The organism is Zhihengliuella salsuginis, assembly GCF_014651715.1.
In the GTDB taxonomy this organism is placed as follows: Bacteria; Actinomycetota; Actinomycetes; order Actinomycetales; family Micrococcaceae; genus Zhihengliuella; species Zhihengliuella salsuginis.
Genome location: NZ_BMXK01000001.1, coordinates 336,584 through 391,375 on the forward strand (window position 1 = coordinate 336,584; position 54,792 = coordinate 391,375).

Consider the following 54,792-nt stretch of genomic DNA (forward strand, 5'->3'; position numbering starts at 1 on the left):
TTGGCCGGCAGGTCCGCCATGACGGCGTCCTTGGTGTCTGACCCGGCCTGGCGGAGGTCCTCCCAGTCCGGCAGCTCTCCGACGACGTTCAGCCGCTTGTCGCGGATCGTGTGGGTGGCATGGCGCAGGTTGGCGCGCAGCTGCGTGTTCCCGAGCTCGCGGGTCGCGGCCTGCGGGAACGGCTCCTCCGCGTGCAGGTTCCCGTGCCCGCGCTGGCTCGGCAGGGTCGGCATGCCGACAAAAGTGGAACTCATCGGGTGGCTCCCGTCGTCGTGCTGGGGGCTTCGGCCGGGTCCTCGAGCGTGGACGCGAGGATCTCGGCCAGGTGGAGGGTGCCGGCGGCGGCGCCGGCGCGCGAGAGGCCGCCGCCGATGTGCAGCAGGCAGGACGCGTCGCCGCCTGAGCAGAGCCCGGCACCGGTGGAGCGGATGTTCTCCGCCTTGTCCTCGAGCATCGCTGTGGAGACCTGCGAGTTCTTCATCGAGAACGTGCCGCCGAACCCGCAGCACTGGTCGGCCTCGGGCAGTTCGACGACGTCGATGCCGCCGACCGTCTTCAGCAGGTCCAGCTGCCGGTCGCCCAGTCGCAGCAGGCGCATGCCGTGGCAGGAGGGGTGGTAGGTGATGGTGTGCGGGAACCAGCTGCCGAGCTGCTCGGCGGCGTCGGTGATGTCGAGGACGTCGACCAGGAGCTGGGTGAGCTCGTACGTCTTCGCGCCGACGGCGGTGGCCCGCTCGGCGAGACCGGCGTCGCCGGCGCGCTCGGCGAGCATCGGGTGCTGGTGCTTGACCGAGGCGACGCAGGAACCGGAGGGCGCCACGGCGACGTCGTACTCGACCGACTCGAACGCCTCGACGTGGTTCGCGGCGACCTTGCGGGCGGCGTCGAAGTAGCCGGAGTTGGTGTGCATCTGGCCGCAGCAGGCCTGGCCGGCCGGGAAGAGCACCTCGTGGCCGAGGCGCTCGAGGATCTTGACCGTGGCGCGCGCCGTCGACGGGTACATCGCGTCGACGATGCACGTGGCGAAAAGGGCGATTCTCATGGGCGCCTTTCGGGGGAGTAGGAGGTCCGCACGGCGCCGCCGTGTGGTCTGACCATAGTAGACACGCTTTCTGATCGAGTCCAGCATCACAGGTCAGGGGCGAATTTCGTGAAGGGGGTCACATTTCCCTCGTGAGTGCGCTACGCTTTGTGTGGTCGGACCATAGTGGTCAGGCCACAGCTTCTCCGCTTCAGCGCATCACTCGCAATCCTGCGCCGGCATGGTCAGAGAGGACCAGAAATATGGACAATCTAGCTGTACTAGCCCTCCTCGCGTTGGCACCGATCCTGATAGTCGGCGTGCTCCTCGCGGGCTTCCGCTGGCCCGCCAAGTACGCCATGCCCGTCGGCTACGCCGTCGCGGTGGCGGTGGCGCTCTTCGTCTGGCAGATGGACTTCACCGGCGTGATCGCCGCCTCGATCGAAGGCCTCATCGTCGCGGCCACCATGCTCTACATCGTGTTCGGGGCGCTGCTGCTGCTCTCGACGCTGACCGTGGGCGGCGCGATGGCGGCCATCCGGGCCGGGTTCAACAACATCTCGCCGGACCGCCGCGTCCAGGCCATCATCATCGGCTGGCTCTTCGGCAGCTTCATCGAGGGCGCCTCCGGCTTCGGCACGACCGCCGCCGTCGTCGCACCGCTGCTGCTGGCGCTCGGCTTCCCGGCCATGGCCGCGGTGATGGTCGGGCTGATCGTGCAGAGCACGCCCGTGAGTTTCGGCGCCGTCGGTACGCCCATCCTCATCGGAGTGCAGCAGGGGCTCGGCGGCGATCCCGCCGTGGCCGAACGCATCAGCGTGCTGGGTGTGACCATGCCGGAGTTCGTGAACGGCATCGGATTCCAGGTCGCTGCCATCCACGGCATCGTCGGCCTGCTCATCCCGCTGATCATGATCTGCATGCTCACGGGCTTCTTCGGCCCGGAGCGGCGCTTCCGCGACGGCCTGGCGATCTGGCCCTTCGCGCTCTACGCGTCGCTGGCCATGACCGTGCCCTCCATCCTCACGGCCCGGTTCATCGGTCCCGAGTTCCCGTCCCTGTTCGGGGGTCTGATCGGCCTCGCGCTGGTCATGTTCACGTCCAGCAGGGGATTCCTGATGCCGAAGGAGACCTTCGAATTCGGACCGCGTTCGACCTGGGGTGACAGCTGGATGGGCAGCCTCGAGCCGGCCGAGGCAGTCGACATGTCGGCCCACATGAGCCCGCTGCGCGCCTGGGCCCCCTACATCCTGATGGGGACGCTCCTCGTGGCGACCCGCGTGATCCCGGACCTCAAGGGGTTCCTGACCGGCCTGGCGATCCCCGTGGAGGACATCCTCGGCACCGGGATCAGCACCAGCGTCCAGCCGTTCTACCTCCCGGGCTTCGTGCTCATCCTCTCCGCCGTCTTCGCTTTCCTCCTGCACCGGATGAAGGGGGAGCAGATCCTGCGAGCCTTCAAGGTCTCGGCCGGCCAGCTCTTCGGGACGGCCGTCGCGCTGCTCTTCGCGGTCCCGCTGGTCCGCATCCTGATCCAGTCGGGACCGGAGCTCAACGCCTCGGGACTCTCCAGCATGCCGGTGACGCTCGCCGAGGGCGCCGCCGCCATCTCCGGTGGCTCGTGGCCGCTCATCGCGCCGTGGGTCGGCGCCCTGGGTGCGTTCGTGGCCGGGTCCAATACGATCTCGAACCTGACCTTCTCGCAGTTCCAATTCTCCACGGGCGCCCAGATCGGCGTCCCGCCCGAGTCGATCGTCGCGGCGCAGGCCGTGGGCGGTGCGGGCGGCAACCCCATCTCGATCCACAACATCGTCGCGGCGTCCGCGACCGTGGGCCTGCTCGGCCGCGAGGGCGACCTGCTGCGCAAGACCATCCTGGTCACGATCTACTACTGCCTGGCCGGCGGCACCGTGGCGTACCTGTTCATCCACGGTCTGGGACTCAATGCCGGAACCGTCATGCTGGTTCTGCTGCTGGCGGCCATCGCCCTGATCGTCAGGTGGATGCTCAAGCAGAAGCCGCACCTGGCGGCAGACCATGAGGGCGGCCGGGGTGTCTCCGCCTGACGGCGGGGTCCCGCGCCCGCGGGGGCGGTCACGGCTGCGCTCGCCGTGCCGGCCCCGGGGCGTGCGAAAATGATCCCGTGAACCGAAACGCCGCGAAACCCGCAACCCCCCGCGCCTACGAGACCGTTCTCCAGGGCGTCGAGGCGGACCTGCGCTCGGGGAATCTCAAGCTCGGAGACCAGCTTCCGGGGGAGCGCGCGCTCGCCGAGAAGCACGGGATCTCGCGCGCCTCCGTGCGGGACGCCATCCGGATTCTCGACGTCATGGGCGTCGTGCGGACCTCGACGGGCTCCGGCCCGTCGTCGGGGGCCGTCATCATCTCCCGCCCGGCGGCGGGCATCTCGACCGCCCTGCGCATGCACATCGCCTCCGCCCAGCTGTCGATCGAGGAGATCGTCCAGACCCGTGTCCTGCTGGAGATGTGGGCCGCGCAGTCCACCGATCTCGCGGCCGCGCCGGAGCGTGCTGCCGACGTGCTGGCCGAGGCCGAGGCTCTGCTGGAGGAGATGGAGTCGCCCGGGGTCGAACGCCAGCAGTTCCACGACCTCGACGCGCGATTCCACGTCCTGCTGGCTTCCCTGGCCGGAAACGCGGTGATCGAGGCGATGATGGAATCTCTGCGCCTGGCCATCCGCGACTACGTCGCCGACTCGGTCTCCAGCGACGAGTCCTGGAGCCCCGTCGTCGCCGTATTGAAGGAGCAGCACCGGGGCATCTTCGACGCTGTCACCGGCGGTCGAGGCGATCAGGCGGCGGAGCTGCTGCGCGAGCACATCGAGTGGTTCCACCGCGAGGTCCGCTGACCCGCTTCACGTTGTGTCGACCGTTTGACACAAGGGTGCGGTGCGGGCAGGATGGCGGCACATCTTGTACCAGGTCGCTGCCACAAGCGGTCTGATGAATGCCGAGGGGGTCCCGTGTTCTCACCGCTGATCATCGTGGCGGGCGGCGGCGTGCTGCTGTGGCTGCTCGTCCTGATCCTGCGGGGACTGGTTTCGCGCCAGACGCCGCGGCTGAGCGACCTGATCGAGCCGAGCTGGCGCGCCGCCCACGGCAGCCGCCCCGAGATCCTGCGCCACCTGCGGCGCCGCTTCGTCGGCATGATCGCGATCGCGATCCTGGCCTGCGTCTCCTGTCTGACCTGGCAGATCATCGCGCCGCACCTCGGCGGGCTCCCCGTCGTGCTGATCCCGGTCATGGTGTGGCTGGCCGTCATGGTCGCCTGGTCCGCCTGGCCGTGGCCCCGTGAGTCCGGAGGAGGCCCGGACCTCGCCGCGGCAGCCCGTCCCGCCGGGACGCCGACACACGCCGACCTCATCCGCCGCGGGTGGACGACCTTCGGGCCGAAGTGGTCGTTCCTGTTCCCCGGGGCCCTGCTGGCACTGCTCGTCTTCGGTCTGGCCGCGGCCGGGCTGACCTCCGTCGAGGACGAATCCGGCCGCCTCCGCCAGCTCGGATACCAGCTGCAGGGCGGCGCGGAGCTCGACGCGTCGGGCCTGGTCACGGAGGTGCTCTCCAGCGTCGGCGCCTCCGGACCGTATCCGGGCTGGTACTACGGCGGCGTCATTCTGGTCGTCGCGTTCCTCGCCGCCATCGCCTCCCTGGTGGTTCTGGGGCGCAACACGCGCCGGGCCCGCCCGCTGGACATCAGGCTCTTCCGGCTCGACAACGGCGTCCGGGCCGCCGTCGCCTACACGGTGGCCACCCTCTCGACGGCGTTCCTCGCCTTCCAGGGCGCCGTCGTCGCGGTGATGGCGGCCGCAGCCCAGTTCTCGGCGGCGCAGCGCACGGAGTTCGTCGTCGGCGAGCCCATCGACGCCGCCGACATCACCTTCGACCCGCAGTTCCTGACAGCGTCCATCGTGATGCTGGTGATCTCCGTCGTGCTGACGGTCGTGGGCGTGATGCTGCTGGCCTCGTGCGCCCGGCGCATGACCCAGGCGTTCGGCGTCCGGGAGCCGGCGTGATCTCCGTCGATCCGGCTTCCCCGCTGGGCCCGGCCGAGCAGATCCGCGGCCAGCTGGAGGCCCTCATCCGCTCCGGCGCGCTCGCCGCCGACGAACGCCTGCCGACCGTCCGCCAGCTGGCCGTCGACCTGAGGGTCGCCGCCGGAACGGTGGCCCGCGCCTACAAGGAACTCGAGGAGGCGGGGCTGGTGCGGGCGGCCCGCGCCGCGGGCACGCGCGTCAATCCCGGGCACGACGACGGCGCCGCCTTCGCCCCCGCGTCCGACCTCGTGCGGGCGGCGCGCAGGCGGGGGCTGACGCTGGCGGAAGCCCAGGCGCTGGTCGCCGCGGCATGGGTCGGGGACGACGCGGAGACGCGCCCCCGGGCCGAACGGCCTGTCCACAGATTCCCGGCACCCGGTCCCGACGCCGGATGACCGCGGGCCCGCGGTTTGGAGCGATCAGGCCGCGGGACGCGGGATGTGGGCGACGATCTCGTCCATCATCTGGCCGCTCGGGTACTGCTTGCCGAAGAGCGCGGCGCCCTCGTCCGTCAGCAGGACCGTGTTGACCCGCCACTGGAGGGTGTCTCCCTGGTCGGCGAAGCCGCCCGAGTACATACGCGCGATCACGATGCGCGCCTGGTCCGGGTCGGTGCCCTCGACCGTGTCCGCGGCAACCGACAGCACCGCGTGCGTGCCGACCAGCTCGATCGCCGGGTCGAGCAGGCGCACGTGCATCATGCCCTCGTGGCCGGAGAGGATGACGTCGCCCGTGAACGACATCTTCCCCGCCGACAGGTCCGCCGAGAGGTCGACCTCGCCGGCGCCGAATGAGAATCCGCCGTCGTCCGTGGTCAGGGCGCCGCTGCGCGCAGTGATGGTCCCGTCATCCAATGAGCCGACGTATTCGACGAAGCTCTTCTTGATGCCCCAAACCAAGCCGTGGGGCTGCGTGGGTACTGGTGTTTCCGGCATGGACACCATCATAGGGCTGGGCGCGTGCGGACCGCTCCGACGCACGCCAGCATGACGCATCCGATGGCCGCGAGATCCACCGGGCCGAGCTGCTGGCCCAGCACCACGAAGGCCGTCAGCGCCGCCATGACGGGAGAAAGGCACGTGAGCATGGAGAAAGTCGACGCCGGCAGCAGCCGCAGCACCTGGGTCTCGATACCGTAGGGAACGGCCGAGGAGAGCAGCGCGATGCCGATGCCGACCGCGAGCACCCACGGATCCAACAGATTCTCGCCGCCGGTGGCGATTCCGAACGGGGCGGCGACGACGGAGCCGGCGCACATGGCCAGCGCCAAGCCCGCGACGCCGGGGAAGTGCCGGCCGGCCTCCCGGTTCATGACGATGAATCCCGCCCAGCAGGCCGCCGCCCCGAGGGCGAAAGCCACCCCGACGGGGTCGAGGCCGCCTGCCGCGAACCCGTCACGGCCCAGCAGCAGGATCCCGGTGAAGGCGAGCAGCGCCCACAGCGCCCCGATCCACCGCCGGCCGGCGATCACCGCGAGGACGAGTGGCCCGAGCGCCTCGAGCGTCACGGCCACGCCCTGGGGGATGCGGTCGAACGCCTCGTAGATCATCAGGTTCATCGCCGACATGGCCACGCCGAGTCCGATGATCGTCCGCCAGCCCGTCCAGCCGAGGCGAGACAGCGAAGGGCGCAGGATTGCGACCATGATGATCGCGGAGAAGGCCAGGCGCATGAGCACCATGCCCTGCGGGCCGACGGTGGAGAACATCGTGCCGGCCAGCGACGCCCCGAGCTGCTGGCCGAGGATGCTGAGCAGGACCAGCAGGACAGGGAACAGCGGGGACGCCGCGACGCGCATTCTCACCGGCCAAGACTACGTCGGTGGCCCGGTCCGGGTCTCCTCGACGCACTCACGGGCGGGCGCGGATCGATTCCCACACCATGTCGATCGCCGCGCCGATCCGCGCGCACGCCTCGGCGGAGTTCCAGTCCCCGCGCACGACGCCCTGGTAGTAGGCGGCACCGTTGATGAGGTCGATGGCGACCTCGAGGTCGACGTCCCCGCGCACTTCTCCGCGGGCCTGCCCGGCCTGCAGCGCGTCGAGCACCGCCGACCGCCGTCGGGAGACGTGGCGCTCCCAGTAGGAGCGCTGCACGTCCGGGTCGCGCAGCCCCTGGATGAGCCGTTGCTGCAGCAGGTTCAGGGTGTCGGCGCCGAGATCCTGGAACGCGTTCTGGTACTCGTCCCGCAGGGTCTCCAGGAGCGACCCGCGGAGCGTGAGCGCCAGCGGCGAACGGTTGGTGTCCAGCGCGGCCACCACTACGTCCTTCCGGCTCGGCCACCGCCGGTAGACGGCCGCCCGGGACACCCCCGATCGCCGCACCAGATCAGCCATGGTGAAGTCGTCCGGCCGGTGCTGCAGGAGTTCGACGGCGGCCCCGAGCACCCTGGTCTCGATCGTCTCGTCACGTGGGCGCCCCGGGTGCGGCATCAGGCGACCAGCTTCGAGCGCAGCTGCTCGAGCGTCCCGTCGCGGAGGCCCGCGCGGGTGAGCACGGCGAGGAGGCCGCCGTCGCGCTCGAGGTCGGCGAGCATCGCCTCCATGGAGGCCGCGTGGGCTCCAAGCATGGGGTGCTCCGGACCCGGAAGCCCGGCGCGCACGGAGTCGGTGGCCGCGGTCGCCGCGTGCCGGTGGGCGCCCAGACGGGCCATGATGGCCGGCTGGTTGGCGCCGGTCGCGGCGTAGTCGCCGACGATGACGTCGTCCTCCGCCCCCAGACCCGCGAGCACGGCCGCGGCCAGGACGCCTGTGCGGTCCTTGCCGGCGGCGCAGTGGAAGAGCACGCCGCCGTCGGACTCGGCGATGATCTCGAGCGCGCCGATCACGGCCGCCGCCTGCTCGCGCAGCAGGTTCGAGTACCAGGAGCCGACGCCGTCGAGCGTCGCCGTCGCCCGCATCAGCCGAGCCAGCGAGGCCGGGTCCGCCACGTCCTGGGTGAACGGGACGTGGCGGTGGACCAGCCCGTGGTCGGCGGCCAGCCGGGCGCGCAGCGCCTCGCCGCCCGTCGACTCGAGCTCGGCATCGGAGCGCAGGTCGATCACGGTGCGCAGCCCGTCGGCCGCCAGGGCGTCCAGTTCGGCGGCGGGGGAGTAGGCGACGTCGTCCGCTCGCCACAGGGTGCCCGGGCGGATGGCGCCGCCCGCGACGGGCGTGCCGCCGAGGTCGCGGAGGTTCACGAGCGGGGAGAAGGCGGGGACCCGGGTGGTTTCGGTCATCAGGAGAGCTTCTTTCGGATCAGGGCGGAACCGCGGTCGATCAGGGTGACCAGCACGATGATGGAGAGGACGATCGCGAACATGTGGCCGTAGTCGTACATGCGCATCGCGTTGGTGAGTTCGAGGCCGATGCCGCCGGCGCCGACGAGGCCGAGCACGGTCGCCCCGCGCACGTTGCCCTCGAACAACAGGAGCGTGTAGCTCACCAGCAGCGGGGAGGCCTGGGGGAGTACGCCGAAGCGGATGACCTGGCTGCTGGAGGCGCCTGTCGAGCGCAGAGCCTGCAGCGGGGCCTTCGGCACGGACTCCATGGACTCGGCGTCGACCTTGCCGATCGAGCCGATGGAGCCGAGGATGATCGCGAGCACGCCGGCGAACGGGCCGAGGCCCACGGCGGAGACGAACATGAGCGCGAAGATCAGCTCCGGGATGGAGCGCAGGATGTTCAGCACCATGCGGGTGGCCGTGTAGAGCCACGTCGGGGCGATGTTGCTCGCCGCGCCGAAGGCGACGAAGAGGGAGAGCAGTGCGCCGAGCAGGGTGCCGACGACGGCCATCTGCAGGGTTTCGATCAGCAGCTCGACGATGACGGGCATCTTCTCGAAGTTCGGCGGCCACATCCGCGAGACGTAGTCCGTCATCCGCGGGGCGCCGTCGATCAGTTTTCCGATACTGAAGCCGGCGCCGTCGACCGACCACAGCAGGGCCGCGGCGACCACGACGATCGAGAGGATCCCCGCGGCGCCGGGCGCCTGGAAGGGCCGGGACAGCTTGAGGCGGTCGGCCTCGGCGAGCAGTTCGGGTTTCGTCTTAGTTTCCATGGTGCGCCTCGCTGTACATGTCGGGGCCGTAGATACTGGAGACGGCGTCGTCGGTCAGGTCGTCGGCGCCGCCGCGGACGGTCGCGCGCCCGGCGTCGAGCGCGACGAACCGGTCCGCGTAGCGGCGGGCCAGCTCCACCACGTGCAGGGAGACGACGACGGGGATCCCGTCCTCGTGCGCGATCTGCCGCAGCAGTGAGAGCACCGACCCGGCGAGCCGCGGGTCGAGCGAGGCGACCGGCTCGTCTGCCAGGATCAGTTGCGGGCGCTGCATGAGCGCGCGGGCGATCGCCACGCGCTGCTGCTGGCCGCCGGAGAGGCTGTCGGCCCGCTGTTTCGCCTTGTCGGCAAGGCCGACGCGCTCGAGCAGGGCCAGCGCCCGCTCGCGCTGGGCGCGGGGGAACAGCCCCGCGGTGCCGAGCGCGCCGGCGTCGTGCAGGCCCCCGGTGAGCACGTTGGTCAGCGCCGAGAGCTGCGGGACCAGGTTGAAGTGCTGGAACACGTAGCCGACGCGGGAGCGGACGGTGCGCAGGGTCCGGCCGGACGCCGTGGTGAGGTCGATGCCGCCCACGGTGAGCTGGGTCGCGGAGACGGGCGCGAGGCCGGTAGCCGCCTTCATGAAGGTCGACTTGCCGGAGCCGGAGTGGCCGAGCAGGGCGACGACCTCGCCGGGTCGGACGTCGAGCGTGAGGTCCTTCAGGGCGGTGTGGCCGTCCTCGTACGTGACGGAGACGTTCTTGGCGACGAGGACGGCGGGGGCTACGCCGAGGTCCTCGGCCGCCGTGCGCAGCCTCGGCGCCGGGGCCGGCCGCGGAGTGGAGGGGACGCGGCGGCTCATCAGCGCATGTCCTCGAGGTTCAGGCCGACGGCCTCAGCGGCGTCGAGCAGCGGCTGGAACGGCTCGATGCCCGGCTCGAGGATGTACTCGTCGTTGCCGCCCAGGGCGGCCAGCGACTCGTTGCCGGTGACGGCCTCGGGCAGGTGGTCGAGCAGCTGGCCGCGGGTCTCGGCATCGAGTTCAGGGCTGACGACGACGGCGACGCCGACGGGGATCGGGGCGGTCTCGCCGATGGCCTGGAAGGCGTCCGGGTCCACCGTGCCGGATTCGGCCAGGATGTCCATGATGGAGGAGCACGCGACGTCGACGGAGCCGTTGGCGACGGCGAGCAGCGCCGAGTCGTGGCCGCCGGCGAACGTGGACTCGTAGTCCTCGCCGTCCACGAGCCCGTTGGCGTTCAAGAGGGAGGCCGGCATGAAGTAGCCCGTCGTGGACCCCGGGTCGACGAACGCGACCTGCTGGCCGGCGACGTCGGAGACCTCCTCGATGCCGGAGTCCTTGAGCGAGTAGCACGTGGAGGCCGGCTCGTCGGAGGCCTTCCAGACAACCAGAGGGTCGACAGAGTCGTTCTTGATGGCCAGCGCGGTGGCGAACGGGCTGAGGATGGCGACGTCCACGTGGTCCTGACGCAGCGCCTCGACGACGCCGAGGTAGTCGGCGGGCATCTCCTCCTGCACCTCTCGGCCGGTGGCTTCGCCGACCATGGACTGGATGACGCCGAACTCGTCGAGGATGTCGGGATCGTCGGTGCCCGGCGGCATGGCGAACACGATCGGCTCGTCGGCGGGAGACCTCTCGCCGGCTTCGGTGGCTCCGCCGCAGGCCGAGAGGGCGACGGCGGTGACGGACGCGAGGGCGGCGGCCACGGCGAGGCGGCCCGGCTTCGTGCGGGACATGGGGTGCCTTTCTTGGGGGAGCCTGGGGTGCGGAAGGCGGGCGCGCGAAGTGCGGTGCGCGGGCCTCCCGGGTGCTCCTCAAGAGTGGCGGGCCGGGTTGGCGGCGAATTACGAGAACGCCGGACTCGAAATGACGCAGAGGTGAACAGTCGGCGGTACCGACGGGTAGCCCGCGATCCGCGGGCGTGGAGGGGAGGAGAGGAGAGGAGGGGGGTGCTGCCCGGAGCATCGGCAGGTGGCGCGCCGCGGCAGTCCGGACGCTCTACGGCTGCCGGGGGCGTGAGCCGCCGCGCACCAGCCCGGAGCGGACGAGCAGGAGGTACAGCTGGCAGCCGAGGCAGTAGCCGAATACGGCGTTGAGGAACGCGGCGACGAAGGCCGCGGCCGCGGCACCGGCCAGCCCCCAGGGGACCCCGGCCAGGTGCAGGACCACGCCGAGGATCATCACGAACGCCCCGACGGCCTGCGCGAACGTCGGTGCGGCGGGGTCCTCGAGTTCGGCCGGCGGGCCGAGCCGGGGGCGGACGAGGGCGCGGAAGAGCAGTCCCCACGGGTGCCGGCCCACCCCGGCCAGGGCTCCCCACAGGAAGAGGGCGGTCAGCAGGGCCGCCAGCAGGAAGGCCGGCTGTGCCGCCCGCCCCGCCACGGTCGCCGGGACGGCCGATGCCGTCGGCAGGGCGAGCCCGACGGCCACCAGCAGCAGGGCCGCGGTGATTCCGGCGCCGAACCGCGGCCCGCGCGGGTCGAGTCCCGCGGCGGTCACCGCGCCGCTCCGGCGGACGGGACGGCGCTGCCGGAAAGCGCTGAATCCAGCTGTTCGCGGACCGTGACGGCCGGGGCCGCCCCGTTGAACCGCGCCCGCAGGATCCCGTCGCCGCCCACGAGCAGAGTGGTCGGGGTCTGCATGATGTTGAGCCGCGACGCGAGCTCGGGGTGATCGGTGACGTCGAGCTCCACGTGCCCGACACCGGGGTGCCCGGTGGAGAGCTCGTCCAGCAGGCGGGCGGTGGACCGGCACGCGGAGCAGACGGGCGAGGAGAACTGGACGAACGTCGTCCGGCCGTCCAGAGCCACGCCCGGCAGGTCGAGCTGCCGTGTGCCGGCAGCGGGGGACACCCGGCCCTGACGGGACTTCCAGAGCAGCCCGAGCAGCGTCGTCGCGACGACGAGCCCGGCCAGGGCGGTGGCAACAGCGAGATCCGTCATGTACCAACGGTAGGCCGCGATTTTCCGGAGCCGCGCGATGTAAAGATTCGTGACGTCCCGGCGCCCCCTGCGCGGGCGGGGCCCATACGGGACCCGGGGTCCGGCGGAGCCGGACGGACCAGCGGCTGACGACCACCGTTGTGGGAACAACCCTTGCCTTACCGGCCGGTAGGTGGTGATCTGAGAGCAGGAGCCGGCACAGGGAGGCAGTCATGCGGATCGGGATCATCGGAGCGGCTGGAGGCGTGGGACGCCGACTGGCACGCAAGCTCACCGACCACGGGGACGAGGTGACCGGGTTCTTCCGCCGGAGCGAGCAGGAGGAGGTCGTGGTCGCTTCGGGGGCGAAGCCCGTACTGTTCGACCTCGTCGGCGACGGCCCCGATTCCCTCGCCAACGCGCTGGCCGGCCACGACGCCGTCGTCTTCGCCGCCGGCGCCCACGGCACGGGAACCGACCAGACGTCGCTGATCGACGGCAGGGGAGTCGAGAAGACCATCGTCGCCGCCGACGCCGCGATGGTTCCGCGCATGATCCTGATCTCCGCGATGCCGGAGTCCGGACGCGGGCGCGAGGTGTCCGAGTCGTTCGCGCACTATCTGGACGTGAAGAAGGCGGCCGACCAGACGCTGGCCGGATCGGGGCTCGACTGGGTGATCGTCCGTCCGGGGCGGCTCACCGACGACGACGGGAACAACCGCGTCGCGACCGGGCTGGCCGTCCCGTACGGCCGGATCCAGCGCGACGACGTCGCCGCTTTCATCCTCGAGGTCCTCCACGAGCCGCGGCTGACCCGGCACATCGTCGAGGTCGTCGACGGGCCCTCGACAGTGCACGAGGCGGTCGACACGCTCGTCGAGCTCTACGGGACCCCGCACCTCTGAGTCCCGCCCCAACCATGCTGAACGGTCCGGCTGGCCGTCCGGCGGCATCCGCTCGTCCTACCCGCGAGTAGTTGCCTTCACGAACGAGTCATCTTCGCCCCGATTCGACGATCCCCCTTGTCCCCCGTCGGGGGCTTCCCTAGGCTCCGGAGTATTCCGCGAGTGATGCGCACCACAGTCGCTGCGACTGCGGGACGTCACTCGAGAGCCACACCTCAAGGAGCCACGATGACCACCACTCCATGCACATCCGCCATGCCCGCACGACGGCGGCTGGCCGGGTGGGCGGCCGCAGCCGCCCTCGCGCTCGCCGTCCCCGCCGGCGCGGCGGCCCCGGCGGCCGCCGATGCCAACTTCCCGTCGCCGGAGGGGAACACGAGCATCTCGAGCATCATGACCTACGAGTCGATGATCGCCGAGCTGGAGAAGATCGAGTCGACCTCCCGCTACGGTGTGGACGTCTTCACGCTGGCGGAGGCCGGCACGGAGTACAGCGTCTCGGAGCAGGGGCGGGACCTGTACGTGGCCACCGTCGGCGAGGGCGACGAGGACGTCTGGCTGCAGGGCCGGATCCACGGCAACGAGCCCTACGGCGGCGAGTCCCTCGTGGCGCTGCTCAAAGAGCTCGGCACCAGCGGCGACGCCGCGAACCGGCAGTTGCGGGAGAAGTACACGTTCCACATCATCCCGATGTACAACCCGGACGGGTCCGAGGAGAACATCCGCCACACCATCCTGCAGGACGGTTCCGAGGCGCGGATCGATCTGAACCGCGACTGGATGGAGGGCAAGTTCGAGGCCGTGGAATCCGAGGCGTTCTACGAGTACTGGACGATGGTGCAGCCGGACTTCGGCGTCGACATCCACCACCAGGGCCTCAAGAAGGAGCACGGGACCGACGACGACGTCACGCTCTCGCTCGGGGTCTCCCTGGCGCCGGGCGGGCCCACCCTGCCGTCCCTCGCCGACGGCGCCTACGACGTGCTGACCCGCCAGATGCACGTGCACGTCTACGACGAGCTCTCGAAGTACGGGTCGATCAACATCGACCGCTACCAGGTGGGCGGCAGCTACGAGATCGACATCCACGGCGGCGTCGTCTCCGCGATGATGCTGGGGCTGGACCACCGCGGGCTGAACCCGGAGGGCTTCTCCAGCCCGATGGTCTTCTTCGAGACCAGCGGGAACACGAGCGAGGGCAGCCTGGGTCAGAAGGCGCGCGGAAAGTCGATCAAGCAGAACGTCCGCGCGCTCGAGTCGCTGCTGACGGGCATGGCCTCCGGAGAGGTCCAGCAGGAGGACCCGGAGCGCTGGGAGGACATCCCGCACGCGCCGACCACGGGCTACTTCACCGACGACGGCGTCGTGCCCCTGGACTGATCAGCGCGCCGGTTGCGGGTCGACGATCCGTTCGCGGACGATCTCCCGCAGCCGGCTGACGACGGTGAAAGCGTCGGCCTCGGCGTCGATCACGGCCCACCCCTCGGTGACCGCGCACGCAAGGTAGGCGTCGCGCGCAGCCTCGAGGTAGTCGAGGGATTCGGTGTCGAGGCCGCGCTCGCGGATGCGGCCGAGCGCGGTGGCGGGGGAGACGTCGAGCAGGACGGTCAGCTCCGGTTCGCGCAGGTTCCGCCGCAGCTGGCGCAGCCCGCGGGCCAGCAGGCCGTTCGGGTCCAGGCCGCGGGTCTCGCGGGTGACCTCCTGGCAGACCAGGTGCCGGTCCATGACCGTCAGCCCGGCGAAGGCCCGGGCGCGGGTGTGGGAGCGGATCACGTTCAGCCCGCGCAGCACCGTTTCGAAGGTCTCGGCGAGCGTGGCGGGCACCGCGTAGCCGGACTTCGCGCTCCAGCGCCCCAGCCAGCTGCGGCCGGACGGGTTGCGCAGCAGCTGGGCGGAGGTTCCGGCGTCGTCCAGGCTGGCCGCGAGGTAGGAGGCCGCCGTCGTCTTGCCGGAACCGTCGATGCCGACGACGGCGACCGTCGCCCGGCGCGCCTGGCTGGCGGCGGGTGCGGGCACCGCGTCCGCCGCGGCGGATGGGACGGACGGGGCGATGGCGGGTTGGGGGCGGGTGAGCAGCACGATTCCTCCTCGGGGGACGACTCTGTTGTCTTACCCGGTTCAACGCGCGGGTCCCCGCGATGTCGCCTAGAATCAGCCGTGCATCTGCTGTGCAGTTGCTGTGCCGTCGCCGCGCGCCGCGGCGGGGCGTCAGCCCTGCCGCGCCTTCATGCGCGGATTCTTCTTGTTGATCACGAACACGCGGCCGCGGCGCTTGACGATCTGGGCGCCCGGCAGCTTCTTCAGTGCCTTGAGCGAGTTGCGTACCTTCATGGTGTCTCCTCCGTCTAGTTATTGCGAATGATTCTCATTATATGGTTGGATGGGGCTTCGCAGGCAAATGCAACCCGGCACGTCCGTGCCGACGCCGGAGGAGGACCGTGAATCAGGCCAACGTCATGCTGGTGTGCGGGACGTGCGTCCCCGAACGCCGCGAGCACATCCGCATCATCGCCGAGACGACGGGCGCCGTCGAGATGCCCGCGGATCCCACGCGGGGGCTCGGCAGGAGCGCGGCCGAACGGACGGACTTCCTCGACGACGTGGCCGCGACCATCCAATCCGTCGGCCGCGACGTCGTGGTGGACATCCCGCTCGACGTCCCCGTCACGGACGCTGTGGGACTCGTGGGCAACGAGAACGCGGCGGTCCTGGCCGACGTCGTCTGCATCGTGGATGCCGCCCACCTGGGCGAGGACCTGGCCGACGGAGACTACCTGCCCGGCTTCGTCGCACGCTCGACGCTGGCGGTCCACCAGATCGAGTACGCCTCCGTGGTGATCGTGACCAACTGGGCCTCGCTGAACGCGCCGGAGCTCTCCAGCACGCTCTCGCTCATCAGCCACCTGAACCCCTCCGCGCACCTGGACCTCGATGTCGACCGGTGGCTCGAGGACCGCGGGAGCGCACGGTCGGCTCGGGTCTCGACCACCGGGGCCGGGCAGCGCCCCGGGTGGGTCCAGCGGCTCAACGACCATCCGAGCTGGCAGCCCCGCATGCTCGACCCGCGGGTCTCCTCGGTTCGCTTCTCCTCGGTGCGGCCCTTCCACCCCGGACGACTGCGCGAGGTGCTGGAGGAGATCGGGTCGGGCCGGGCCGGGTGCCTGGTGCGCTCGGCGGGCTTCGCACGGCTGGCCACCCGGCCGCAGGTCACGGCCCTGTGGGAGCACGTGGGGCAGATGTTCGACCTGGTGCCCCTGACGCGGGACGACGCGGATCAGGAGGAGCTGCTGTGTCTGGGGCAGGACCTCGTCCTCACCGGGATCGACCTCGACGAGAAGCGGCTGCGGGGCCTCCTCGAGTCGGCACTGCTGACCGACGTCGAATTCGAGGCCGGATTCGAATCCTGGTCGAGCCTCCCGGACCCGTTCCCGGCGTGGGTTCCGGCCCACGACGCGGCCGACGACTGAGGGGAGCACTCGGCGCGGAAGCGCCCCGTGATGCGTGGTCCAGCGGCTTCATCCGAAGCGACCGCTTGTCACGGGGCGTTCACGGTGTGGACCGGTCAGCCGCGCACGCCCCAGCGCGAGGGGCGCTCGGGCTCCGGCTTGCCGAGCGACTCGGTCGCCTCGTCCAACGTCTCCTCCAGCCCGGCGTCGAACGCCCGGGCCAGCGACTCGTGCTTGGAACACACCGTCTGGTAGTGCAGCCGCGTCAGCGACGGCGAGGCCTCGAGCGCGATCACCCGGCCGTCGGGAAGCCGGCCGCTGACGTTGACATGGTCGCTGCCCTGGCTGTTGCGGCGGTAGTCCTCCGTGGAGAACCCGAGCTCGTGGATGATCGTCAGCGCCTCGTCGACGAACCGCTCCGGATCGTCGATGCCGTCGCCGCCCAAGGGCAGGCGGATGCGGTACGACTCGTTGTCGCACGCAGACGGTTCCTTCGTCGCGACACGGTCACGCAGCTCCTCCTCCGTGGGGGATCCCGGCAGCAACGGCAAGAACGAGACGGCGACGTCCGCGGCGTCCCGGCGGAGTTCCTCGAGGGTCGGCTCGGCTTCGGCGTTCACAGTTCCTCCTGGGAGTTCGTTGCCCGGATCGGCGCAGCCGGTGAGGACTGCAGCCGTGAGTAGGACGAGGGTGGCGGCTTGCCGGGCGCGGCGCATGTCTCCAGCGTAGGGGGTTCGACGGTTGTTCATCAGGGGAATTTGTCCTTGGCCCAGTCCCAGGCGTCACCGGCGGCATCTCTGGCGTCATCGGCGCGATCAACGACCTCGTCTTTGGCCTCGCCGGCGAAATCGACCACGTCGTCTTTGCGGTCTCCGGTCCAGTCGACGACGGCGTCCTTGGCCTCCACGGCGTCGTCCTTCCGGTCTCCGAACCACTCGACTACATCTTCCTTGACCTCGATCGTCGTGTTCTTCGCGTCGATCGCGTCCTGCATCAGTTCGTACACGCGCTTGGGGTCGGAGTCCTGCCGTGCCTCGTCGATGTACTCGACGGCGTCCGCCTCGCCGGAGAGGATCTGGTCGATGGTGTTGTAGGACTGGCTGTCGGGCTCCAGGTAGCCCCAGTCGCCGTCGCCGTCGCTCGAGTCCTGGTAGTGGATGTTGCCCACCTGACCGTCGATGTTCCCCTCGCCGTCGGAGGAGAAGACGTGCGCCCCGAACTCCTCGGCGGTCGGCGAGAGTCGTTCGGAGCCGATTTGTCCGGCAGGAGCCCACGGGTCGTCGTAGGCCAGCGTGGCGTACACCTGGGCCTTGCCGTCGCTGCCTTCCTTGACGTTGAAGTCCGACGCGTGGTCGGCCACGGAGGGGTCGATACCCGCCGATCCGTACATCACGAACCGGTCGACGTCGTACTTGGTCTCCGTCAGCCCGACCGCCGCCGTGGTGGTGCCGTACGAATGCGCGCCCACGTTGACCGTCGGCACGTCGCCTGTGTGATCGCGCGTCTCGTGGAACCCGTCCAGGAAAATCGCCAGCTGCGTACCGCCCGTGTTGGCGTGGTCGCTGCGCAGCACCTCGGTGGAGTTGGTCCCCGATTCCCACGCAGCGCTGCCCAGAGACGGCCACGAGCCGTTGAAGTTGCTGCCGTCCCAGGCCGGTTTGTCCGGGGAGTCGTAGCCGATCCAACTGACGACGGCGCGGCTGCCTTCCAGTCCGTCGTACAGGTTCTGCGCGTTGCCCACCTCGCCGGTCATGTTGTTCGTACCGCTGCCCATGCCCGCCACGGTGAAGGTGACGTTGTCCGCGGTATCGACGTCTCCGACGGCGACCGAGGCCAAGGGGCGCTGTGAGGCCGGGTCCACCGGAATGAAATGCAGCAGGCCGCGGGGAACCGTGTTGCCGTCGCGGTCCTCTTCAGGATGCAGCGACTTGGCGATCGACTCGAAGGCCTCGCGTTGCTCGGCCGTGTAGTCGGGGTCGTTGCGGACCAGCTTCAGCGTGGTGACGTTCGCGCGGTTGCGGTCCGAGTACGGGACGCCGTTGGTGTTGCCGACCAGCGCCGGCAGCATCGCGGTGAGCGCGGCCTGCTGCTCCGTGCTGAGACTGTCCCACCAGTCGGCGCCGTGCTTGCCAGCGGGGTAGCCGTCCCCGGCGGGCGGCTCCGCCGACACGGGCGGCGGGGCGGTCCTGGAATCGGGGTGCGTCGCCGCGAACGCCTCGATCTCCTGGTCGGAGAGCTTGCCCAGGTAGGCGTAGTACGCCTCCACGTCTTCGGCCGTGGCGCCCTCGCCCATGGCGACGCGGTACAGGCGCGCCGCCCGGTCGATGCGTGTCGAGTTCGTCCCGTAGTCGAAGTGGGCGGGGGTGTCGGAGCTGATGCGCGCGATGCCGTCGACCGTGCTGTTGAAGGTGGTCTGCGCCGTTTCCCAGTCTTCGGTGATCGCGTCGAAGTCTCTCTGGAGTTCCTGCTGCAGCGTCGCCTTGGCATGGGGGTACTGCCGGCGCGACGCGGCGCTGTCCGCGTAGTTGTCGTTGTAGTTGGATTCCTGATCCGGGACGGTGGTGTCCCAGAAGGTCCCCTTGCGGGTATTCAGGTCGTCGATCTCGTCCGCCAGCGTGAACGCGGCCTCCTTGAGGGAGGTGGTGCTCTCCACGAGTTCGCCGGCGTCCAGGACCGCCGGGGCCATCGACGTCGCGAGAGCCTGCTCGCCCGGCCCCTCGTAGAGCGGCCGAATGCCGTTCCACGTGGTCTTGGCCGACGTGGTCTCGTCCTCGATCGTCTGGCCGGCGCTCTTGACGGCCCGGGCGGCAGTCCGGATCCCCTCGGTGTCCGCCGGCAGGTTCTTCAAGCCGGACGTGTCGATCGAGAAGATGCTCATTTCGCGTTCCCCCGTGCGTCGTCGGCCATCGATTCGTCCCCGGCCGAGACGGCCTCGCTGATGCCCCAGCCTGCGCCGACCACGTTCTCGCAGCGCACCACGGTGGCCCGGGCGTCGGGCAGCAGCACGTCTGCGCCGCACGTCTCGACGGACCCGGAGCAGTCGGTGTTGTCGAGGGCCATCTTGAGGTCCGCCACGGCGTCTTCCAGTCCGACGACGTGCTCCGGCAGGTTGAGGACGACGTCGTCGGCATCGCGCAGCAACTGGTTGAAGCCGGGCTGTTCGAGTCGGTAGCGCACCGCGTCCTCCGTCCCAGGCGTTTCGATGGCGGGCGGCCATCACGCGACCCAGCGTACCGATGGGCTTCGGGGCAGGCCATGGGGAGGACTGCCCATGGCCTGCGGACGCCGAGGACAAGAGCGGGGGTGGGCTACGGGCGGGCGGCGTCCGCGATCGTGAATTCGGCCCGTCCGCGGGGCCGGCCGTTCACCAGGAGCTCGATGAGGTGCGGGCCCGTCGTCGCCCGCCGCGTGGTCATCGAGGCCCGCAGGGCGTGGCGCTTGCTCAACTCCAGCGGGGCACCCGCGCGGACCACCGCCTGCGTCAGCTTGAACACCTTGCGTCCGCGCGGCAGGCCCGTCGCCGTCGCGAGGGCGGCATCGGCCGGCCAGATCGCGTAGTCGACGACGACCGGGACGTCCGTGCCCGCCGTCTCGAGGGTGAGCGAGAAGTCGAGGGCGCCGCCCAACGCGACCAGACCGGGGACCGAGACCTCGGTGAGCGTCAGGTGCGCACCGGCGTCGTACCCGAGCAGCGCCAGCGCCCCCGCGTGGCCCGCCTTGACGAGGGTGCGTGTGGCGTGGCGCGTGATGAAGTCGAGGTCGCCGATGCTGCGGCGGCCGCGCTCTACGTCGTCCTGCCAGCGGGCCAGCGTGGAGACCACGAGGTCGGGATCCCGCTTGGCGATGTCGTTGAGGTGGTTCGCCACGGAGCGGGTCACGTACCGGGTCGGATCGGCGGCGAGCGTCTCGAGCAGCGGCAGGGGAGTCGCGCGATCGAGCGCCAGGCGCGGAGCCCAGGGGAGCAGGGGCCGGGTCCCCTCGGAGCAGAGGCGGCGGACGTGGTAGTTGGGATCGCGCGTCCAGGTCTCGAGCCGGGCGAGCGTGGGCCCGGGGAAGTCGTCGAGGAAGAAGCGGATCGCGTACTCGGCCGAGGACCGGCGCGTGATGTGGTGCATCGCGTCGAGCCCGAGTTCCAGCAGTTCCGCGGTGCGGCAGTGATCCGCCACGAACTGGGCGAAGGGCTGGTGGATGAAGTCGCCGAAGTCGCCGTCGGAGAGCTCCGGATCCAGCTCGGGTGGGAGCGCCGCGAGCAGGATGTCCACCGACGCGGCGACGGCGGTCGGGTCCTCGCCGCCGCGGGACGGCAGGTGGGCGTGGAGGCGGGTGGCGATCCACGCCATGCGCTCCTTGAGTTCCTGCTCGCCGAACCGGGCGACGCACTCGTTGGTGAAAGTCGCCGCGTCGAAGGCGTGCCCGGCGGCGGCGCTGGCCCGCGCCAGGTCCGCGGCGATGAGCGACACCTTGTCGCGGTTGAACAACTGGTCTTTGAGGGGCGCCGCCATGCGTCCAGTCTATGGCGGGCGCGGAAACGCCGGTGGCGCGCACCCCGGTGGGGTGCGCGCCACCGGCGCGGGGGCCGGGCCGGCGGCCCGATCCGATCAGCTCTCGAGCTGCGGGTCGACCCCGAAGTGCTCGGCCAGCTCGGTGATGGCGGCCTCTGCGCCCTGGATGCTGACGGAGGAGAGGAAGATCGAGTCGTCGACCTCGACGATCTCGCCGGTCAGCTCGCCCCACAGCGGGTTGGACTCGAAGGTTTCCTGCTGTTCCACGGAGGCGTCGCCCTCGGAACCGCCCGGGTTCCATGTGGACTCCATGATGAAGGTGGCGTCGGCCTCGAGGATCTGCTCCTGGGAGAGGGGGACCAGGATCGAGTCCATGGTGTCCGGCTGTCCCTCCGGGCGGGGGATGCCCATGTCGGCCATGATGTCGCCGATGAACGAGTTCGTCGTGTAGAGGCGCATCGTGTCCTCGCCCGCGAATCGGACGAGCGAGTACGTGGTCTCCGGATCCTGCTCGAGGATCGCCTCGCCGACGGCGGCGGCGCGCGCCTCGTAGGCGGCGACCTTCTCCTCGGCCTCCTCCTTCTTGCCGATCGCCTCGCCCAGGAGGACGACGTTCTCCTTCCAGCTCGGGCCCGTCGACTCCGAGAAGACCGTCGGCGCGATCTTGGTCAGCTGGTCGTACATCTCGCCCTGGCGGACGTCGGCGGAGATGATCAGGTCCGGCTCGGCCTCGAGGATCTTCTCCAGATCGGGCTCGGCGATGGTGCCGACGTTCACGGCCTCGTCCGTCAGCTCGGAGACGTCGCCGAGGTACTCGGGGAACGGATTGTCGCCCTTGCGGTACTCGGTGTAGGCGACGAGCTCGGCGCCCAGCAGCATCGTGGCGTCCACGTAGCTCGGGTCCAGCGCGGCGATGCGCAGCGGCTCCTCGGGGATCTCCGTCGAACCGCGGAAGTGCTCGACCGTCACCGGGAAGCCGCCGGAGGCGCCGCCCTCCGGCGCCTCCTCCGGCTCCGCGGCTCCGCCGCAGGCCGTCAGTGCGAGGAGGAGCGCGGCCGATGCGGCGCCGGCGGAAGCCCGGAAACGGGCGGGGGTGCGAGTGGGGTTCATTTTGAACATTCTTTCGTTACTGAAGGTCATTAGGTGATGCTTACCTTGGTGATGATGCAGAACGGTACCATCGGGGAAACACCTTGGAGAACATGTGAAGATTTCTGCCCTCGCGCCCGCGTCCCGGGACGTGCCGAAGCCGGCCGCGTCCCGCTCGTCACCCGCGGTCCGCGCCCGGACCCTGGCGATCCTCGCGGCCGTCGTCGTCATCGGCGTCGTGCTCAGCATCGGCGTCGGGTCCGCCCGGTCGACCCCCGGCGAGATCTGGCACGCCTTCGCGGACTACACCGGAACCGTCATGGACCTGACGGTCCGCGAGATCCGCGTCCCCCGGACCCTCACCGCGCTCGCCGTCGGCGCCGCCCTCGGCGTCGCCGGAACCCTGGTCCAGGGGCACACGCGCAATCCGATCGCGGAACCCGGCCTGCTGGGCATCAACCACGGCGCCGCGCTCGCCATCGTCGCCACGACGGCGGCGGCCGGCCCCCTGTCCTACTCCGCCCAGGCGCTGCTGGCCTTCACCGGCGCCCTGGTGGCCTCCGTCGTCGTGTTCGGCATCGGCAGCGTGGACCGCCGCGGCGGCTCGCCGACCACGCTGGTGCTCGTCGGCGCCGCCGTCACGTCCCTGTGCCTCGGCCTCGTCTCCGCGACCGTCCTGCTCAGCGAGGCCGCGCTCGAGACCCTGCGCTTCTGGCAGGTCGGATCGGTCGCCGGGCGCTCCGGGGCACTCGAGCTGCTCTGGCCCGTCCTGCTCCTCGGCGGCCTGCTCGCCTGGCTGAACGCGACCCAGCTCAACGCGCTCGCGCTCGGCGAGGCCGCGGCTACCGGGCTCGGCGTCACCACTGCCCGCGCCCGCGGCGTCGGGCTGGCCGCGCTGGTGCTGCTCGCCGGAGCCGCGGTCACGATCGCCGGGCCCGTGGCCTTCGTCGGCCTGCTGGTGCCGCACGTCGCCCGCTGGGCGCTGGGCGCGGACTACCGCTGGCTTGTTCCCGCCTCGGCGCTCATCGGCAGCGCGATCATCCTGCTCGCCGACACCCTCGGCCGGATCATCGCCCGCCCGGGCGAGCTGCCGGTCGGCGTCGTCGTGGCCCTCGCGGGCGCCCCCGTGTTCGTCTACATCGCGCGCCGCAAGCGGGTGGTCTCCGCGTGAGCCAGCAGCTCCTCCCCGACGACCGCCTCGCCCAGCCGCGCGGCGTCGCCGACGCGCCCCCGGCGCCCGGTCCCGCGGGCGGTCCGGCCGCCCGCACATCCAGGGCGCACGGCACGACGACGGCGCGGCGCCGGCACGCCGCCGTCGTCACCCTCGCGCTGGCGATCGCGTCGTTCGCGGCGGCCGCGTGGCACATCGCCGTCGGCGGGTCGCCGATCCCGCTGGCGGACGTGGCCGCCACCCTGCTGGGCATGGCGCCCGACGCGCGCACCGAGCTGGCCGTCGTCGAATTCCGCGCCCCGCGCACGGTTGCCGCCGTCCTCGCCGGGTCCGCCCTCGGGACGGCCGGCGCCCTGACCCAGACCGTGGCCCGCAACCCGCTGGCCAGCCCGGACGTCCTGGGCATCACCAACGGGGCGGCGTTCGGCGCGGTCGGCGTCTCGGTGCTGGCCGGCGGGTCCGGCGGGGTCTCCGGCGCGGCGGCCGCGTTCGGGATGCCGGCCGCGGCCGCCGTGACCGGCTTCGTCGCCGCGGCGCTGGTCTTCCTGCTCGCCTGGAAGGGCGGTCTCGAATCGAACCGGGTGATCATCGTCGGCCTCGGCGTCGGCGGACTGGCCGCGGCCCTGACCACGTGGATGCTCACGCTCGGCAACGTGCAGGACGCGGCCAAGGCGCTGACCTGGATGTCGGGCACCATCAACGGCCGGGACTGGGGCCAGATCGCCCCGTTGTGGCCGGTGGTCCTCGTCGGCATCGCGGCGGCCCTGGCTTCGCGGCGGGGTCTGAACATGATCGCGCTGAACCCGGACACCGCCGTCGCGCTCGGGCTGCGGATCAACGCCACCCGCGTGTGGACCCTCTCGCTGGCGACCCTACTGGCCGTGGCCGCGACCGTGCTCGCCGGCCCGGTCGCGTTCGTCGCGCTGGCCAGCCCGCAGATCGCCCGGCTGATCACCCGCGGGACGATCCCGCCGGTGCCTGCCGCCGCGCTCGTGGGCGCGCTGTTCCTCCTGCTGGCCGACCTCCTCGCCGCACGGACGTTCGAGGTCGCGCTCCCGGCGGGCGTAGCGACGGCCGTCATCGGCGCGCCCTATCTCATGTACCTGGTGATCCGGCAGCAGCGCCGGCACACCGCGTAGGGGGCGGCCGCCAAGCCGAAAGCGTGGAACTCGATGCCAAGTGTTGAGACTGCGTTCCAAAGGGTCTATCGTCTGCGGTGTGACGCATCTCATAAACACCTGCATCGAGCGAGGGGCACGACCATGACCGGAACCGCATCCCACCTGACCATGTCCGTCGCCGCCATCCTGGCCGAATCTGCCACGAGGCACGCCGACCGCGCCGCCGTCACGGTCGGCGGTCACCAGACCACCTATGCGCAGCTGTGGGAGCAGGCCCGGAGCTACGCCGGCGGCCTGCGCGACGCCGGCATCGGCGAGAACGACCGGGTGGCCGTGCTCATCCCGAACGTCGCCGACTTCGCCCGCGTCTACTACGCCGTCCTGAGCCTCGGGGCGGTCGTCGTTCCGATCCACGCGCTGCTCAAGCGGCACGAGATCTCCTACATCCTGGACGACTCCGAGGCCGAGCTGCTGGTCTGCGCGGCCCCGCTGCTCGCGGAAGGCGCCGCCGGCGCCGAAGCGTCAGGGGTGCCGACGTACACCGTGCTGGCGGAGTCGGGTTCCGCGGCCGGACGGTTGGAGGACCTGGCCGCCGCGGCCGAGCCCATCACGAGCTACCTGCCACGCCACCCGGAGGACATCGCCACGATCCTCTACACCTCGGGCACCACCGGCAAGCCCAAGGGTGCACTCGGAACCCATCTGGCCCTCGTGGAGCAGACCAACGCGATGCTGCTCGACGCACTGGATGTCCGACCCGGCGACCGGCTCTTCGGCGGCCTGCCGCTCTTCCACACCTTCGGGCAGACCGCGGTGCTCAACTGCGGGCTGCGGGCCGGCGCCGAAATCCTGCTGCTGCCCCGCTTCACCGGGCCCGACGCCCTCGACCTGCTGCTGGACCACGGCGTCAACGTCTTCTTCGGGGTCCCCACCATGTACGTGGCCCTGCTCGAGGCCGCTTCCGCCCGAGAGGAGCGGCCCGAGGCCCTGCGCTACGGCGTCTCCGGCGGCGCGGCGCTGCCCGTGGCGCTGCTCGAGGCCTTCGAGACGAGGTTCGGAGCAAAGGTCCATGAAGGCTACGGGCTGACGGAGACGTCGCCGGTGGCGTGCTTCGGCCGCGTCAGCCAGACGCCGCAGCCGGGCACCGTCGGCACGCCGATCTGGGGCGTCGACGTCGAAATCGCCGATCCGCTGGAGCGGAACGCGATCGAGCTCCTGCCGCGCGGCGAGCTCGGCGAGGTCGTCGTCCGCGGTCACAACCTGTTCGCCGGCTACCTGAACCGCCCGGAGGCCACGGCCGAGGCCGTCGTGGACGGCTGGTTCCGCACCGGCGATCTGGGCACCAAGAGCGAGGACGACCACGTCCGCATCGTCGACCGGACCAAGGACATGATCCTGCGCAACGGCTACAACGTGTACCCCCGCGAGGTGGAGGAGGCCCTCATGGAGCATCCGGGAATCACCAGCGCCGCCGTCTACGGCGTCCCGGATGACAAGCACGGCCAGGAGATCGCCGCCTCGGTCACGATCGATCCGGACTCCGGCCTCGACGCCGACGCCATCCGTGAGTGGATCGCCGAGCGGGTGGCAGCCTACAAGTACCCCCGCCTGGTGGAGGTCGTGTCCGAGTTCCCGCTGGGTCCCAGCGGGAAGATCCTCAAGCGCAAGCTGGCAGAGCGGTACTCCGAGCGGAACGGGGTGGGCGGCTCCTAGCGTTCGGCGCGTCCGGCCGTTGCCGACCCCGTGACGGCGCCCGCCGCCTGGGGTCCGCGGGCGTGCGGGCCCTCGAGGATCTGGACGGCGAGGTCCTCGAGGTCGGCAGCCGTCATGGACGGCCAGCCGTGCAGGCGCGCGCGCCATTCGCCCGGCAGCGCGCTGGCGCCGTGCGCGGCGCCGGTGAGGGCCCCGGCGATGGCGGCGACCGTGTCGGTGTGGCTGCCGCCGCGGACCGCCCGCCGCAGGACGTCCTCGAGACAGGTTCCGTGCTGGATCGCCGACCAGGCGCCCTGCAAGGCCTCGACGACCCACGCGTTGCCGGCGAAGTCGGCCGGTTCCCCCGATTCGGCGGCCTCGATGCGCTGGCGCCACAGCTCTCTCCGCTCGGCCGGGAGCCAGTAGAGCTGATCGAGCAGATTCAGCTGGCCGGTGAGGACGGCCTTGCGGATGGCCAGGCTCCAGATCACGCAGGCGTCGGAGGCGTCGTCGGCCCAGTGGGTCAACCGGGAGAGCTGCCGGGCCGTGCTCGCGAGCGCCTCCTCCTGTCCCGTGCCGAGGAAGGCGAGGGCCACGGGCGCGGTGCGCATGAGCGAGCCGTTGCCGGCAGACTGGCCGGTGATGATGTGCAGCCGGTGCGAGGACTCCCACGCCTCGCGCGCGGTCGCCGACTGGAGGGCGCCGAGCACGCGGCGGGTCTGCGTGCCGACGGTCGGGGCCTCCAGGTGCCACGCGTACCAGTCGGCCACGATCCGGTCGAGCGTCTCCTCGTCCTCCAGCCGGCGTCCCGCAGCGAGCTCACGGGCGATGGGGACGGCCATGGACGTGTCGTCGGTCCACTCGCCGGGAGCGAACCCGAAGGGCCCCCCGCCGATCATCGTGATCGTGGCGCCGGAGCCGAGAGGTGGACCGAATTCGTAGCCGGCACCCAGCGCGTCGCCCGCGGCCGCGCCGACGAGCGCGCCCTGGGCGCGATCGCGCTGGGCCTGTCGTTCCGATCCCGCGGACGGGCCGGATTCGTCGTGTTCGTAGTTCGTGAAATATGCCGTCTGCATCGAGGACTCCCTGCGTCGAGCTGGTGCCTGACGGCGCGACGAAATGTGGCGCCGGTCACTGGCCACCAGCCTAGTCGGCCATCCTGAACGCCGACCGGGAATTGGTTGAAGCCCCCACCGAGCGTTCAGTTCCTCGGGCAGTCTGTATCTGTATAGGGTGGAGCACATCCCCAAACGAGGAGAGCGGCGTGATCGAGTTCTGCGGAGTCGGCAAGACGTACGCGGGCGGCACCGTGGCAGTGGAGGACTTCAGCTACACGGTCCAGGCGAACAGCCTGGTGGTGCTCGTCGGGTCCTCCGGCTCGGGCAAGACGACCCTCCTGCGCATGGTCAACCGCATGGTCGAGCCCACAGCCGGTTCCGTGTTGATCGACGGGCGCGACGTCGCAGGGCTCGACCGCGTGCGGCTGCGCCGGTCGATCGGCTACGTCCTGCAGGCCGGCGGGCTGCTGCCGCACCGCACGATCGCCGACAACGTCGCCACCGTCCCCGTGCTCAACGGGACCCGCCGGCGCGAGGCGCGCTCCGCCGTCGTCGGCCTGCTGGAGCGGGTGGGGCTCGACCCCTCGTGCGCCGAGCGGTACCCCTCCCAGCTCTCCGGCGGGCAGCAGCAGCGCGTGGGCGTCGCCCGGGCGCTCGCTGCCGACCCCGATATCCTGCTCATGGACGAGCCGTTCGGGGCCGTCGACCCGATCGTGCGGCGCGAGCTGCAGGACGAACTGCGGCGGCTGCAGCGGGAGCTCGGCAAGACGATCCTTCTCGTCACCCACGATATCGACGAGGCCTTCCGCGTAGGCGACGAGGTCGTCGTCCTCAAGGAGCGCGGCGTCACCGCGCAGGTCGGGACTCCGGCCGACATCCTCGCGCACCCGGCCGACGCGTTCGTCCGCTCCTTCGTGGGGGCCGACCGCGCCGAGCGGCGGCTGCGCACCACGGACGTGGACGGGCGCCGCGTCCTCGTCGACGACGACGGCCGGCCCGCCGGCGTCCTCGTCGCGGCCGAGGAGCGCAGGACCGCGCCGTGACCTGGTTCTCGCATGCGTGGGGGTGGGTGCTCGAGCTGACGTGGGCGCACCTGTGGCTCAGCCTGCCGGCGATCCTGCTCAGCGTCGCGATCGCGGTGCCCGTGGGGCGGCTCGCCTTCCGGCGGCCGGGTCTCGGCGGCGCGCTGCTCTCCGGGTCGAGCCTCCTGTACTCGATTCCGGCGCTGCCGCTGCTCATCATCGTCCCGGCCGTCTTCGGGGTGCCCCTGCGCTCGTCGGCCACGATCATCATCGCCCTCACCGTCTACGGGGCCGCGCTCATGGTCCGCACGGCCGCCGACGCGTTCGCGTCCGTCGACTCCCATGTGCGGGAAGCGGCGATCGCCGTGGGCCACGCGCCGCGCGAACTGTTCTGGAAGGTCGACCTGCCGCTCGCGGTGCCCGTGCTCGTCGCCGGGCTGCGGGTGGTCACGGTCAGCACGGTGGGACTCGTGACCATCGGGGCGCTCATCGGCGTCCCCAGCTTGGGAACCCTCTTCACGGACGGCTTCCAGCGCGGCATCGTGGCCGAGGTGGCCACCGGACTCATCGCGACCGTCGTCCTCGCCCTCGCGCTCGACGGGCTCTGCCTGCTCGCCGGGCGCGCCTTGACGCCGTGGCGTCGCGCGGTCGAGGGGGCGGGCGCATGAACCTCCTGCTGGAGGCCGCCGCCTGGCTCGCGGATGCGGCCCACTGGACGGGACCCGGGTCCGTGCCGGTCCGCGTGCTCGAACACCTGTGGGTGACCGCGCTCGTCGTCGGCGCGGCCGCCGTCGTCGCGATCCCGACGGGCGTCTGGGTAGGGCACACGGGGCGCGGCCGCACCGCCGTCATCGCCTTCGCCGGCGCCGCCCGCGCCGTCCCGACACTCGGCCTGCTGACGCTGCTCGGGTTGTGGCTGGGCATCGGTCTGGGAGCGCCGCTGCTGGCCCTCGTCGTCCTCGCGGTCCCGTCCCTGCTGGCGGGCGCCTACTCGGGCGTCGAGTCCGTGGACGGCACGACGACGTCGGCCGCCCGCGCGATCGGGATGAGCGAGTGGCAGATCGTGACCAGGGTCGAGCTGCCGCTCGCGGCGCCGGTCATTCTCGGCGGGGTGCGGGCGGCGACGCTGCAGGTGATCGCGACGGCGACCCTGGCCGCCTACATCGCCGACGCAGGCCTCGGGCGCTTCCTGTTCAACGGGCTCAAATCCCGCGACTACGCCCAGATGCTCGCCGGGGCCCTCCTCGTGACCCTGATCGCGCTGTTGTTCGAGGTCCTGCTGGCAGCGGCGCAACGCCGCGCCGCCCGGGCCGCCCGGCCAGCCGGGCAGAAATCGACATCCCCCTCCAACCCGGTTTTCCCGAAAGGACCGTCATGAAACGTCTGCTCACCCTGACCGCCATCGCCGCAGCCGCCGTGCTTCCGCTTGCCGCCTGCGGCAATTCCGATCCGCTCGCAGAGGATTCCGGGTCCGGCCCGGCCGGGGGATCCGGAGGTCCTCTCGTCATCGGCTCCCAGGACTACTACTCGTCCGAGATCATCGCCGAGGTGTACGCGCAGGCGCTCGAGGCCGAGGGGATGGAGGTCCAGCGCGAGTTCAGGATCGGCCAGCGGGAGGCCTACCTGCCCGAGCTCGAAGCCGGACGCCTCGACCTCTTCCCCGAGTACACGGGACCGCTGCTGCAGTACTGGGAGCCGAACACCGAGGCGCGCCTGTCCGACGACGTGTACGCCGCGCTCTCCGAGGCAACGCCGGACGGGCTGCGCGTCCTCGACCAGGCGGAAGCCACCGACCAGGACGCCTACGTGGTGACCGAGGAGTTTGCCGAGAAGTGGGATCTGGAGACGATCGACGACCTCGCCGACGTCGACGAGGAGATCACCCTCGGCGCCAACTCCGAGGCCGAGTCCCGGCCGAACGGGCCCCAGGGCCTGGCGGACGCGTACGGAGTCGACGCCGGCTTCACACCGATCGAGGACGGCGGCGGCCCGTTGACCGTCAAGGCCCTCAAAGACGGCGACATCCAGATGGCGATCATCTACACGGGCGACCCGTCGATCGCCAAGAACGGGCTCGTCGCCCTCGAGGACACGAAGGGCCTCTTCCTCGCCTCGCACGTGGTGCCGCTGGCCGGCGACGCCGTCGGAGAGGAGGCTGCTGACATCATCAACTCGGTCAGCGCGGCACTGACCAGTGACGACCTGCTCGAACTCAACGGGCGCAGCGTCGACGAGCAGCTTCCGGCCGCCACGATCGCCGAGGACTGGCTCGCCGGCCAAGACCTCTAGTCGGCATAGGATATCCGGGTGAACCAGAAGATCCTCCGCGCCGATTTCGACGACCCCCGCCTCGAGGAGTTCCTCGCCGAGCACCTCGCCGACATGATGGCCACCTCCCCGCCGGAGAGCGTGCACGCCCTCGACCTGGACGGCCTCAGGCGGCCGTCGGTGCGCCTGTGGGTCCTGCACGACGGCGGCGAGCTGGCCGCGGCCGGTGCCCTCTCCAGTGTGGGCGAGGGGCACGAGGAGCTCAAGAGCATGCGCACCCGCGCTCGGTTCCGCGGCCGCGGCCTGGCGCGGCGGATGCTGCAGCACCTGGTAGCGGACGCGGCGTCGCGCGGGGTCGCGCGCCTCTCGCTGGAGACCGGGGTCGAGGACTACTTCGCCGCCGCCCGCGCCTTCTACGCGATGGAGGGCTTCGAGCTCTGCGACCCCTTCGGCGTCTACGCCCCCGACCCCAACAGCGTCTTCATGACCCGGGAACTGGCCGTCGGGTCCTTCGCGGCGGCGGACCCCGCAGCGGCACCCGCAGGATGAGCGCCGGTTCCGGGCCGGCGTCGTGCCCGCGGGGATCGGAGCCATAGACTCGAGGAGAACGGTAGACCGGAAGTCGTGCGTCGAAGGGGCGGATTGTGGACCAGAAGAAGGACTTCGAGCCGGAGTCGACTCGCGTGACGGATCGGATCCGCAACGAGATCATCGACGGGATCCGCCCGCCCGGGAGCAAGCTGGTCGAGCGCGACCTGGCCGCCGACCTGGGCGTGAGCCGGCTCCCGATCCGCGACGCGCTCAAGACGCTCGTCTCCGAGGGGCTCGTGACGCTGCGGCCGAGGACGTGGGCCGTGGTGCGCGAATTCAGCGAGTCGGACATCGCCGACCTGCACGAGGTGCGGGTCTCGCTGGAGCTCATGACCTTCAAGCTCGCCGCCCAGCGGCACACGCGCGAGGGGCTGCGGGAGTTGCGCCGGATCGTCGACGACGAGCTGGAGTACTCGCGCCAGAACCGCGGCGTCGAGTCGCGCCGGGCCGGCGCCGATTTCCACGAATGCGTCATCAGGATGTCCGGGAACGAGCTGCTGAACGAACTCAGCCAGACGCTCGCGGCGCGCATGCGGTGGCTGCTGGCGCAGCACGCCGATCTGGAGGGCATGGCCCGGGAGCACGACCAGCTCTACGCGGCGCTCGCCTCGCGGGACGAGGCCGCGGTCGAGCGGCTCGTCCTGCAGCACCTGGAGACGAGCCGCGCGAATGCGGCCGCCATGAAGCAGGCGCGGGACGCGGGACTGCAGGCCTCGGGGACCTGACGCCGACTCCCGCTCGTCGGGGCGCTCCCACCCGGTGCCCGGGCTGGGGCGTCAGCGCTCGGACGCGGCGGGCCTCGTCGCAGCGTCCACCGCTGCGGTCAGCGTTGCGGCGTAACCCGACTCCGCGCTGCCGGTGACGGCCGCGAGCTGGCTGGCGCCGCCGTCGTCCCCGAAGACGTTGTCCCCGCCCAGGCTGACCCGGGCGAGGTGCCGGGCCGACGTCTCGTAGCCGGCCGTCGCGTACACGGCGTCGGCGGCGTCGGCCGGCAGCGCCGCCTGCGAGACGGCGATGGCGTTCGCCGGGTCCGTGATCGACTCCTGGTCCGGGTAGACCTCGAAGTGGACGTGCGGCCAGCGGCCCGGGTAGCAGGCGGGGAAGATGCTCGTGAAGCGGACCCTGCCGTCCGGGTCGGCGATCTGGACGCCGCGCAGGTAGTTCTCGTTCTCCACGCCGTCCGAGTAGAGCGAGTAGTTCCCGTCCCGGTCGCAGTGCCACACGTAGACGGCCGCTCCCTCCATCGGTGCGCCGGCCACGTCCAGGAGGGTCAGCTCGAACGTCATCGGCACGCCCTCCGCGGTGGCGCTGCCGGTGCCGAAGCTCGAGCGGATGTCGCTGCGCAGGATGCCGGACTCCTGCAGCACGTCCGGCCCGTTCGAGCCGTCGCCCGGGAAGGGGCCCGCGGCCTCGTCCGGGATCTCCGCCAGGACGGGCGGCGAAGACGACGACGCCGCACCCGGCGTCGTCGCCGCCTCGCACGCCGCGAGCCCGAACGCCGCGGCGCCCAGCCCGAGCGAGGAGAGCACCCGCCGGCGCTCGAGCAGGGTCGTCATGTCGAACCCCAGGCCCTGGTCCTCGAGATCCTCGTAGGGGCGGGGGAGGCGGCGGGAGCCGAACCACTTGCCGGAACGGACTGCGAACATGGCGATCCTCTGCTGGTCGTTGTCAGGACGCTCCCGAGCCTAGGCACGCGGTCTGTGGCCCGGCTATGACAGCCCGGGCCCCGGGCTGTGACTTCGGTGGACCCGGTGGGCACGACGTCGCGGGCGGGGCGGTCCTGCCGCAGCGGTCCCTACCGGACGCCGGCCAGATCCTCCCCGGCGATGTGGCCGAAGGTCAGTGCGGGGCCGAGGTTGATGCCGCCGGCGGGGTAGTGCCCGCCCATGACGGAGGCCTGGTCGTTGCCGACCGCGTAGAGCCCGGGGACCGGGCGGCCGTCGGTGCCGAGGACGCGGGCGCGCGGGTCGACATCGATACCGGCGAAGGTGCCGAAGCTGCCCGGGACGACCTTCACGGCGTAGAACGGGCCCTTCTCGAGCGGGGCCAGCGACGGGTTCGGCCCGACCTTCGGGTCGCCGCCGTAGCGGTTGAACTCCGTCGAGCCGCGCCCGAAGTCGGGGTCCTCGCCGCGGCGCGCGTCCGCGTTGAACCGCTCGACGGTCTCGCGCAGCCGGTCCGGGTCGATCCCGCACGCGGCGGCCAGGTCTTCGAGGGTCCTCCCTTTCTTGAGGTAGCCCGAGCGCACGTAGGGGAACAGCGGCACGGGCCGGGGCTTGGCCATTCCCAGCGGGTAGCGGCGGACGAACCGGGCGTCGGCGACCAGCCACGACTCGACGGGCTCGCCGTCGGGGGTGGCCCGGAAGAGGGCGTCGACGTAGTCGTAGTAGCCGTCGGCCTCGTTGACGAAGCGCCTCCCGTCGGCGCGCACGCCGATGCTGCCGGGCTTCGCGCGGTCCATGATGTGCGGGAAGGTCCCGGTACGCCCGTTCGCGTACGGGACGAGGGAGACGGGGCACCAGGCGGCGGGCGAGGCGACGTCGGTCTTGAAGCGTCCGCCGACGGCGAGGGCCAGGTCGAGCCCGGCCCCTGCGGCCTCGGCGGGGGCGAGCGTCCAGTGCTCGGCGCCGGTGGGGGTCTTCGGGAACAGCTCGCGGCGGCGCGCGGCGTCCTGCGGGAAGCCGCCCGTGGCCAGGACGACCCCGCGCGCCGCATTGACCGTGTACGGGCCGTCGGGCCCGTACACCTCGGCCCCGACGACGGCGCCGGCGTCGTCCGTGAGGAGCCTCCGGGCGGCCGTGGAGACGCGGATGTCGACCCCGAGGTCGTCCGCCGACTTCAGCAGCCGGCCCGTGAGCGCGGTGCCGTTGACCAGCTGCATGTTGCGCCGGTGCACGGCCAGATCGACGAGGTGCGGCAGGAACCGTCTGGCAGCGTGGAGCAGCCCGGGGAGGCTGCCCCGGGAAGCGGAGAGGAACTTCGCCAGGTCCGGCCCGGCCATGATGCCCATGCCCAGGAAGGACGTCTCGTAGAGCTGGTGGCGCATCTTGGCGCGCAGTTCCGGGCGGAGGTTTCGGGCGTTGTAGGGCGAGGGGCCCACCGAGCGGTGGCCGGTGCCGGCTCCCGGCGTCCTGCCGTAGACGTCCCGGATGTTGACGCCGGGCGTGAACTGCAGGGAGGTCTTCTGCTGGAAGAAGTCGACCATCCGGGGCGCGGCCTCGAGGAACGCCTCGACGCGCCCGGCGTCGTAGTCCGCACCGAGCCGGTGGCGCAGGTAGGTGCGGAACTCCTCGCGGTCCTCGTCGACGCCGTCGGCCCTGGCCAGGGGGTTCCCGGGCGCCCAGGCCCAGCCGCCGGACCAGGACGTGGCGCCCCCGCAGACGGCCGCTTTCTCCACCACCAGGACCTTGAGCCCGTGGTGGGCGGCGGTGACCGCGGCGGACAGGCCGCCGGCGCCGGAGCCGACGACGAGCACGTCGACGTCGAGGGTCGAGGGGGTGGGGGCAGGGGTCATGTCGGGGCTCCGTTTCGTGGTGGGGTGTCGGCCGCTCATGCGTCGGCCCGGGGATCGACGGCGGGCGCCGTCGCGTTCTGCGCGCGGAGGGCGTCGGCCTCGTCGAGGACCGCGACCGCGGCCTCCATGAGCCGGCGGGCCCATTCGGCGTCGCCGATCCTCGCCACCGCCGCCTCCGACGGGGTCTCGACGCTCACCGGCACTGAGGCCGGGAGGGCGGCGAGGACCTCGGCGATCCGGAAGTCGCCCGAGCCCGGGATGCCGCGCTCCGAACGGGACTCGGCGACGAGTCCGGCGCGGTCCGCGGGAGGGGCCGCCGGACCGTCGCAGATCTGGACCATCTGGACCAGGTCGGCGGCGGCGGCCAGCTCCTCCAGCGTGCCGCCGAAGCGGCGGAGGTGCAGGGTGTCGACCACGATCCGGCACCCCGCCGGCCGGGCCAGGGCGGCGGCCGCGGGCAGGGAGTCGACCGCCTGGTAGGAGATCGGCTCGAGCGTCGGAACTATCCCGTGGTCGCGGCCGTCCTCTGCCATCCGGGCCACCGTGTCGGCGAGCCGGAGGCGGTCCGGGTCGCTCGCGGCGACGGTGAGCCCGGTGGCGCCCAGCGCCGCGCCGGCCTCCATCATCCGCAGCCACGCCTCCCGCTGGTCGCCGCCGTCGAGGAGCAGGAACTCGGCATCGCGGACCCGGGTCCCGGTGTCGCGCAGCCGGGCCAGCGTCTCGGCCTGCAGCGGGGAGCCGGGCCGGAGGTCGTAGGCGCGTTCGGCGCCGGTCACCGGGCGGACGCGTACGCCGACGAAGTCGAACCCGGCCCCGGCGGCCCGTCGCACCAGGTCCGGCGGCGCGGTGCCCACGAGTGAGAGCTGGGCGAGGCCCAGCGGGGGACGGGCGTGCTCGGATCCTCTGGAGAGGCTGTGGTCCACGGGATTCTCCTAACGGCTTGCGGGCTGCGCGGCCGCGCGGGCCGTGACGTCGGACGGCGCCACCGGCACGCCGGGAGGGAACGGGGCGAAGCGGACCGGCTCGCCGGTGCGCGCCGCCTCGTAGACGGCGAGCAGGATGCGCAGGGAGGTGGTGGCGGTCCGGCCGGTGACGGCCGGGGCGTCGTGGCGGGCGAGCGCCTCGACGAAGTCGCGGATCTGGCTCGTGTGGTGCGGGACCAGCGCGGCGTTGATCGTGGACAGGTCGACGTCGGGTGCGGCGTCCGCGGGGTGCGCCGGGCTGGACCGGACCGTGCCGTCCGCGGCCATCAGGGTGACCCGGCCGTCGGACCCCTCGGGGAATTCGCTGAGCTCCGCCGTCGCGCCGGTGGAACCGGTGATGCGGATCTGGACGCCCAGGGCCGGCGAAGCGGCGGTGGAGGCGGCCAGCGTGGCCATGGCCCCGGACGTGAACTTGATGACCGCGGCGGCCGAGTCCTCGACGTCGATGTGCTCCCCGTGCTTGAACGTGTTGATGGCGCCGTAGACCTCGGCGACCTCGCCCATGTACCACTGGAGCAGGTCGATGTAGTGGATGGCCTGCGTCATCAGGACGCCGCCGCCGTCGGACTCCCAGGTGCCGCGCCAGGCGTCCTGCGCGTAGTACCCCGGATCGCGGTGCAGCAGGACGGAGACGTGCCCGAGGACCGGGGTGCCCAGGGAGCCGTCGTCGATCGCGGCCCGCACGCGCTGCGCGGCGGGCCAGAAGCGGCGCTGGAACAGCACGCCGAGTTCGACCCCGGCAGAGTCGCACGCGGCGGTCATCCGCTCGGCGGCGGCCATGTCGACGGCGACGGGCTTCTCGCACAGCACGTGGACGCCCGCGGCCGCGGACTCGAGGACCACCGCCTCGTGCGTCGGGTGCGGCGTGCACACCGAGACCACATCCAGCCCCAGGGCCAGCAGCGCGGGGACGGAGTCGACGGCGTGCTCGACGTCCCAGGCCTCGGCGGTGGCTTGGGCGCGGGCCGGGTCGACGTCGCACACGCCCACCACCCGGGCCCCGTCCAGCCCGGCGAAGGCCTCCAGGTGGTTGCGGCTGATCCTGCCGCAGCCGACGATGCCGACGCGGAGCGTGCGGGAGGTGGCGGACGGGGGCAGGTGCACGGCGGGGCCTTTCGAAGCGGATCCGGCCGGGGTGTGTTTCCGGCCGCCGTTCGAGCCTAGGGACCGTGTGGCGACGATGGGCCGTATTGCCCGTTGAACGGAATTAGGTCCCCGCGGTGTTACGGCCCGAGGCGCAGCCAGGGCCTCGATCCGCCGGTCCGCCGCTCGGCGCCCATCGACCGGGACAGCGACCGACCGGCGGCGACGAGTACCGGGACCACCAGCTGGGCGTTGTCCTCGAGCAGCGGCACGACGACGGTGATCGCGCCGATGACGGCGTTGCCCGCCCCGAAGACGGGGACGGCGTAGGCCACGTTCTCGTCCACCAGCACGCCAGGCAGCCGGATGCAGCCGTGCTCGCGGATCTCGGCCAGCCGGGCGCGGATCCTGCCGGGATCCGTCTCGGTCCGCGGCGTCGTCCGCTCCAGCGGCGCGGCCAGGAAGCGCTCCTGGACGTCCGCCGGGGCGTGGGCGGCCATGGCGAGGCCGGCCGAGGTCGTGTGCATGTCCAGCCGGCCCGCGACCTCGGCGAGATCCACGGCGCTGCCGTGCCGGTCCAGCACTTCGAGGTACAGGACCGTGAAGTTCTCGAAGCGCGGCACGGAGAGCGAGACGTGCTGACGCAGCGCCGCGTGGACGCCGTCGAGCACGGGCAGGCCGAGCCGGCGGAACTCCTCCGCCGGGTTCGAGCGGGCGGCGAGCTCCCACATCCGCACGCCCACGCCGAATCGTCCCTCGCGGTCCCGCTCGAGCAGGCCCGCGGACAGCAGCTCGGTGGTGAGCCGGTGCGTGGTCGTGTTGGGCAGGCCGGCGGCCCGTGCCAGCTCGCTGACCGTCAGCCGCGGGGCGTCCCGTTCGAAGGCGCCCAGAATCCTGACGATCCGGTCGATGACCGATTCGCCCGATGCCGAATTGGCCACGGTGCAGACCCCCTCGCTCGTCGTCGGCCCGGCGTGGTCCCTCCGGGGCGCCGGACAGGCCCCGCCGGGCGGCGCCGTCCCGACCAGCCTAGTCCGCGTTCGAAGACCTTCCCTGCCGGCAGGCGAAGGGCGATGCGACGAAGAACTCCGGCGCCGAGGTGTTCCGCGGCGCATGGCCAGAACCGGGCGCACCGGAGAGGATGGGGGCATGGACATCCTCTCCAGCCGCATCCTGCTCCGGCCCGTCGACCTCGTCGCGACCCGGGAGTTCTACCGCGACGTGCTCGGCCTGGCGGTCGCCCGCGAGTTCGGCCCGGAGGGGAGCGGGGGCGTGGTGTTCTTCCTGGGCAGCGGCCAGCTCGAGATCTCGGGCTCCCGCGCGCCGGGCACGCCGTCCACCCTGATGCTGTGGTTGCAGGTCCGGGACGTGCGGGCCGAACTCGTGCGGCTGGCGGGCAGCGGTCTGGCCCCCAAGCGAGAGGCCCGGACCGAGCCGTGGGGCCTGGTCGAGGCGTGGATCGAGGACCCGGACGGCACCCGGATCGTGCTGGTCCAGGTACCCGAGGACCACCCGATCCGGCGGGACCAGAGGGACCTTTAACGACGGCGGTGCGCCCGCCACGCGTGGGAGCGTGACGGGCGCACCGCCGTCGTGCTGGAGAATTCCGTGCCTCAGGCGTCCTCGAGGACCTTCGCCGAGGCCCGGTTCGCGCGGCGCTGGGCCGCGTGCTTGAACGCCGCGTAGGCGACGGCGACGAGCAGCAGGGCGTACATGATGACCGTCGCGGGCGAGGCGACGAGGTAGCCGAGGTCTCCCTCGGAGATCGTCAGGGCGTTGCGCAGATTCGTCTCCGCCAGCGGGCCCAGGATGACCGCGATCAGCACGGGTGCCACCGGGAAGTGGTAGCGGCGCATCACGAAGCCCAGAATGCCGATCGCCAGCAGGAACCAGAGGTCCACCACGGAGGAGCTCACGGCGTAGACGCCCAGCATGGACAGGACGGTGATGCCCGCGTACAGGTACTGGCGCGGGACCAGCAGCAGCTTGGCCCAGAGCCCCGCGAACTGCATGTTGATGATGAGCAGGATGACCAGACCGATGAACAGCGAGGCCAGCAGCGTCCAGACCATGTCTCCCGAGCGCTCGAAGAGCAGCGGTCCCGGCTGCATGCCGTACTGCTGGAACGCGGCGATCATGAGGGCCGCAGTCGCCGAGACCGGCAGGCCCAGGGCGAGCAGGGCGCCCATGGCCATGCCGGCGGTCGAGTTGCCGGCGGCCTCCGGGGCGGCGACGCCGTTGATCGAACCCGTCGTTCCGAAGTCCGTGTCGCCGCGCTTGGCGGCCAGGCGCTTCTCCGTTCCGTAGGCGAGGAAGGTGGGGATCTCCGCGCCGCCGGCGGGGATGACGCCGAAGGGCACGCCGAACGCGGTGCCGCGCAGCCAGGCCGGCAGCGCCTTGCGGAAATCGGCGCGGCTGAGCAGGGCGCGCCCGCTGGCCGGGATCTTGACCGCGTTCGGGTCGCGGTGGATGCGCGAGGCCACGTGGATGACCTCGCCCAGGGCCAGCAGGCCGACCGTGATGACGATGATCGACAGGCCGTCGAAGAGCTCCGGCAGGCCGAGGGTGTAGCGGGTCGTGCCGGACTGGCCGTCCACGCCGATGAGCGCCAGCACCAGGCCGATGCCCAGAGCGGTGAGGCCCTTGATGATCGAGTCGGAGACCACGGAGGAGATCGCGACGAACGCGAAGACGGCCAGGGCGAAGTACTCCGCGGGACCGAAGGCCGTCGCGAGTTTCACCAGAGTAGGGGCGAAGAACACCACCAGGGTCGTGGCGATGAGGCCGCCGATGAAGGCGCCCATGGCGGCGGTCGCCAGCGCGCGGGCGGCCTGGCCGCTCTTGGCCAGGCGGTGGCCCTCGAACGTCGTCGCAATGGCCGAGGAGGCACCCGGGGTGTTGAGCAGGATGCCCGCGGTCGAATCGCCGAACATCCCGCCGAAGTAGATGCCGGCGAACATGATGAACGCCGCCGTCGGATCGAGGCTGAAGGTCACGGGCAGCAGCAGGGCCACCGCCATCGAGGAGCCGAGGCCCGGCAGGACGCCGACCGCCGTGCCGAGCAGGGCCCCGACGAAGACCCACAGGAGGTTCGCGAGCGTCAGAGCGCCGGCGAAGCCCTGCATCAGGTGTGTGAGCTGATCCATGTCAGAGTGCTCCTTCCAGGAAGCCGGCCGGCAGGTTCAGGCCGAGACCCACGTTGAACGCGACGTAGGTGATCGAGGCGAAGAGCAGGGCGACGCCGACGTCGAAGACGGGGCGTTTGCTGCCGAAGGCCTTGCAGATCACCCAGAACAGGCCGGCGGACGCGAAGACCCAGCCGAGGACGGGCAGGGTGAGGATGAAGGCCGCGGCCCCGCCGACCACCCAGGCGATCGTCTTCCAGTCCGAGTACGCGCGCACGCGGCCCGTGGTCCGGGGGCGCTGGCCGGTGGAACCGAAGACGGTGTCGCGTCCGGTGTCGCCGAATTCGGCGAGCATGTCGGGGGAGAAGTCGTGGCTGCGCGGGTCGGCGCCCTGCGGGAAGCGGCGGGTGCGCAGCACCGAGACCGCGTGGACGACGCCGAGCACGTAGAGCAGGATGCAGACGATCGTCGGGAAGAACTGCGGGCCCGGGATCGTGTCGCCCATGACGTTCATCGTGGCGGTGCCGACGGTGACGGCCGCGGCCAGCGCCAGGATCAGCGCCGAGACCACGAGCTCGCTGCGGCCGGACCAGAAACTGGTGATGCGGATGGCCTCGTCGCCGTCCCGGCCGGTCTGACCGGCTTCTGTTTGGATGTCGGTGGTGCTCACAGTCCCAGTCCTTCCACGAGGTCCTTGGTGGTGACGATCTCCTCTGCGAGGAAGGCGTCGAATTCCTCGCCCACCATGAAGCTGTCCGTCCAGTTGTTCCGCTCGACGGCGTCCTGCCAGTGCTCCGTGGCGTGGAATTCGGTCAGGATGTCCACAAGCTCGGCCTTCTCCTCCTCGGTGATGCCGGGAGCGGCGACGTAGCCGCGCCAGTTGGCCATCGCCGCGTCGACGCCGGCCTCCTTGAAGGTCGGGACGTCCACGCCCGGCAGGCGCTCCTCGGAGGAGATCGCCAGCGCGCGGAGGCTGCCGTTCTCGATCTGGTCCGAGAGCTCGTTGTAGCCGGAGACGGCCGCCGCCGTCGTGCCGGAGAGCACCGAGGTGATGGCCTCGCCGCCGCCGGAGTACGGGATGTAGTTCACGTCCTGCGGGTCGATGCCGACGTTCTCCGCGGCCATGCCCATCAGGAGGTGGTCGATGCCGCCGAGGGAGCCGCCGGCGATCGCCGTGCCGCCCGGGTCCTGCTTCCAGGCCGCGACGAAGTCGTCGAGGGTCTCGATGTCCGAGTCGCCGGGGACGACGATCACGGAGTAGTCGTCGGAGAGCCGCGCGATGGGCTCGACGTCGTCGAGCGACGTGCCGGCGTCGGCCAGCTCGATCGCGCCGATCATCACGCCGCCGGTGACCATCAGCATGTCGGAGCGGCCTTCCATCTGCGCGAACTGGCTCAGGCCGATGGTTCCACCGGCGCCCGGGACGTTGACGACCTGGACGTTGTTGCTGATGCCGTCCGATTTGATGGCCTGCTGCGCCTCGCGGGCGAACCCGTCCCAGCCGCCGCCGGGGGAGGCGGGGGCCATCAGGACGAGCTTGGACCGGGCGGTCGATTCACCGCCGGACGCCGCGGCGTTCACGAGCGCGAGCGCCGTGACGGCCGCGACGGCGACGCCGAAGACCGTTCTCTTGATGTTTTGCTTACTCATGGGTGTCCGTAAAGTCGAGGGATGGTCGGTCGTATATGACCGGATCAGTCACAACAAGATCGCAGGAAAGTGACCCCGAACACAGGCCGAAAGCGGTTTGGGTCATAGTGGTCACAAGAAAAGTAAAGTCAACGGTCGAGAGGAGGGGCATGCCGAACGCCGAGAGCCCACGTCCGCGCCGCCGGTTGCGCCTGCGCCTGGCCGGGCTGCAGGTCGCGATCGTGCTCGGGCTGGTGGTCGTCGTGGCCGCCGTCGTCATGGCCTTCGAGGACCGGCGCATCCAGGAGGCCGCCTACGAGCGGGCGCGCACCGTCGCGCTCGAGGTCGCCGACGAGCCACACGTGATCGACGCGCTGAACACGGACGACGACGTCGGCACCATCGCGCCCCTGGCCCGGCTCGCGCGGGAGACCAGCGGCGTCGACTACGTGGTGGTCGTCGGCCTCGACGACATCCGCGTCTCCCACCCCGACCCCGAGCGCATCGGCGAGCCCGTCTCCACCGACCACTCCCTCATCCGCGAGGGCCAGTCGTTCCGCGGCGTGGAGCGCGGCACCATCGGCGTGACCCTGCGCGTGAAGGAGCCGATCTACGACGGCGAGGAGATCGTCGGCACCATCTCGGTCGGCATCCTGCAGTCCGCGGTGCGCGCCGACCTCGCCTCCGTCGTGCTCGGCTTCGCCCCGTGGATCCTCGGCGCGGCCGGCGCCGGAACGCTCGTCAGCCTCGCGGCCGCCCGCTCGATCCGCCGCCGCATCTTCGGGGTCGAGCCGGACGAGGTCGCCGCCCTGCTCCAATCCCAGAACGCGCTGCTCTACTCCGTGCGCGACGGGGTGGTCGGCATCGACGACGCCGGCGCCATCACCCTGCTCAACGCCGAGGCCATGCGCCTGCTCGGTCTCGGCGGCGACGCCGTCGGGCGCGACGCGGGCGAGGTCCTCGACCCGGTCGTGGGCCGGCTGGACGACGACGGCGCCCGCCAGGTGCTCGTCGGCGAGCGGGTGCTGGTGGTCTCGCGGCGCACGGCGTTCGACTCCGCCGGCGGCGACGCGGTCGGCTACACGCTGACCCTGCAGGACCGGACCGTGCTCGAATCCACCCTGCGGGAGCTGGCCGGCCAGCGCGGGCTCGCGGACGCCCTGCGCTCGCAGACGCACGAGTTCGCCAACCGGCTGCACGTGCTCTCCGGCTACCTCTCCGTCGGCGCGCACGCCGAAGCGGAGGAGTACATCCGCCGGATCGCCGGACCCGCGGAGGCGGGCGCCGCCGTCGTGTCCGAGCCCGGCGTCGCCGGGGTGCTCGCCGCGAACGCCGCGGTCGCCCGCGAGCACGGCGTCGAGTTCGCCGCCGATCCGGACTCCCGGACCGAGGCCGGCTGGACGGCGGACGACGACGTGCTCACCGTGCTGTCCAACCTGCTCAGCAACGCGATCGAGGCGGCGGGCGACGGCGGGCGCGTCGAGGCGCATGTCGTCGCGGGGGAGCAGGGCGTCCGGCTGCGCGTCGGCGACAGCGGGCCCGGAATCGCGCCCGCCGACGTCGACCGCGTCTTCGAGCGCGGCGTCACCACCAAGGACGAGACCGACGTGCCGCACGGGATCGGACTGGCCCTCGTGGACCGGATCGTCGCCCGGCGCCGCGGGAGGATCGACGTGCGCCGCTCCCACCTGGGCGGGGCCGAGTTCGCGCTCGACTGGCCCGCGGGAGCGGACCGCCCGACCGCCACCGACCAGGAGGACCCGAGGCCATGACGGACCAGATCCGCACGCTCATCGTCGACGACGACCCCGACGTGCTGCGCATGCACCAGCTCTTCGTCGAATCCCTCGACGGGTTCGCCGTCGCCGGCACCGCCGCCCGGGCGGCCGAGGTGGTGCCCGCGATGGAGGCGGACCCGGGCATCGGGCTGGTCCTGCTGGACGTCCACCTGCCGGACGGCAACGGCGTCGACGTCCTCACCGAGCTGCGCGCCCGCTTCCCGCGCGCCGGCGTCGTCATGATCACCGCGGCGGCCGAGGCCGAGACCGTGCGCGCGGCGATCGGCCGCGGGATCGACGGGTACCTGGTCAAGCCGTTCACGGTCGACGACTTCCGGGGCCGGCTCGCCGCCTTCCGCGCGGCCCGGGCGCAGGAGCCGGGGCGGCTGGCCCAGGCCGAGATCGACGCCCTCATGGGCGGGACGACGACGGCGCCTCCCGCCGCCGTCGCGCCCCCTGCGCCGCTGCCCAAGGGGTTCTCGCAGCCGACGCTCGAGCTCGTCGCCTCGGCCGTCCGGGCCGCGGCCGAGGACGTCTCCGCGGCCCAGGTGGCCCAGACGTGCGGGATCTCGCGGGTGAGCGCGCGGCGCTACCTCGATCTGCTGACGCGGCGGGGCGAGGCCGAGCTGAGACCGCGGTACGGGTCGGCGGGCCGGCCCGAGCACCGGTACCGCTGGATCAAGCACGCGGGCGCGTGATGCCGCGTACGACGGCCGCTGGTAGGCTGGCAGTAGACTTCCCGCGTCATTCGGCGCGCCTTGGACGATTTCGGTCGCCCTGCATTCAAGAAAATCCAATATAAGGATGAGATGACAAAACGTCACCCCCGCAAAACCCCGCCGCAGCTGAAGAAGGGCGCGATGCGCTGGGTCGCCCTCGGCGGCCTCGGTGAGATCGGCCGCAACATGATGGTCTTCGAGTACAGCGGCAAGCTGCTCATCGTCGACTGCGGCGTCCTCTTCCCCGAAGAGCAGCACCCCGGCGTCGACCTGATCCTGCCGGACTTCAGCTACCTGCGCGGCCGCTGGAAGGACGTCGTCGGGCTCGTGCTCACGCACGGCCACGAGGACCACATCGGCGGTGTCCCGTACCTGCTCAAGGAGCACCGCGAGATCCCGATCTACTCGGCCAAGCTGACGCTCGCGTTCCTGAAGAACAAGCTGACCGAGCACCGCATCAACAACGTCAAGCTGAACCAGGTCAAGGAGGGCGACAAGCGCAAGCTCGGCCCGTTCGACCTCGAGTTCCTGGCCGTGAACCACTCCATCCCGGACGGCCTCGCCGTCTCGGTCAAGACGCCCGCCGGCTCCACGCTGGTCACCGGCGACTTCAAGATGGACCAGTTCCCGCTGGACAAGCGCATCACCGACCTGGCCGGCTTCGCGCGTCTGGGCGAGGAGGGCGTGGACCTGTTCCTGCCCGACTCCACCAACGCCGAGGTTCCGGGCTTCATGGCCGCCGAGGCCGACCTGGTGCCAGCGATCGACAACGTGATCCGCACGGCCCCGCGCCGCGTGATCGTCTCCTCGTTCGCCTCCCACGTGCACCGCATGCAGCAGGTCATCGACGTCGCCCACAAGTACGGCCGCAAGATCGCCTTCCTGGGCCGCTCGATGGTCCGCAACATGGGCCTGGCGGACGAGCTCGGCTACCTGAACATCCCCAAGGGCATGCTCGTCGACTTCAAGGAGCTCGACAAGCTGCCGCCGAACAAGGCCGTCATCATCTGCACCGGCTCGCAGGGCGAGCCGATGGCGGCGCTGGCGCGCATGGCCAACCAGGACCACATGGTCGACCTCGTCGAGGGCGACACCGTCCTGCTGGCCTCCTCGCTGATCCCGGGCAACGAGTCGGGCATCTACCGCCTGATCAACGACCTGACCAAGCTAGGCGCCAACGTGGTCCACAAGGGCAACGCCAAGGTGCACGTCTCCGGCCACGCCTCCGCGGGCGAGCTGGTGTACTGCTACAACCTGGTGCGGCCCAAGAACGTCATCCCCGTGCACGGCGAGCACCGCCACCTCAAGGCGAACGCCGACCTGGCGATCCGCACCGGTGTCGACGCACGCAACGCCCTGATCATCGAGGACGGCGTGACCGTCGACCTCGAGAACGGTATCGCCCGCGTCTCCGGCTCCGTTCCGGCGTCGTACGTGTACGTCGAGAACAACGTCGCCGGTGCCGCGACGGAGGAGGAGCTCGCGCACCGCGTGCGCCTCTCCGAGGACGGCGCCGTGACCGTGCTGGCGATCATCGACCCGGACACCGGGGAGATGGAGGACGATCCGGAGTTCTTCCCGGTCGGCTTCGACCTGACGGACGCGCAGATCGAGAAGGCCGCCGGCATCGTCGAGAAGGCGCTGGTCCGCCTCAACGAGAAGACCGGCCCCGAGGCCGAGAAGCAGATCGCCAAAGCGCTGGTCCGCTGGGCCGACCGCTCGATCCGCCGCCGCCCGCACTTCACGGTCATCACCGTCGACGCGTAGGCGCAAGGCCGAATCGCCCGCACCCGGAGGAATCCGGAGGCGGGCGATTCGTCGTTTAAGCGGATGTGCGGGCCTACGCGAGCTCGGCGAGGGACTCGGCCAGACGGTCGACGAGGATCTCGGCCTGCGCCTGCTCGATCACCATCGGCGGGCGCATCTTCAGCACGTTGTCGTCGCGGCCGATCTTGCTGATCAGCACGCCCTTCTCCCGCATCTTCTCGGTGAGCGCGCGGGCGGTGCCGGCGGCCGGCGCCCCGTCGTCGTGCACCAGATCGATGCCGAAGAACAGGCCGCGCCCGCGCACCGACGCGACCAGCGGGCTCTCGGCGGCGAGCCCGTGCAGGCGCGAGGCGATGTAGGCGCCCGTCTCGTGGGCCCGGGGCAGCAGGCGCTCGTGCTCCATCACCTCGAGCACGGCGAGCCCGGCGGCCGAGGAGACCGGGCTGCCGGCGAACGTGTTGAAGTACATGTTGCGGCGGCCGAACTCGTCGAGGAGCTCCGCCGTCGTGACGACGCCGCCGACGGGGTGCCCGTTGCCCATCGGCTTGCCGAGGGTGACCAGCTCGGGCGAGAGGTCGAAGAGCTCGTGGCCCCACATCGCGTCCCCGAGGCGGCCGAACCCCGACTGCACCTCGTCGGCGACGACGAGCCCCCCGGCGGCGCGGACCCGCCGGGCCAACCCCTCGATGTAGCCGTCGGGCGGCGTGAGCAGGCCCTCGGTGGAGAAGAGCGGGTCGAACAGGGCCGCCGAGACGCCGTGGCCGGCCTCCTGCAGCGAGGCGATGGCCGCGTCGACCTCGCCGAGGGCGCGCACGCAGAGGTCCCGCGCCGCGGTCTCGGTCAGCCCGGTGGCATCCGGGATGCGCAGGGTGCGGACGTGGCCGCCGAGCGGTTCGTGGACGGTCAGCCCCGTGGTCAGCTCGGCCAGCGAGGTGGTGTTGCCGTGGTAGCTGAAGTCGGAGACGAGCACCCCGGTGCTGCCGGTGTGCTGCCGGGCCACCCGCAGCGCCAGCTCGTTCGCCTCGGAGCCGCTGTTGACCAGGAAGAGCCGGTCGAGTCGGTCGTCGAAGGCCGCCAGGAGCGCCTCCGCGTAGTCGACCACCAGGTGGTTGAGGTAGCGCGTGTGCAGGTTCAGGGTGCGCAGCTGCCGGTGCACGGCGTCAGCGACCACGGGGTTCGCGTGGCCGACGTGGGGGACGTTGTTGTAGCCGTCGAGGTAGGTGCGGCCCTGCGCATCCGTCAGCCAGACGCCCTCGCCGGAGACCAGCTCGAGCGGTTCGCGGTAGAAGAGCGGGGAGTGCTCGCCGAGGGTGGCGTAGCGGCGGGCGAGCAGCTCGGAGGTTCCCGGGGTGGTCATGGCGGCCTTTCGGTTCAGTGGCTGGGTGCGGCGAGCAGCCCGCAGGCGAGGGAGCGGACGGCGCCGACCTGGGCGTCGACGGTCTCCGGGGCGGCGGCCGTCCGGGCCGCCGAGGCGCGCAGCGCGCCGGACAACGCTGTGGTCAGCGCGTCGAGATCGGACCCGCGGGGCAGGTCGCCGGCGGTGCGGGCGTCCGCGAGGTCTGTGCGGATGAGCGCCTCGAACGCGGCCGAGGTCCCGCCGGCGATGTCGGCCAGGACGGGCACGACGTCGGCCGCGGTGCTCCCGTAGAACCGGCCCGACGGCGTCGCGGTGCGTTCGGTCAGGGCGCGCGCCAGCGCGGCGATCCGGTCCGGCGCCCCGGTCTCGCGCCCGCGGAGGGTGCGACCGCGCTCGTCGACCTCCTCGGCGATGCGCAGGTACACGGCGCGGACGATCTCCTCGCGGCCGCCGGGGAAATGCGCGTAGAGGGTCCCCCGGGCCAGGCCGGCGCGGCGGCTGAGCTCTTCGAGCGTGGTGGCGGCGTAGCCGCCGTCGCCCAGGGCTTCGGCGGCCGCGTCCAGGATGTCGGCTCGGGTGCGCCGGCGGTTCCGCTCCCTCAGGGGGAGCGGCTGCGTCAGGGTGCTCATGGGTTCTCCTCGGAGGTCGGCGAGGTGCGTTGGGCACCAGCATAGACGCAACGGAGGGAAAATTGAACAGTCTTGTTCAGTTGACATGCGCGATGTTCAGTTTTACTTTTAGGTGACCGGCACCACACGAAGGGGTAGATCATGAGACTGCAGGCCGCCACCGATCTCGTCGACCGGGCACTCGGGCGCTACGGACTCCGCGGGTCCGGCGACGTCGAACTGGTCAAGTACCGGGAGAACTACGTCTTCAAGCTGAGCCGGCCCGCCGGCTCCTACGCCGTCCGGGTGCACCGGACCGGCTACCGCGGCGAGGACGAGATCCGCACCGAGATGGCCTACCTCGACGCGCTCGCCGAGCGCGGGCTCCCCGTGCCGCGGCTCGTGCGCACGCTGGACGGCGAGCTGCTGTGCAGCGAGGAGCTGGAGGGGGAGGACGTCTACGTCGACGTGCTCCACTGGGTCGAGGGGGCGTCGCCGCTGGGCGACATCGCCTCCGGGCTCGATGGCACCAGCACCCTGGCGCCCGCCGACTTCCGCGCCCTGGGCGAGCGGCTCGGCGAGCTGCACCTGGCCCTCATCGACCTCGGGCGGCTGCCCGGGTTCGCGCGCGGGGCCTGGAACACCCCCGGTCTGGCGGGCCGCAGGCCGCTGTGGGGCGACCCCCGCCGCGTCGACCGGCTCGCCGGCCGGGACGCGGAGACACTGGGGCTGGCGCTCGCGGCCCTCGAGCGGGACCTCGCGGACCTGCCGGGCGACGAGCAGCACTTCGGGGTGATCCACGCCGACCTGACGCCCGAGAACGTGCTGGTCAGCGGGTCGGGGATGACGCTGATCGACTTCGACGACTTCGGCGAGGGGTGGCACCTGTTCGACCTGGCGACGGCGCTGTTCTTCTACACGCCGCACCCGCGCTACGAGGACTTCCGCACGGCTCTGTTCGGCGGATACCAGTCGGTGCGCGGCGTCCCCTCCGGCTTCTTCGCCGCGTGGGACGTCCTCCTGCTGGCGCGGGCGACGACCTACCTCGGCTGGGCGGGTCAGCGGGCCGGCGACCCGGAGGCGGACTTCATCGCCGACCGCGTGGCCCCGCACGTGGTGAGGATGGCCCAGGACTATCTGCGGTCCCGGGCGCACGGACACACGGTCGAGGCCTGACCGGGCGGGTGTCGGCGGGGCCATGTTGATATCGCGCCCTGGTGTCGGTAGGTTGATAAGGTAAGGCTTACTTAAGCGGATTAGGCTTGAGAAGTTTTCCCTATCATTCCGAAAGGCCATCATGCCACTCGTGCGCCCTGCCCTGCTGCGCTCCCGCAGCGCCTCCGCGACCCGCCCCGCCCGGCGCGGCGGCCTCCTGGCCGCGGCGGCCGCCGTCGTGCTGCTCGCCTCGGCCTGCACCCCGGGCCAGGCCGCGTCCGGCGGCGGGGAACCGGGCGAGGACGCCCTCACGATCGAGCACGCGTTCGGCGAGACGGTGATCGAGGGGACTCCGGAGCGGGTTGCGACCGTCGCGTGGGGCAACCACGAGGTGCCGCTCGCGCTCGGCGTCGTGCCCGTCGGCATGGCGGCCACGACCTGGGGCGACAACAACGGCGACGGCGTCATGCCGTGGGTCGAGGAGCGGCTCGAGGAGCTGGGCGCCGAAACGCCGGTCCTCTTCGACGAGTCCGACGGCATCGACTTCGAGGCCGTGGCCGACTCCGACCCGGACGTCATCCTCGCCGCCTACTCCGGACTCAGCCAGGAGGACTACGAGACCCTGAGCGAGATCGCCCCGGTCGTGGCGTTCCCGGAGAACGCCTGGGGCACCGACTGGCGCGACACGATCACCATGAACGCCGCCGGCATGGGCCTGGCCGAGGAGGGCGACGAGCTCGTCGCCGAGTACGAGGACCTCATCGCCGAGAAGACGGCGGAACACCCGGAGCTCGACGGCACGGCCGCGATGTTCCTGACCCACGTCGACGAGTCCGACCTGTCCACGGTCAGCTACTACTCGGCGCTGGACACCCGTGTGAAGTACTTCGGCGACCTCGGTCTCACGTCCCCCGAGGCCGTCATCGCCGAGTCCGAGGCCAACGGCACCTACTCGGTCCAGCAGTCGGCGGAGACCGCCGACGAGTTCGCCGACGCCGAGCTGATCGTCACCTACGGCGGCGAAGAACTGCTCGAAGCGCTGCAGGCGGACCCGATCCTCTCGCAGATGCCGGCCGTCGAGAACGAGGCCGTCGTGGCCCTGCCCGGTGACGGCCCCCTCGGCAACGCGGCCAACCCGACGGCGCTCTCGCTGCCGTGGCACCTGGACGCCTACCTGAAGCTGCTCTCCGACGCTGTTGAGTAGCCCGGCCGCCACCGCCCACCCGGGCGTCCGGCGGAGCGCGTGGGCACTGGCGCTCGTCGGCGCCCTCGCGCTCCTCGCCGTGCTCTCCGTGGCGTTCGGAGCCCGCGTCGTCAGCCCCGGCGAGGTGTGGGGCGGGCTCGCAGGCTCCACCGACGGGTTCGGCGAGGCCGCCGTCGCCAAGCGCGTGCCCAGGACCGCCCTGGCCCTGCTGGCCGGGGCGGCCCTCGCGGTGTCCGGGGTGGTGATGCAGGGCGTGACGCGCAACCCGCTCGCGGACCCCGGCATCCTCGGCGTCAACATGGGCGCCGCGCTCGCCGTCGTGGTCGGCATCGCCCACTTCGGCCTCGTGTCGGCGACGAGCTTCGTCTGGGTCGCGATCGCCGGAGCCGCCGTCGCGGCACTGGTCGTCTACGCGATCGCCTCGCTCGGCCCGGGCGGCTTCCACGCCGGCGCCGCGACCCCGTTGAAGCTCGCGCTCTCCGGGGCGGCCGTCTCCGCGGCTCTGGCCTCGTTCATCTCGGCCGTGGTCCTCGGCCGCAACGACATCGCCTCCGGCGTGCGCTCGTGGCAGATCGGCGGCGTCGGCGGCGCGGACTTCGCGTCGATGGCCGCCGTGGCGCCGTTCCTGGCCGGCGGCCTGGCGATCAGCCTGCTCGCGGCCAAGGCGCTGAACTCGCTGGCCCTCGGCGACGAACTCGCCGCGGGCCTGGGCGAGCGGGTCGGTCTGGCCCGCGGTCTGGCCTCGCTGGGCGCGATCGTCCTCGCCGGCGCGGTCACGGCGCTCACGGGCCCGATCGGCTTCGTGGGCCTCGTCGTGCCGCACGTCGTCCGCCTGCTCATCGGGTCCGACCACCGCTGGCTGCTGCCGCTCTCCGCGCTCGCCGGCGCCGTGCTGCTCACGGCCGCCGACATCGTCGGCCGCGTCGTGGCCCGCCCCGCCGAGATCGACGTCGGCATCGTCACCGCGCTCGTCGGCGCCCCGTTCTTCATATACATCGTCCGGAGGCAGAAGGTGCGGGAGCTGTGAGTACGACGTCGTCGCGCACCCGCCCCGTCGCGGTGGTGGCCGCGCTGGGCGCCGCCGTCGTCGCGCTGTACCTGCTGAACCTGATGGTGGGCCGCACGTTCTACCCGCTGGACGACGTCGTGGCGGTCGCGCTCGGGGCCGACGTGGACGGCGCGGGCTTCACCGTGGGGCGCCTGCGCCTGCCGCGGGCGAGCCTCGGGCTGGTGGCCGGGGCGGCGTTCGGGCTGGCCGGCGTCTGCTTCCAGACCCTGCTGCGCAACCCGCTCGCGAGCCCGGACGTCATCGGCATCAGCGCCGGCGCGAGCACGGCGGCCGTGCTCGGGATCGTGTTCTTCGGCCTGTCCGGGGCGTCCGTCGCCGGCCTGGCGGTGGCCGCCGCGCTGGTGGTGGCCGCCGCCATCTACGCGCTCTCCTCGCGAGGCGGGGCGACCGGAACGCGCCTGATCCTCATCGGCATCGGCGTCGCCGCGATGCTCGAATCGCTGACCACCTACGTCCTCTCCAAGGCCGGGGCCTGGGACCTGCAGGAGGCCATGCGCTGGCTCACGGGCAGCCTCAACGGGGTCGGATGGGAGCAGGTGGTGCCGGTCGCCGTCGCGCTGGGGATCCTGGGGCCGCTGCTGCTCGCGCAGGCCGGGCCCCTGTCCATGCTGGCGTTGGGCGAGGACACGGCGGCCGGCCTCGGGGTCGCCGTCGGCCGGACCCGGCTGCTCCTGGTGCTGGCCGCCGTGGGCCTCGTCGCGTTCGCGACGGCGGCCGCCGGGCCCATCGCGTTCGTGGCCTTCCTCTCGGGTCCGATCGCCGGAGGGCTCGTCGGCCACGGCCGGTCGCTGCTGCTGCCGGCGGCGCTCGTCGGGGCGGTCCTCGTGCTCGGCGCGGACTTCGCAGGTCAGAACGCGTTCGCGACGCGCTATCCGGTCGGCATCGTCACGGGCGTGGTGGGAGCGCCCTACCTCGTGTACCTGATCATGCGCAGCAACAGGACCGGTGCGATGTGAGGGCTCACATCCCGCCGGGATAGGATGTCCGGCATGCCTGTTGCTGAAGTGGAACACCCCGAGCTCTCCGAAGCCGTCACCGCCGTCGTCGCCCGCCGCGGGTTCGACGAGTTGACCCTGAACGACGTGGCGGAGGAGGCCGGCCTGGCCGTGACGTCGCTGGCGCGGATCTACCCGACCAAGTCGGCGCTCGCGCGGGCCACGTTCGCCCACGTGTTCGAGCAATCCAGCGAGGGAATCAACGCCGCGATCGACGGCCGCTATGGCGTCGACGCCATCCGCTCGTTCGTCATGGCCGTCCTGCCGGACGACGAGACGAAGGTCGCCGCCGCGCGCGTCCTGCTCCCGTTCTGGCAGCTGGCCCTGCACGACGACGAGCTCGCCGCCGCCAGCGCGAGCGCGTCCGACGCCTGGCGCACCCTGCTGCGCACGTGGCTGCGCGAGGCGATGGCGGACGGCGACGTCCGCGCGGACGTCCAGGTCGACGTCGTCACCGAGATGGTCCTGAACTGGATCGCCGGAACGCAGGCCGCCGCGATCGGCGAAGCGCGGCACAATGCGCCGCAGCAGCTGCGCGCCCAGGTCGACGCGCTGCTCGACCTCCTCCACGGCTAGCGGTCCGTCCGCAGGCCCTGCGGCAGAACGGCCTGCAATCTGGTGGATGAAAGCTGACTTCCATCCACCAGATCGCAAGCCCGTTGCCTCGGCAGGGACGTTGGGCTACGTCTCTCGGACGAGATTGCTGTTCTTGGTCTCCTTCATGAGGATGCCGGTGAGCAGGGTGATGCCCGCGACGCCGATCAGGTAGTAGAGGAACCAGTTCTGGTGGCCGTTCTGCGTCAGCAGCGCGTTCATGTACGGTGCCGTACCGCCGAAGATCGCCGTGGCCAAGGACAACGGGCCGGCGACTCCGGCAGCCCGGACATGGGTCGGGAACACCTCGGCCCATACCGCGCCGTTGACGCCGAAAAGCAGAGCCATGGCGGTCAGGGAGGCGAGCATCGCCAGAACCAGTCGGCCGAAACTGCCGTCGACGAGCCCGTAGATGGGGATGGTCAGGACGACGAAAGCGACGCCGAAGGCGATGATCATGGGTTTGCGGCCGATGCGGTCGCCGAGCCATCCGGCGGCGAGGACCGCGACGAGGAAGTAGACCTGTGCGATGAGGCTGGCGGCCAGCGCGCTGGAGGGGGACTGGCCGTGCTGGACCTGCGCGTGGGTGGGCATGAAGATCAGCCACGTGTAGAACATGATGGACCCGCCGGCCGACAGGCCGAAGACGATGAGGATCGCCCTCCAGTGGTGCAGGAGTCCCCGCTTGCGGGGCGCGGATGCTGCGGTTTCCCGGCCCGGGGCGGTGTCCTTGGAGGTCTCCTCGAACGCGTCCGTTTCCGTGATCCGGCGCCGCAGATACAGGGCGTACAGGCCCAGCACGCCACCGATGCCGAAGGCCACACGCCATCCCCACTCGCGGATGTCGGTGTCGGAGAGGTTGGCGGTAAGGACGAGCCCGGTCACGGTGGCGAGGATGGTCCCGAGCACCACGCTGAACCACGAGGTGGCCCCGAACAGGGCGCGCCGTCCGCGCGGTGCCCGCTCCACCAGATACGTGACGGACGTGCCCATCTCCCCGCCGTGGGCGAGCCCCTGGACGAGGCGGGCGACAAGCAGGATCACCGAGGCGGCGAGACCGACGGCGCCGTAGGTCGGGGCGAAGGCGATGACGAGGCTGCCTAGCGCGGTCACCATCATGGCCAGCGTCAGGCTCTTGCGCCGTCCGACCCGGTCGGCGTAGGCGCCGAAGAGGAAGCCGCCCAGGGGGCGCGTCACGAATCCGACGGCGAAGACGGCCAGGGTCGCGAGCAGTGCGGAAGCCGGGTTGTCGGGTTGGAAGAACTGGACCGCGAAGTAGGGCGCGAAGATCGAGTAGATCGTCCAGTCGTACCACTCGAGCGAGTTGCCGAAGTTGACCGCGATGAGGTCGCGGACGCGCCGGGCGGACGTCGCGGCAACCCGCGTCTCCTGTGCTGTGGTGCCGGTGCCGCTCATGCCGGCTGCCCTTCGAGCCCCATCCGGGCCTCCTTGTCTGCGCCGGGCACCCGCATCTCGAAGGTGTCCCGGACGACCGTGTAGTCGAAGTATCCCAGACGGGCGATGGGTTCGATCTTGCTGATGTCCAGCCTGCCGTCGACGGTGATGACCTCGTCGTCGATGTGGATGGTTTCGACGGTTGCGAAGATGATGTCGACGGTGCCCACGGGCGAGTTGCCGGGCACCCGGTGCGTCGAGTGGTACTTGCATTCGAACTTGACCGGGCTCTCCTGCACCATCGGCACCGGTGCGTTGTCGGCGTAGGCCCGGGTCAGGCCGAGGTGCTCGAATTCGCTCTCGTCCGGTTCGAGCGCCATGGCGCTGGTGTTCACGGCGTCGCGCAGAGCGAATGTGGCCATGTTCCACACGAACCAGCCGGTGGTTTCCGCATTGACGACAGTGTCCTTGCGGCGCCCGTCCGGGTACTGGTTCGCCGAGAACATCACCATGGGCGGGTCGAAGGTGAGGTTCTGCCACTGGCTGTACGGGGCGATGTTCTCCACTCCTTCCGCGCTGACGCTGGAGAGCCAGCCGATCGGGCGCGGTACGGTGCAGCTCTTGAACGGCGAGAACGGGAGCGGGCTGGACTCCTGGTTGGGGCGGTACTTCATTGGTTCCTCCATGTGATCGGTGTCACGACGACATGGTCAGCGTAGAGGATATACGCTGAATATATCAAGAGTATTCAGACGTCTATTGTGTAGGCTGGGCGGCAAAAGGGAGTGTGATGACGAAGGCCGACGAAGCGTACGTGCTACTGGCAGAGATGATCGAGACTGGACGGCTCTCGCCGGGAACCTTTCATACCGAGAGCGGACTCGTGGACGAGGTGGGCATCGGCCGCACCCCGTTGCGCG

At 71.4% G+C, this 54,792-nt stretch carries 57 protein-coding genes (2 of these 57 only partly in view); 26 read left to right on the forward strand and 31 right to left on the reverse strand.

The features are described 5' to 3' along the window. Both IE069_RS01580 and IE069_RS01585 read right to left on the reverse strand, forming a co-directional pair. Window positions 1-254 carry the start of a LutB/LldF family L-lactate oxidation iron-sulfur protein gene (locus IE069_RS01580; RefSeq protein WP_189348340.1) on the reverse strand. Its footprint begins 1,231 nt before the window's first position, so only the first 254 of its 1,485 coding nucleotides appear in the window; the start codon lies at window positions 252-254; its stop codon lies off the left edge, out of view. Next, window positions 251-1,042, reverse strand: a complete 792-nt coding sequence (locus IE069_RS01585) for a (Fe-S)-binding protein (protein WP_189348341.1) — start codon at window positions 1,040-1,042, stop codon at window positions 251-253. Before IE069_RS01585 ends, IE069_RS01580 begins: the two co-directional genes overlap by 4 nt. Before the next feature lie 242 nt (window positions 1,043-1,284). Here IE069_RS01585 and IE069_RS01590 point away from each other — a divergent pair, with 242 nt between their 5' ends. The 4 genes from IE069_RS01590 to IE069_RS01605 all read left to right on the forward strand — a co-directional run bounded on the left by IE069_RS01590 (window position 1,285) and on the right by IE069_RS01605 (window position 5,470). Next, on the forward strand, window positions 1,285-3,087 hold the full coding sequence (locus tag IE069_RS01590) for an L-lactate permease (protein ID WP_189348342.1): 1,803 nt from the start codon (window positions 1,285-1,287) through the stop codon (window positions 3,085-3,087). A 77-nt stretch (window positions 3,088-3,164) separates the two neighbouring features. Then, window positions 3,165-3,890 carry a FadR/GntR family transcriptional regulator gene (locus IE069_RS01595; protein ID WP_189348343.1) on the forward strand — a complete coding sequence of 242 codons (726 nt, stop codon included), beginning with the start codon at window positions 3,165-3,167 and terminating at the stop codon, window positions 3,888-3,890. 114 nt (window positions 3,891-4,004) lie between these two features. Further along, complete coding sequence (locus IE069_RS01600; RefSeq protein ID WP_189348344.1) at window positions 4,005-5,054, forward strand: hypothetical protein; 1,050 nt, start codon at window positions 4,005-4,007, stop codon at window positions 5,052-5,054. After that, window positions 5,051-5,470, forward strand: coding sequence for a GntR family transcriptional regulator (locus tag IE069_RS01605; RefSeq protein ID WP_189348345.1), 420 nt, complete (start codon window positions 5,051-5,053; stop codon window positions 5,468-5,470). The genes IE069_RS01600 and IE069_RS01605 overlap by 4 nt, the downstream gene beginning before the upstream one ends. 24 nt (window positions 5,471-5,494) lie before the next feature. Here the strand turns inward: IE069_RS01605 and IE069_RS01610 are convergent, their stop codons facing one another. The 9 genes from IE069_RS01610 to IE069_RS01650 form a co-directional block, all read right to left on the reverse strand. Further along, a complete protein-coding gene (locus IE069_RS01610) occupies window positions 5,495-6,010 on the reverse strand; it encodes an HtaA domain-containing protein (protein WP_189348346.1) in 516 nt (171 codons plus the stop codon). Window positions 6,011-6,018: 8 nt separating this feature from the next. Next, window positions 6,019-6,873, reverse strand: coding sequence for an EamA family transporter (locus IE069_RS01615; RefSeq protein WP_229790895.1), 855 nt, complete (start codon window positions 6,871-6,873; stop codon window positions 6,019-6,021). A gap of 52 nt (window positions 6,874-6,925) precedes the next feature. Further along, window positions 6,926-7,507 carry a TetR/AcrR family transcriptional regulator gene (locus IE069_RS01620; protein WP_189348347.1) on the reverse strand — a complete coding sequence of 194 codons (582 nt, stop codon included), beginning with the start codon at window positions 7,505-7,507 and terminating at the stop codon, window positions 6,926-6,928. Further along, on the reverse strand, window positions 7,507-8,292 hold the full coding sequence (locus tag IE069_RS01625) for a tyrosine-protein phosphatase (RefSeq protein ID WP_189348348.1): 786 nt from the start codon (window positions 8,290-8,292) through the stop codon (window positions 7,507-7,509). The genes IE069_RS01620 and IE069_RS01625 overlap by 1 nt, the downstream gene beginning before the upstream one ends. Next, complete coding sequence (phnE, locus tag IE069_RS01630) at window positions 8,292-9,113, reverse strand: phosphonate ABC transporter, permease protein PhnE (protein ID WP_189348349.1); 822 nt, start codon at window positions 9,111-9,113, stop codon at window positions 8,292-8,294. The genes IE069_RS01625 and phnE overlap by 1 nt, the downstream gene beginning before the upstream one ends. After that, window positions 9,103-9,951, reverse strand: coding sequence for a phosphonate ABC transporter ATP-binding protein (phnC, locus tag IE069_RS01635; protein WP_189348350.1), 849 nt, complete (start codon window positions 9,949-9,951; stop codon window positions 9,103-9,105). Before phnC ends, phnE begins: the two co-directional genes overlap by 11 nt. Beyond that, window positions 9,951-10,847 (reverse strand): phosphate/phosphite/phosphonate ABC transporter substrate-binding protein, encoded by an 897-nt coding sequence (gene phnD / locus IE069_RS01640; protein WP_189348351.1) that lies wholly within the window; start codon window positions 10,845-10,847, stop codon window positions 9,951-9,953. Before phnD ends, phnC begins: the two co-directional genes overlap by 1 nt. A 262-nt stretch (window positions 10,848-11,109) precedes the next feature. Next, window positions 11,110-11,610, reverse strand: a complete 501-nt coding sequence (locus IE069_RS01645; protein WP_189348352.1) for a DUF4395 domain-containing protein — start codon at window positions 11,608-11,610, stop codon at window positions 11,110-11,112. Beyond that, window positions 11,607-12,053 (reverse strand): thioredoxin family protein, encoded by a 447-nt coding sequence (locus IE069_RS01650; protein ID WP_189348353.1) that lies wholly within the window; start codon window positions 12,051-12,053, stop codon window positions 11,607-11,609. Before IE069_RS01650 ends, IE069_RS01645 begins: the two co-directional genes overlap by 4 nt. Before the next feature lie 212 nt (window positions 12,054-12,265). On the opposite strand from IE069_RS01650, the gene IE069_RS01655 reads away from it, so the two are divergent. After that, window positions 12,266-12,937, forward strand: coding sequence for an SDR family oxidoreductase (locus IE069_RS01655; protein ID WP_189348354.1), 672 nt, complete (start codon window positions 12,266-12,268; stop codon window positions 12,935-12,937). Window positions 12,938-13,165: 228 nt separating this feature from the next. Then, on the forward strand, window positions 13,166-14,317 hold the full coding sequence (locus tag IE069_RS01660) for a M14 family zinc carboxypeptidase (RefSeq protein WP_229790869.1): 1,152 nt from the start codon (window positions 13,166-13,168) through the stop codon (window positions 14,315-14,317). Here IE069_RS01660 and IE069_RS01665 read toward each other — a convergent pair whose 3' ends face one another. After that, entirely contained in the window at window positions 14,318-15,016 is a 699-nt protein-coding gene (locus IE069_RS01665) for a dTMP kinase (RefSeq protein ID WP_189348355.1), read from the reverse strand. It lies immediately after the preceding gene. 129 nt (window positions 15,017-15,145) lie between these two features. Further along, window positions 15,146-15,268, reverse strand: a complete 123-nt coding sequence (gene ykgO / locus IE069_RS01670; protein WP_189348356.1) for a type B 50S ribosomal protein L36 — start codon at window positions 15,266-15,268, stop codon at window positions 15,146-15,148. A gap of 107 nt (window positions 15,269-15,375) precedes the next feature. On the opposite strand from ykgO, the gene IE069_RS01675 reads away from it, so the two are divergent. Continuing rightward, window positions 15,376-16,404 carry a GTP-binding protein gene (locus IE069_RS01675; RefSeq protein ID WP_189348357.1) on the forward strand — a complete coding sequence of 343 codons (1,029 nt, stop codon included), beginning with the start codon at window positions 15,376-15,378 and terminating at the stop codon, window positions 16,402-16,404. A gap of 95 nt (window positions 16,405-16,499) precedes the next feature. Here IE069_RS01675 and IE069_RS01680 read toward each other — a convergent pair whose 3' ends face one another. The 5 genes from IE069_RS01680 to IE069_RS01700 form a co-directional block, all read right to left on the reverse strand. Beyond that, window positions 16,500-17,132, reverse strand: a complete 633-nt coding sequence (locus IE069_RS01680; RefSeq protein WP_189348358.1) for a hypothetical protein — start codon at window positions 17,130-17,132, stop codon at window positions 16,500-16,502. Further along, window positions 17,132-19,261 (reverse strand): alpha/beta hydrolase, encoded by a 2,130-nt coding sequence (locus tag IE069_RS01685; protein WP_189348359.1) that lies wholly within the window; start codon window positions 19,259-19,261, stop codon window positions 17,132-17,134. The genes IE069_RS01680 and IE069_RS01685 overlap by 1 nt, the downstream gene beginning before the upstream one ends. Continuing rightward, on the reverse strand, window positions 19,258-19,560 hold the full coding sequence (locus tag IE069_RS01690; RefSeq protein ID WP_189348360.1) for a hypothetical protein: 303 nt from the start codon (window positions 19,558-19,560) through the stop codon (window positions 19,258-19,260). Before IE069_RS01690 ends, IE069_RS01685 begins: the two co-directional genes overlap by 4 nt. Window positions 19,561-19,691: 131 nt before the next feature. Then, window positions 19,692-20,885, reverse strand: coding sequence for a YhaZ family DNA alkylation repair protein (locus tag IE069_RS01695; protein WP_189348361.1), 1,194 nt, complete (start codon window positions 20,883-20,885; stop codon window positions 19,692-19,694). Between the two features lie 96 nt (window positions 20,886-20,981). Next, window positions 20,982-21,995: an ABC transporter substrate-binding protein gene (locus IE069_RS01700; RefSeq protein ID WP_189348362.1), complete on the reverse strand. Its 1,014-nt coding sequence runs from the start codon at window positions 21,993-21,995 to the stop codon at window positions 20,982-20,984. Window positions 21,996-22,089: 94 nt separating this feature from the next. Here IE069_RS01700 and IE069_RS01705 point away from each other — a divergent pair, with 94 nt between their 5' ends. The 3 genes from IE069_RS01705 to IE069_RS01715 all read left to right on the forward strand — a co-directional run bounded on the left by IE069_RS01705 (window position 22,090) and on the right by IE069_RS01715 (window position 25,979). Beyond that, a complete protein-coding gene (locus IE069_RS01705; RefSeq protein ID WP_229790870.1) occupies window positions 22,090-23,145 on the forward strand; it encodes a FecCD family ABC transporter permease in 1,056 nt (351 codons plus the stop codon). After that, a complete protein-coding gene (locus IE069_RS01710; RefSeq protein ID WP_229790871.1) occupies window positions 23,142-24,284 on the forward strand; it encodes a FecCD family ABC transporter permease in 1,143 nt (380 codons plus the stop codon). Before IE069_RS01705 ends, IE069_RS01710 begins: the two co-directional genes overlap by 4 nt. Before the next feature lie 123 nt (window positions 24,285-24,407). Continuing rightward, on the forward strand, window positions 24,408-25,979 hold the full coding sequence (locus IE069_RS01715) for a long-chain-fatty-acid--CoA ligase (RefSeq protein ID WP_189348363.1): 1,572 nt from the start codon (window positions 24,408-24,410) through the stop codon (window positions 25,977-25,979). Here the strand turns inward: IE069_RS01715 and IE069_RS01720 are convergent. After that, the gene (locus IE069_RS01720; protein ID WP_189348364.1) at window positions 25,976-27,034 is read right to left on the reverse strand and encodes an ADP-ribosylglycohydrolase family protein; all 1,059 of its coding nucleotides are present in this window, start codon (window positions 27,032-27,034) and stop codon (window positions 25,976-25,978) included. The two genes, IE069_RS01715 and IE069_RS01720, sit on opposite strands and share 4 nt — an antisense overlap. A 188-nt stretch (window positions 27,035-27,222) precedes the next feature. Between IE069_RS01720 and IE069_RS01725 the strand changes: the two genes are divergently transcribed. From IE069_RS01725 to IE069_RS01750, 6 genes are all read left to right on the forward strand, one after another. After that, a complete protein-coding gene (locus IE069_RS01725) occupies window positions 27,223-28,059 on the forward strand; it encodes an ABC transporter ATP-binding protein (RefSeq protein ID WP_189348365.1) in 837 nt (278 codons plus the stop codon). Then, window positions 28,056-28,706, forward strand: coding sequence for an ABC transporter permease (locus IE069_RS01730; protein ID WP_189348366.1), 651 nt, complete (start codon window positions 28,056-28,058; stop codon window positions 28,704-28,706). Before IE069_RS01725 ends, IE069_RS01730 begins: the two co-directional genes overlap by 4 nt. Beyond that, complete coding sequence (locus tag IE069_RS01735) at window positions 28,703-29,416, forward strand: ABC transporter permease (RefSeq protein ID WP_189348367.1); 714 nt, start codon at window positions 28,703-28,705, stop codon at window positions 29,414-29,416. Before IE069_RS01730 ends, IE069_RS01735 begins: the two co-directional genes overlap by 4 nt. Further along, window positions 29,413-30,327, forward strand: a complete 915-nt coding sequence (locus IE069_RS01740; RefSeq protein WP_189348368.1) for an ABC transporter substrate-binding protein — start codon at window positions 29,413-29,415, stop codon at window positions 30,325-30,327. The genes IE069_RS01735 and IE069_RS01740 overlap by 4 nt, the downstream gene beginning before the upstream one ends. 18 nt (window positions 30,328-30,345) lie before the next feature. Next, the gene (locus IE069_RS01745) at window positions 30,346-30,855 is read left to right on the forward strand and encodes a GNAT family N-acetyltransferase (RefSeq protein ID WP_229790872.1); all 510 of its coding nucleotides are present in this window, start codon (window positions 30,346-30,348) and stop codon (window positions 30,853-30,855) included. 95 nt (window positions 30,856-30,950) lie between these two features. Then, window positions 30,951-31,622, forward strand: coding sequence for a GntR family transcriptional regulator (locus IE069_RS01750; protein WP_189348369.1), 672 nt, complete (start codon window positions 30,951-30,953; stop codon window positions 31,620-31,622). A 51-nt stretch (window positions 31,623-31,673) separates the two neighbouring features. Here IE069_RS01750 and IE069_RS01755 read toward each other — a convergent pair whose 3' ends face one another. From IE069_RS01755 to IE069_RS01775, 5 genes are all read right to left on the reverse strand, one after another. Continuing rightward, window positions 31,674-32,543 carry an intradiol ring-cleavage dioxygenase gene (locus IE069_RS01755; RefSeq protein WP_189348370.1) on the reverse strand — a complete coding sequence of 290 codons (870 nt, stop codon included), beginning with the start codon at window positions 32,541-32,543 and terminating at the stop codon, window positions 31,674-31,676. A gap of 149 nt (window positions 32,544-32,692) precedes the next feature. Further along, window positions 32,693-34,411, reverse strand: coding sequence for an FAD-dependent oxidoreductase (locus IE069_RS01760; protein WP_189348371.1), 1,719 nt, complete (start codon window positions 34,409-34,411; stop codon window positions 32,693-32,695). Between the two features lie 35 nt (window positions 34,412-34,446). After that, window positions 34,447-35,334 (reverse strand): sugar phosphate isomerase/epimerase family protein, encoded by an 888-nt coding sequence (locus tag IE069_RS01765; protein WP_229790873.1) that lies wholly within the window; start codon window positions 35,332-35,334, stop codon window positions 34,447-34,449. Between the two features lie 9 nt (window positions 35,335-35,343). Beyond that, window positions 35,344-36,498, reverse strand: a complete 1,155-nt coding sequence (locus IE069_RS01770; protein WP_229790874.1) for a Gfo/Idh/MocA family protein — start codon at window positions 36,496-36,498, stop codon at window positions 35,344-35,346. A 119-nt stretch (window positions 36,499-36,617) separates the two neighbouring features. After that, entirely contained in the window at window positions 36,618-37,418 is an 801-nt protein-coding gene (locus IE069_RS01775) for an IclR family transcriptional regulator (RefSeq protein ID WP_189348372.1), read from the reverse strand. A gap of 208 nt (window positions 37,419-37,626) precedes the next feature. Here IE069_RS01775 and IE069_RS01780 point away from each other — a divergent pair, with 208 nt between their 5' ends. Beyond that, the gene (locus IE069_RS01780; protein WP_189348373.1) at window positions 37,627-38,019 is read left to right on the forward strand and encodes a VOC family protein; all 393 of its coding nucleotides are present in this window, start codon (window positions 37,627-37,629) and stop codon (window positions 38,017-38,019) included. Window positions 38,020-38,090: 71 nt separating this feature from the next. On the opposite strand, the gene IE069_RS01785 is transcribed toward IE069_RS01780, so the two are convergent. The 3 genes from IE069_RS01785 to IE069_RS01795 are packed head-to-tail and all read right to left on the reverse strand — an operon-like array spanning window position 38,091 to window position 41,252. Further along, window positions 38,091-39,623, reverse strand: a complete 1,533-nt coding sequence (locus IE069_RS01785; RefSeq protein WP_189348374.1) for a tripartite tricarboxylate transporter permease — start codon at window positions 39,621-39,623, stop codon at window positions 38,091-38,093. A gap of 1 nt (window position 39,624) precedes the next feature. Then, window positions 39,625-40,272, reverse strand: coding sequence for a tripartite tricarboxylate transporter TctB family protein (locus IE069_RS01790; RefSeq protein WP_229790875.1), 648 nt, complete (start codon window positions 40,270-40,272; stop codon window positions 39,625-39,627). Further along, window positions 40,269-41,252 (reverse strand): Bug family tripartite tricarboxylate transporter substrate binding protein, encoded by a 984-nt coding sequence (locus IE069_RS01795; protein ID WP_189348375.1) that lies wholly within the window; start codon window positions 41,250-41,252, stop codon window positions 40,269-40,271. Before IE069_RS01795 ends, IE069_RS01790 begins: the two co-directional genes overlap by 4 nt. 149 nt (window positions 41,253-41,401) lie before the next feature. Between IE069_RS01795 and IE069_RS01800 the strand changes: the two genes are divergently transcribed. The 3 genes from IE069_RS01800 (at window position 41,402) to IE069_RS01810 (ending at window position 45,495) form a co-directional block, all read left to right on the forward strand. Continuing rightward, window positions 41,402-43,003: an ATP-binding protein gene (locus IE069_RS01800; RefSeq protein ID WP_189348376.1), complete on the forward strand. Its 1,602-nt coding sequence runs from the start codon at window positions 41,402-41,404 to the stop codon at window positions 43,001-43,003. Next, entirely contained in the window at window positions 43,000-43,707 is a 708-nt protein-coding gene (locus tag IE069_RS01805; protein ID WP_189348377.1) for a response regulator transcription factor, read from the forward strand. The genes IE069_RS01800 and IE069_RS01805 overlap by 4 nt, the downstream gene beginning before the upstream one ends. A 111-nt stretch (window positions 43,708-43,818) precedes the next feature. After that, window positions 43,819-45,495 carry a ribonuclease J gene (locus IE069_RS01810; RefSeq protein WP_229790876.1) on the forward strand — a complete coding sequence of 559 codons (1,677 nt, stop codon included), beginning with the start codon at window positions 43,819-43,821 and terminating at the stop codon, window positions 45,493-45,495. 73 nt (window positions 45,496-45,568) lie between these two features. Here the strand turns inward: IE069_RS01810 and IE069_RS01815 are convergent, their stop codons facing one another. After that, window positions 45,569-46,852 carry an aspartate aminotransferase family protein gene (locus IE069_RS01815; RefSeq protein ID WP_189348378.1) on the reverse strand — a complete coding sequence of 428 codons (1,284 nt, stop codon included), beginning with the start codon at window positions 46,850-46,852 and terminating at the stop codon, window positions 45,569-45,571. A gap of 14 nt (window positions 46,853-46,866) precedes the next feature. Then, on the reverse strand, window positions 46,867-47,481 hold the full coding sequence (locus IE069_RS01820) for a TetR/AcrR family transcriptional regulator (protein WP_229790877.1): 615 nt from the start codon (window positions 47,479-47,481) through the stop codon (window positions 46,867-46,869). Between the two features lie 141 nt (window positions 47,482-47,622). On the opposite strand from IE069_RS01820, the gene IE069_RS01825 reads away from it, so the two are divergent. The 5 genes from IE069_RS01825 (at window position 47,623) to IE069_RS01845 (ending at window position 52,459) form a co-directional block, all read left to right on the forward strand. Continuing rightward, complete coding sequence (locus IE069_RS01825) at window positions 47,623-48,636, forward strand: phosphotransferase enzyme family protein (RefSeq protein ID WP_189348380.1); 1,014 nt, start codon at window positions 47,623-47,625, stop codon at window positions 48,634-48,636. Window positions 48,637-48,766: 130 nt separating this feature from the next. Further along, window positions 48,767-49,819, forward strand: coding sequence for an iron-siderophore ABC transporter substrate-binding protein (locus IE069_RS01830; RefSeq protein ID WP_229790878.1), 1,053 nt, complete (start codon window positions 48,767-48,769; stop codon window positions 49,817-49,819). Further along, window positions 49,812-50,846 carry a FecCD family ABC transporter permease gene (locus IE069_RS01835; RefSeq protein ID WP_229790879.1) on the forward strand — a complete coding sequence of 345 codons (1,035 nt, stop codon included), beginning with the start codon at window positions 49,812-49,814 and terminating at the stop codon, window positions 50,844-50,846. The genes IE069_RS01830 and IE069_RS01835 overlap by 8 nt, the downstream gene beginning before the upstream one ends. Then, entirely contained in the window at window positions 50,843-51,844 is a 1,002-nt protein-coding gene (locus IE069_RS01840) for a FecCD family ABC transporter permease (protein WP_229790880.1), read from the forward strand. Before IE069_RS01835 ends, IE069_RS01840 begins: the two co-directional genes overlap by 4 nt. A gap of 33 nt (window positions 51,845-51,877) precedes the next feature. Next, window positions 51,878-52,459, forward strand: a complete 582-nt coding sequence (locus IE069_RS01845; RefSeq protein ID WP_189348382.1) for a TetR family transcriptional regulator C-terminal domain-containing protein — start codon at window positions 51,878-51,880, stop codon at window positions 52,457-52,459. 105 nt (window positions 52,460-52,564) lie between these two features. Here IE069_RS01845 and IE069_RS01850 read toward each other — a convergent pair whose 3' ends face one another. Beyond that, window positions 52,565-53,893: an MFS transporter gene (locus tag IE069_RS01850; protein WP_189348383.1), complete on the reverse strand. Its 1,329-nt coding sequence runs from the start codon at window positions 53,891-53,893 to the stop codon at window positions 52,565-52,567. Further along, window positions 53,890-54,546, reverse strand: a complete 657-nt coding sequence (locus IE069_RS01855; RefSeq protein ID WP_189348384.1) for a flavin reductase family protein — start codon at window positions 54,544-54,546, stop codon at window positions 53,890-53,892. Before IE069_RS01855 ends, IE069_RS01850 begins: the two co-directional genes overlap by 4 nt. Window positions 54,547-54,662: 116 nt before the next feature. Here IE069_RS01855 and IE069_RS01860 point away from each other — a divergent pair, with 116 nt between their 5' ends. Beyond that, window positions 54,663-54,792, forward strand: the start of a protein-coding gene (locus IE069_RS01860) for a GntR family transcriptional regulator (RefSeq protein ID WP_189348385.1). Its footprint extends 533 nt past the window's final position; the window shows 130 of its 663 coding nt (coding positions 1-130); its start codon is at window positions 54,663-54,665; its stop codon lies off the right edge, out of view.

What these genes read in the sequence shown, in the direction of transcription:
- IE069_RS01585 (WP_189348341.1), bottom strand. Translation starts at nt 1,042, where the DNA reads ATGAGAATCGCCCTTTTCGCCACGTGCATCGTCGACGCGATGTACCCG.
- IE069_RS01590 (WP_189348342.1), top strand. Translation starts at nt 1,285, where the DNA reads ATGGACAATCTAGCTGTACTAGCCCTCCTCGCGTTGGCACCGATCCTG.
- IE069_RS01610 (WP_189348346.1), bottom strand. Translation starts at nt 6,010, where the DNA reads ATGCCGGAAACACCAGTACCCACGCAGCCCCACGGCTTGGTTTGGGGC.
- IE069_RS01615 (WP_229790895.1), bottom strand. Translation starts at nt 6,873, where the DNA reads ATGCGCGTCGCGGCGTCCCCGCTGTTCCCTGTCCTGCTGGTCCTGCTC.
- IE069_RS01620 (WP_189348347.1), bottom strand. Translation starts at nt 7,507, where the DNA reads ATGCCGCACCCGGGGCGCCCACGTGACGAGACGATCGAGACCAGGGTG.
- IE069_RS01625 (WP_189348348.1), bottom strand. Translation starts at nt 8,292, where the DNA reads ATGACCGAAACCACCCGGGTCCCCGCCTTCTCCCCGCTCGTGAACCTC.
- phnE (WP_189348349.1), bottom strand. Translation starts at nt 9,113, where the DNA reads ATGGAAACTAAGACGAAACCCGAACTGCTCGCCGAGGCCGACCGCCTC.
- phnC (WP_189348350.1), bottom strand. Translation starts at nt 9,951, where the DNA reads ATGAGCCGCCGCGTCCCCTCCACTCCGCGGCCGGCCCCGGCGCCGAGG.
- phnD (WP_189348351.1), bottom strand. Translation starts at nt 10,847, where the DNA reads ATGTCCCGCACGAAGCCGGGCCGCCTCGCCGTGGCCGCCGCCCTCGCG.
- IE069_RS01650 (WP_189348353.1), bottom strand. Translation starts at nt 12,053, where the DNA reads ATGACGGATCTCGCTGTTGCCACCGCCCTGGCCGGGCTCGTCGTCGCG.
- IE069_RS01655 (WP_189348354.1), top strand. Translation starts at nt 12,266, where the DNA reads ATGCGGATCGGGATCATCGGAGCGGCTGGAGGCGTGGGACGCCGACTG.
- IE069_RS01660 (WP_229790869.1), top strand. Translation starts at nt 13,166, where the DNA reads ATGACCACCACTCCATGCACATCCGCCATGCCCGCACGACGGCGGCTG.
- ykgO (WP_189348356.1), bottom strand. Translation starts at nt 15,268, where the DNA reads ATGAAGGTACGCAACTCGCTCAAGGCACTGAAGAAGCTGCCGGGCGCC.
- IE069_RS01680 (WP_189348358.1), bottom strand. Translation starts at nt 17,132, where the DNA reads ATGAACAACCGTCGAACCCCCTACGCTGGAGACATGCGCCGCGCCCGG.
- IE069_RS01685 (WP_189348359.1), bottom strand. Translation starts at nt 19,261, where the DNA reads ATGAGCATCTTCTCGATCGACACGTCCGGCTTGAAGAACCTGCCGGCG.
- IE069_RS01695 (WP_189348361.1), bottom strand. Translation starts at nt 20,885, where the DNA reads ATGGCGGCGCCCCTCAAAGACCAGTTGTTCAACCGCGACAAGGTGTCG.
- IE069_RS01700 (WP_189348362.1), bottom strand. Translation starts at nt 21,995, where the DNA reads ATGAACCCCACTCGCACCCCCGCCCGTTTCCGGGCTTCCGCCGGCGCC.
- IE069_RS01715 (WP_189348363.1), top strand. Translation starts at nt 24,408, where the DNA reads ATGACCGGAACCGCATCCCACCTGACCATGTCCGTCGCCGCCATCCTG.
- IE069_RS01720 (WP_189348364.1), bottom strand. Translation starts at nt 27,034, where the DNA reads ATGCAGACGGCATATTTCACGAACTACGAACACGACGAATCCGGCCCG.
- IE069_RS01735 (WP_189348367.1), top strand. Translation starts at nt 28,703, where the DNA reads ATGAACCTCCTGCTGGAGGCCGCCGCCTGGCTCGCGGATGCGGCCCAC.
- IE069_RS01740 (WP_189348368.1), top strand. Translation starts at nt 29,413, where the DNA reads ATGAAACGTCTGCTCACCCTGACCGCCATCGCCGCAGCCGCCGTGCTT.
- IE069_RS01755 (WP_189348370.1), bottom strand. Translation starts at nt 32,543, where the DNA reads ATGTTCGCAGTCCGTTCCGGCAAGTGGTTCGGCTCCCGCCGCCTCCCC.
- IE069_RS01760 (WP_189348371.1), bottom strand. Translation starts at nt 34,411, where the DNA reads ATGACCCCTGCCCCCACCCCCTCGACCCTCGACGTCGACGTGCTCGTC.
- IE069_RS01780 (WP_189348373.1), top strand. Translation starts at nt 37,627, where the DNA reads ATGGACATCCTCTCCAGCCGCATCCTGCTCCGGCCCGTCGACCTCGTC.
- IE069_RS01785 (WP_189348374.1), bottom strand. Translation starts at nt 39,623, where the DNA reads ATGGATCAGCTCACACACCTGATGCAGGGCTTCGCCGGCGCTCTGACG.
- IE069_RS01795 (WP_189348375.1), bottom strand. Translation starts at nt 41,252, where the DNA reads ATGAGTAAGCAAAACATCAAGAGAACGGTCTTCGGCGTCGCCGTCGCG.
- IE069_RS01800 (WP_189348376.1), top strand. Translation starts at nt 41,402, where the DNA reads ATGCCGAACGCCGAGAGCCCACGTCCGCGCCGCCGGTTGCGCCTGCGC.
- IE069_RS01805 (WP_189348377.1), top strand. Translation starts at nt 43,000, where the DNA reads ATGACGGACCAGATCCGCACGCTCATCGTCGACGACGACCCCGACGTG.
- IE069_RS01810 (WP_229790876.1), top strand. Translation starts at nt 43,819, where the DNA reads ATGACAAAACGTCACCCCCGCAAAACCCCGCCGCAGCTGAAGAAGGGC.
- IE069_RS01815 (WP_189348378.1), bottom strand. Translation starts at nt 46,852, where the DNA reads ATGACCACCCCGGGAACCTCCGAGCTGCTCGCCCGCCGCTACGCCACC.
- IE069_RS01820 (WP_229790877.1), bottom strand. Translation starts at nt 47,481, where the DNA reads ATGAGCACCCTGACGCAGCCGCTCCCCCTGAGGGAGCGGAACCGCCGG.
- IE069_RS01825 (WP_189348380.1), top strand. Translation starts at nt 47,623, where the DNA reads ATGAGACTGCAGGCCGCCACCGATCTCGTCGACCGGGCACTCGGGCGC.
- IE069_RS01845 (WP_189348382.1), top strand. Translation starts at nt 51,878, where the DNA reads ATGCCTGTTGCTGAAGTGGAACACCCCGAGCTCTCCGAAGCCGTCACC.
- IE069_RS01850 (WP_189348383.1), bottom strand. Translation starts at nt 53,893, where the DNA reads ATGAGCGGCACCGGCACCACAGCACAGGAGACGCGGGTTGCCGCGACG.
- IE069_RS01855 (WP_189348384.1), bottom strand. Translation starts at nt 54,546, where the DNA reads ATGAAGTACCGCCCCAACCAGGAGTCCAGCCCGCTCCCGTTCTCGCCG.